General features: G+C 48.5%; 52 protein-coding genes, 1 other RNA gene and 1 pseudogene. 27 read left to right on the top strand and 27 right to left on the bottom strand.

The features are described from left to right. The 5 genes and pseudogenes from DU481_RS10260 to DU481_RS10240 form a co-directional block, all read left to right on the top strand. Window positions 1-107: pseudogene (locus DU481_RS10260) on the top strand (IS1595 family transposase); the annotation flags it as partial. A 96-nt stretch (window positions 108-203) separates the two neighbouring features. After that, window positions 204-668 carry a mobile mystery protein A gene (locus DU481_RS10255; RefSeq protein WP_350134248.1) on the top strand — a complete coding sequence of 155 codons (465 nt, stop codon included), beginning with the start codon at window positions 204-206 and terminating at the stop codon, window positions 666-668. A gap of 7 nt (window positions 669-675) precedes the next feature. After that, window positions 676-1,269: a mobile mystery protein B gene (locus DU481_RS10250; protein WP_350134246.1), complete on the top strand. Its 594-nt coding sequence runs from the start codon at window positions 676-678 to the stop codon at window positions 1,267-1,269. 94 nt (window positions 1,270-1,363) lie between these two features. Next, a complete protein-coding gene (gene fumC, locus DU481_RS10245) occupies window positions 1,364-2,749 on the top strand; it encodes a class II fumarate hydratase (RefSeq protein ID WP_350134244.1) in 1,386 nt (461 codons plus the stop codon). Window positions 2,750-2,755: 6 nt separating this feature from the next. Further along, window positions 2,756-4,057 (top strand): MFS transporter, encoded by a 1,302-nt coding sequence (locus DU481_RS10240; protein ID WP_350134243.1) that lies wholly within the window; start codon window positions 2,756-2,758, stop codon window positions 4,055-4,057. A 133-nt stretch (window positions 4,058-4,190) separates the two neighbouring features. Here DU481_RS10240 and DU481_RS10235 read toward each other — a convergent pair whose 3' ends face one another. The 3 genes from DU481_RS10235 to DU481_RS10225 all read right to left on the bottom strand — a co-directional run bounded on the left by DU481_RS10235 (window position 4,191) and on the right by DU481_RS10225 (window position 5,809). Further along, window positions 4,191-4,349 carry a hypothetical protein gene (locus DU481_RS10235; RefSeq protein WP_350134241.1) on the bottom strand — a complete coding sequence of 53 codons (159 nt, stop codon included), beginning with the start codon at window positions 4,347-4,349 and terminating at the stop codon, window positions 4,191-4,193. 175 nt (window positions 4,350-4,524) lie between these two features. Continuing rightward, entirely contained in the window at window positions 4,525-5,322 is a 798-nt protein-coding gene (locus DU481_RS10230) for a sulfite exporter TauE/SafE family protein (protein ID WP_350134239.1), read from the bottom strand. A 31-nt stretch (window positions 5,323-5,353) separates the two neighbouring features. Further along, complete coding sequence (locus DU481_RS10225; RefSeq protein ID WP_350134237.1) at window positions 5,354-5,809, bottom strand: EVE domain-containing protein; 456 nt, start codon at window positions 5,807-5,809, stop codon at window positions 5,354-5,356. 160 nt (window positions 5,810-5,969) lie between these two features. Here DU481_RS10225 and DU481_RS10220 point away from each other — a divergent pair, with 160 nt between their 5' ends. Then, a complete protein-coding gene (locus DU481_RS10220) occupies window positions 5,970-6,626 on the top strand; it encodes a peroxiredoxin family protein (RefSeq protein WP_350134236.1) in 657 nt (218 codons plus the stop codon). Between the two features lie 32 nt (window positions 6,627-6,658). Here the strand turns inward: DU481_RS10220 and DU481_RS10215 are convergent, their stop codons facing one another. The 7 genes from DU481_RS10215 to smc form a co-directional block, all read right to left on the bottom strand. After that, the gene (locus DU481_RS10215) at window positions 6,659-7,318 is read right to left on the bottom strand and encodes an HAD-IA family hydrolase (protein ID WP_350134234.1); all 660 of its coding nucleotides are present in this window, start codon (window positions 7,316-7,318) and stop codon (window positions 6,659-6,661) included. A gap of 58 nt (window positions 7,319-7,376) precedes the next feature. Further along, window positions 7,377-7,553, bottom strand: a non-coding RNA gene (gene ssrS, locus DU481_RS10210) — 6S RNA. 31 nt (window positions 7,554-7,584) lie between these two features. Beyond that, window positions 7,585-7,884, bottom strand: a complete 300-nt coding sequence (locus DU481_RS10205; protein WP_350134232.1) for a cell division protein ZapA — start codon at window positions 7,882-7,884, stop codon at window positions 7,585-7,587. Continuing rightward, window positions 7,877-8,074, bottom strand: coding sequence for a hypothetical protein (locus DU481_RS10200; RefSeq protein WP_350134230.1), 198 nt, complete (start codon window positions 8,072-8,074; stop codon window positions 7,877-7,879). Before DU481_RS10200 ends, DU481_RS10205 begins: the two co-directional genes overlap by 8 nt. A gap of 140 nt (window positions 8,075-8,214) precedes the next feature. Beyond that, window positions 8,215-8,460 (bottom strand): CDGSH iron-sulfur domain-containing protein, encoded by a 246-nt coding sequence (locus DU481_RS10195; protein WP_350134228.1) that lies wholly within the window; start codon window positions 8,458-8,460, stop codon window positions 8,215-8,217. Between the two features lie 235 nt (window positions 8,461-8,695). Continuing rightward, window positions 8,696-9,874 carry a cell division protein ZipA C-terminal FtsZ-binding domain-containing protein gene (locus DU481_RS10190; protein ID WP_350134226.1) on the bottom strand — a complete coding sequence of 393 codons (1,179 nt, stop codon included), beginning with the start codon at window positions 9,872-9,874 and terminating at the stop codon, window positions 8,696-8,698. A gap of 101 nt (window positions 9,875-9,975) precedes the next feature. Beyond that, the gene (gene smc, locus DU481_RS10185; protein WP_350134224.1) at window positions 9,976-13,515 is read right to left on the bottom strand and encodes a chromosome segregation protein SMC; all 3,540 of its coding nucleotides are present in this window, start codon (window positions 13,513-13,515) and stop codon (window positions 9,976-9,978) included. Between the two features lie 96 nt (window positions 13,516-13,611). Between smc and queF the strand changes: the two genes are divergently transcribed. Beyond that, complete coding sequence (gene queF, locus DU481_RS10180) at window positions 13,612-14,031, top strand: preQ(1) synthase (RefSeq protein ID WP_121164725.1); 420 nt, start codon at window positions 13,612-13,614, stop codon at window positions 14,029-14,031. 155 nt (window positions 14,032-14,186) lie between these two features. Beyond that, window positions 14,187-15,473 carry a LysM peptidoglycan-binding domain-containing protein gene (locus DU481_RS10175; RefSeq protein ID WP_350134222.1) on the top strand — a complete coding sequence of 429 codons (1,287 nt, stop codon included), beginning with the start codon at window positions 14,187-14,189 and terminating at the stop codon, window positions 15,471-15,473. A 28-nt stretch (window positions 15,474-15,501) separates the two neighbouring features. Here DU481_RS10175 and DU481_RS10170 read toward each other — a convergent pair whose 3' ends face one another. Next, window positions 15,502-16,959 (bottom strand): M17 family metallopeptidase, encoded by a 1,458-nt coding sequence (locus tag DU481_RS10170; protein ID WP_350134220.1) that lies wholly within the window; start codon window positions 16,957-16,959, stop codon window positions 15,502-15,504. A 173-nt stretch (window positions 16,960-17,132) separates the two neighbouring features. Here DU481_RS10170 and DU481_RS10165 point away from each other — a divergent pair, with 173 nt between their 5' ends. After that, entirely contained in the window at window positions 17,133-17,927 is a 795-nt protein-coding gene (locus DU481_RS10165) for a thymidylate synthase (RefSeq protein WP_350134218.1), read from the top strand. Next, window positions 17,924-18,433: a dihydrofolate reductase gene (locus tag DU481_RS10160; protein WP_350134216.1), complete on the top strand. Its 510-nt coding sequence runs from the start codon at window positions 17,924-17,926 to the stop codon at window positions 18,431-18,433. The genes DU481_RS10165 and DU481_RS10160 overlap by 4 nt, the downstream gene beginning before the upstream one ends. Window positions 18,434-18,545: 112 nt before the next feature. Here the strand turns inward: DU481_RS10160 and DU481_RS10155 are convergent, their stop codons facing one another. From DU481_RS10155 to apbC, 4 genes are all read right to left on the bottom strand, one after another. Further along, on the bottom strand, window positions 18,546-19,721 hold the full coding sequence (locus tag DU481_RS10155; protein ID WP_350134214.1) for a type III PLP-dependent enzyme: 1,176 nt from the start codon (window positions 19,719-19,721) through the stop codon (window positions 18,546-18,548). 352 nt (window positions 19,722-20,073) lie between these two features. Next, a complete protein-coding gene (locus DU481_RS10150; RefSeq protein ID WP_350134212.1) occupies window positions 20,074-21,339 on the bottom strand; it encodes a TIGR03790 family protein in 1,266 nt (421 codons plus the stop codon). A 34-nt stretch (window positions 21,340-21,373) separates the two neighbouring features. Beyond that, window positions 21,374-21,940: a dCTP deaminase gene (gene dcd, locus DU481_RS10145; protein WP_121164714.1), complete on the bottom strand. Its 567-nt coding sequence runs from the start codon at window positions 21,938-21,940 to the stop codon at window positions 21,374-21,376. A gap of 13 nt (window positions 21,941-21,953) precedes the next feature. After that, on the bottom strand, window positions 21,954-23,042 hold the full coding sequence (apbC, locus tag DU481_RS10140) for an iron-sulfur cluster carrier protein ApbC (protein ID WP_350112909.1): 1,089 nt from the start codon (window positions 23,040-23,042) through the stop codon (window positions 21,954-21,956). 126 nt (window positions 23,043-23,168) lie between these two features. On the opposite strand from apbC, the gene metG reads away from it, so the two are divergent. The 5 genes from metG (at window position 23,169) to DU481_RS10115 (ending at window position 27,163) form a co-directional block, all read left to right on the top strand. Next, window positions 23,169-25,274: a methionine--tRNA ligase gene (metG, locus tag DU481_RS10135; protein WP_350134210.1), complete on the top strand. Its 2,106-nt coding sequence runs from the start codon at window positions 23,169-23,171 to the stop codon at window positions 25,272-25,274. Window positions 25,275-25,283: 9 nt separating this feature from the next. After that, a complete protein-coding gene (locus DU481_RS10130) occupies window positions 25,284-25,664 on the top strand; it encodes a nuclear transport factor 2 family protein (protein ID WP_350134208.1) in 381 nt (126 codons plus the stop codon). Between the two features lie 24 nt (window positions 25,665-25,688). Next, complete coding sequence (locus DU481_RS10125; RefSeq protein ID WP_350134206.1) at window positions 25,689-26,444, top strand: YggS family pyridoxal phosphate-dependent enzyme; 756 nt, start codon at window positions 25,689-25,691, stop codon at window positions 26,442-26,444. Continuing rightward, window positions 26,444-26,677 (top strand): DUF2442 domain-containing protein, encoded by a 234-nt coding sequence (locus DU481_RS10120; protein WP_350134204.1) that lies wholly within the window; start codon window positions 26,444-26,446, stop codon window positions 26,675-26,677. Before DU481_RS10125 ends, DU481_RS10120 begins: the two co-directional genes overlap by 1 nt. Before the next feature lie 147 nt (window positions 26,678-26,824). Then, window positions 26,825-27,163: a hypothetical protein gene (locus tag DU481_RS10115; RefSeq protein WP_350134203.1), complete on the top strand. Its 339-nt coding sequence runs from the start codon at window positions 26,825-26,827 to the stop codon at window positions 27,161-27,163. Between the two features lie 110 nt (window positions 27,164-27,273). Here the strand turns inward: DU481_RS10115 and DU481_RS10110 are convergent, their stop codons facing one another. Beyond that, window positions 27,274-27,546 (bottom strand): SemiSWEET family sugar transporter, encoded by a 273-nt coding sequence (locus tag DU481_RS10110; RefSeq protein ID WP_350134201.1) that lies wholly within the window; start codon window positions 27,544-27,546, stop codon window positions 27,274-27,276. A 155-nt stretch (window positions 27,547-27,701) separates the two neighbouring features. Continuing rightward, window positions 27,702-28,526 carry a prolipoprotein diacylglyceryl transferase gene (gene lgt, locus DU481_RS10105; RefSeq protein ID WP_350134199.1) on the bottom strand — a complete coding sequence of 275 codons (825 nt, stop codon included), beginning with the start codon at window positions 28,524-28,526 and terminating at the stop codon, window positions 27,702-27,704. 99 nt (window positions 28,527-28,625) lie between these two features. Here lgt and ilvD point away from each other — a divergent pair, with 99 nt between their 5' ends. From ilvD to DU481_RS10090, 3 genes are all read left to right on the top strand, one after another. Further along, a complete protein-coding gene (gene ilvD / locus DU481_RS10100) occupies window positions 28,626-30,299 on the top strand; it encodes a dihydroxy-acid dehydratase (protein ID WP_350134197.1) in 1,674 nt (557 codons plus the stop codon). Between the two features lie 204 nt (window positions 30,300-30,503). Continuing rightward, entirely contained in the window at window positions 30,504-30,815 is a 312-nt protein-coding gene (locus DU481_RS10095; RefSeq protein ID WP_350134196.1) for a c-type cytochrome, read from the top strand. A 95-nt stretch (window positions 30,816-30,910) separates the two neighbouring features. Next, window positions 30,911-31,327: an OsmC family protein gene (locus DU481_RS10090; RefSeq protein ID WP_350134194.1), complete on the top strand. Its 417-nt coding sequence runs from the start codon at window positions 30,911-30,913 to the stop codon at window positions 31,325-31,327. 95 nt (window positions 31,328-31,422) lie between these two features. Here DU481_RS10090 and DU481_RS10085 read toward each other — a convergent pair whose 3' ends face one another. The 8 genes from DU481_RS10085 to DU481_RS10050 all read right to left on the bottom strand — a co-directional run bounded on the left by DU481_RS10085 (window position 31,423) and on the right by DU481_RS10050 (window position 37,904). Next, complete coding sequence (locus tag DU481_RS10085) at window positions 31,423-32,280, bottom strand: HDOD domain-containing protein (RefSeq protein ID WP_350134192.1); 858 nt, start codon at window positions 32,278-32,280, stop codon at window positions 31,423-31,425. Window positions 32,281-32,453: 173 nt separating this feature from the next. Next, window positions 32,454-33,398 carry a lipoyl synthase gene (gene lipA / locus DU481_RS10080; RefSeq protein ID WP_350134190.1) on the bottom strand — a complete coding sequence of 315 codons (945 nt, stop codon included), beginning with the start codon at window positions 33,396-33,398 and terminating at the stop codon, window positions 32,454-32,456. Then, complete coding sequence (gene lipB / locus DU481_RS10075) at window positions 33,388-34,056, bottom strand: lipoyl(octanoyl) transferase LipB (protein ID WP_350134188.1); 669 nt, start codon at window positions 34,054-34,056, stop codon at window positions 33,388-33,390. Before lipB ends, lipA begins: the two co-directional genes overlap by 11 nt. A 9-nt stretch (window positions 34,057-34,065) precedes the next feature. Continuing rightward, on the bottom strand, window positions 34,066-34,332 hold the full coding sequence (locus DU481_RS10070) for an HP0495 family protein (RefSeq protein ID WP_350112875.1): 267 nt from the start codon (window positions 34,330-34,332) through the stop codon (window positions 34,066-34,068). 20 nt (window positions 34,333-34,352) lie between these two features. After that, window positions 34,353-35,222, bottom strand: a complete 870-nt coding sequence (locus DU481_RS10065) for a D-amino acid aminotransferase (protein ID WP_350134186.1) — start codon at window positions 35,220-35,222, stop codon at window positions 34,353-34,355. Window positions 35,223-35,252: 30 nt separating this feature from the next. Further along, window positions 35,253-36,374 carry a D-alanyl-D-alanine carboxypeptidase family protein gene (locus tag DU481_RS10060; protein WP_108698846.1) on the bottom strand — a complete coding sequence of 374 codons (1,122 nt, stop codon included), beginning with the start codon at window positions 36,372-36,374 and terminating at the stop codon, window positions 35,253-35,255. 93 nt (window positions 36,375-36,467) lie between these two features. Further along, window positions 36,468-37,013 (bottom strand): NUDIX hydrolase, encoded by a 546-nt coding sequence (locus DU481_RS10055; protein ID WP_350134184.1) that lies wholly within the window; start codon window positions 37,011-37,013, stop codon window positions 36,468-36,470. 42 nt (window positions 37,014-37,055) lie between these two features. Next, window positions 37,056-37,904: a DUF2914 domain-containing protein gene (locus tag DU481_RS10050; RefSeq protein ID WP_350134182.1), complete on the bottom strand. Its 849-nt coding sequence runs from the start codon at window positions 37,902-37,904 to the stop codon at window positions 37,056-37,058. Between the two features lie 100 nt (window positions 37,905-38,004). On the opposite strand from DU481_RS10050, the gene ligA reads away from it, so the two are divergent. Next, window positions 38,005-40,053, top strand: coding sequence for an NAD-dependent DNA ligase LigA (gene ligA, locus DU481_RS10045; RefSeq protein ID WP_350134181.1), 2,049 nt, complete (start codon window positions 38,005-38,007; stop codon window positions 40,051-40,053). A gap of 58 nt (window positions 40,054-40,111) precedes the next feature. On the opposite strand, the gene DU481_RS10040 is transcribed toward ligA, so the two are convergent. Then, entirely contained in the window at window positions 40,112-40,678 is a 567-nt protein-coding gene (locus tag DU481_RS10040; protein ID WP_350134180.1) for a hypothetical protein, read from the bottom strand. A 1-nt stretch (window position 40,679) separates the two neighbouring features. Continuing rightward, window positions 40,680-41,303, bottom strand: a complete 624-nt coding sequence (locus DU481_RS10035) for an MIP/aquaporin family protein (protein ID WP_350134178.1) — start codon at window positions 41,301-41,303, stop codon at window positions 40,680-40,682. Between the two features lie 170 nt (window positions 41,304-41,473). On the opposite strand from DU481_RS10035, the gene DU481_RS10030 reads away from it, so the two are divergent. The 8 genes from DU481_RS10030 to DU481_RS09995 all read left to right on the top strand — a co-directional run bounded on the left by DU481_RS10030 (window position 41,474) and on the right by DU481_RS09995 (window position 45,564). Continuing rightward, complete coding sequence (locus DU481_RS10030) at window positions 41,474-42,019, top strand: hypoxanthine-guanine phosphoribosyltransferase (RefSeq protein ID WP_350134176.1); 546 nt, start codon at window positions 41,474-41,476, stop codon at window positions 42,017-42,019. A gap of 13 nt (window positions 42,020-42,032) precedes the next feature. After that, window positions 42,033-42,779, top strand: a complete 747-nt coding sequence (locus tag DU481_RS10025) for an S-methyl-5'-thioinosine phosphorylase (RefSeq protein ID WP_121168097.1) — start codon at window positions 42,033-42,035, stop codon at window positions 42,777-42,779. Further along, complete coding sequence (gene def, locus DU481_RS10020) at window positions 42,769-43,302, top strand: peptide deformylase (protein ID WP_350134175.1); 534 nt, start codon at window positions 42,769-42,771, stop codon at window positions 43,300-43,302. Before DU481_RS10025 ends, def begins: the two co-directional genes overlap by 11 nt. Before the next feature lie 281 nt (window positions 43,303-43,583). Then, window positions 43,584-43,886, top strand: coding sequence for a hypothetical protein (locus DU481_RS10015; protein ID WP_350134173.1), 303 nt, complete (start codon window positions 43,584-43,586; stop codon window positions 43,884-43,886). Between the two features lie 295 nt (window positions 43,887-44,181). Continuing rightward, entirely contained in the window at window positions 44,182-44,451 is a 270-nt protein-coding gene (locus tag DU481_RS10010) for a hypothetical protein (RefSeq protein WP_350134172.1), read from the top strand. Continuing rightward, the gene (locus tag DU481_RS10005; RefSeq protein ID WP_350134170.1) at window positions 44,435-44,758 is read left to right on the top strand and encodes a hypothetical protein; all 324 of its coding nucleotides are present in this window, start codon (window positions 44,435-44,437) and stop codon (window positions 44,756-44,758) included. The genes DU481_RS10010 and DU481_RS10005 overlap by 17 nt, the downstream gene beginning before the upstream one ends. 198 nt (window positions 44,759-44,956) lie before the next feature. After that, the gene (locus DU481_RS10000; RefSeq protein WP_350134168.1) at window positions 44,957-45,394 is read left to right on the top strand and encodes a hypothetical protein; all 438 of its coding nucleotides are present in this window, start codon (window positions 44,957-44,959) and stop codon (window positions 45,392-45,394) included. 11 nt (window positions 45,395-45,405) lie between these two features. Beyond that, window positions 45,406-45,564: a hypothetical protein gene (locus DU481_RS09995; protein WP_350134166.1), complete on the top strand. Its 159-nt coding sequence runs from the start codon at window positions 45,406-45,408 to the stop codon at window positions 45,562-45,564. Window positions 45,565-45,797 lie beyond the last annotated feature (233 nt).

The raw sequence follows: 45,797 nt of genomic DNA, 5'->3' as shown, positions 1-45,797 counted from the left end.
AACATACTTTCTACCTGCACTTGAAAGAAACCGAATTTCGTTTTAATCATCGCCGTGATAATCTCTATCATGAAATTCTTAAATTGTTACGTTTAAACCCGCTTTAACTTCCTAAGACCCTTTTGTTCATATATAAATGTTAATTAATTATTGATATGTTCATCTTTATGTATTAATATGATTAAGAATATGGACATATTAATATGAACAAAAACCAAGCATCGCTCGCTAGAAAGCAATTGGAAAGACGTCTCGCACCCTTGCGCGAGGCAGGGGTTGTTGCGCCGCCACGAGGATGGATAAAGGCCATTCGTGAAGCACTTGGCATGACTGCCCGCCAGCTTGCCGCGCGTATGGATGCTTCCCCTTCACGTATTCCGGTGATCGAAAAAGCGGAAGTGACTGGAGCAACTACGATCAAGACCTTGCGTGAAGCTGCCGAGGCAATGAACTGTACCTTTGTGTATGCTTTCGTGCCGGCAAAACCGCTCGATGATATTCTGCGTGAGCGTGCCATCCAGAAAACGCGCAAAGACATTGCCCGGCTCGATCACACCATGCGACTGGAAAACCAGGCTTTGCTCAAAGCCGATCTCGACGATGAACAGCGGCGCATGATCGAACTGATCCTATCAGGCTCACTAAAAGGGTTATGGGAGGATAAGTAGCATTGTCATGCCAGATCCATTATTTATCGATGACGATGATGCTAATACCCCACTTACCGACGAAGAGCGTGAGCAGCTTATTCCTGCCTATATCACGTTGCGGCACGAACTCAACGAAGCGGAGCAAATCAACATCGGCCAGGGGTTGCGCTGGGCTGCCGCACGCAAGAAACGGGACGTGTTGGATCAAAATTTCTTGCGCCAATTGCACAAGCGCATGTTTGGGGATGTGTGGCGTTGGGCAGGGCGATATCGCACCTCAGCCCGCAACATTGGTGTCGATGCCTATCGGATCACAATGGATGTGCATCAAGCTATTGACGATGCTTGTTACTGGATCGAACATAAAACCTACCCTCCGGATGAAATTGCGGTGCGGTTTAGTCACCGCCTTGTTGCAATCCATCCGTTTCCCAACGGAAACGGGCGCATCTCGCGTCTTATCGGCGATCTTCTCGCCCAGCAGCTTGAGCAGGAGCCATTCACATGGGGACGTGCAAATCTGGTCGATGTCGGAGAAACCCTCGCTCGCTATATTGAAGCCTTACGTGCCGCTGACAATCACGATATAAAGCCACTCCTGCTATTTGCGCGTTCTTAACTAGTAGAATGATAAACTCATAGTAATTCAGCGATTCGTTGGTAAACCAGAGCCGCAATTTATTCAATGATCTAATTTGATGAGGTAACTATCTATGCAAACCCGTGAAGAACGCGACACCATGGGCGTGGTCGAGGTGCCCGCCGACGCGCTGTGGGGAGCGCAAACGCAGCGCTCGTTGCAGAATTTCAAGATTTCCGGCGAGCGCATGCCGGTGGCATTGATTCATGCGCTGGCTCGGGTCAAGCGTGCTGCCGCCAAGGTTAATCACGACTTGGGCTTGCTTAACGCGGCGAGTGCGGCGGCGATCATTGAGGCAGCCGACGAAGTGACTGCTGGCAATTTCGACGATCAGTTTCCGCTGGTGGTGTGGCAAACCGGTTCCGGCACGCAGACCAACATGAACGTCAACGAAGTGCTGGCGAACCGCGCGTCGGAAATTATCGGTGGCGGGCGCGGCGCGGATCGCAAAGTACATCCGAACGACGACGTCAATAAAGGGCAATCGTCCAACGACGTATTCCCGACCGCGATGCACGTCGCGGCGGTGCAGGAATTGCAGCAGTGCTTGATTCCGGCGATTCAGTTGCTGCGCGGCACCTTGGCGGCCAAGGCGCAAGCGTTCGAGGCCATCGTCAAAATCGGCCGCACGCATTTGCAGGATGCCACCCCGTTGACGCTGGGGCAGGAGTTTTCCGGTTACGTCGCGCAACTGGATCATGGATTGAGGCATGTGCAGGCGGCGTTGCCGCATGTGTGCGAACTGGCGCTCGGCGGTACGGCAGTCGGCACCGGGTTGAACGCGCATCCGGAATTCGCCGCGCGCGTGGCGGCGGAGTTGTCGCGCCTGACCGGCTTGCCGTTTGTCACCGCGCCGAACAAATTCGAAGCGCTGGCGAGTAACGACGCCTTAGTACATGCACACGGCGCGTTGAAAACGCTGGCCGCGTCGCTGATGAAAATCGCCAACGACATCCGCTGGCTGGCGTCCGGGCCGCGCTGCGGCATCGGCGAATTGCGCATTCCCGAGAACGAGCCGGGCAGTTCGATCATGCCGGGCAAGGTCAACCCGACGCAATCGGAAGCGATGACGATGGTGTGCTGCCAGGTCATGGGCAACGATGTTGCGGTCAACATGGGCGGCGCGCTGGGGAATTTCGAGCTGAACGTGATGAAACCGCTGATCATTCATAATTTCCTGCAAAGCGTGCGCTTGCTCGCCGATGCCATGGTGAGTTTCAACGATCATTGCGCTACCGGTATCGAAGCCAATATTGAACGCATCGATGCGCTGATGCACAACTCATTGATGCTGGTGACCGCGCTGAATCCGCATATCGGTTACGACAAAGCCGCCGAGATCGCCAAAAAAGCACACCGCGAAGGCACGACTCTGAAAGCCGCCGCGATTGCCACCGGGTATGTGACGGCAGAGCAATTCGACGCGTGGGTGGTGCCGGAAATGATGGTGGGCAAATAGCGCTCGATGGTTGCTTCTCTCCATGCTTCCGAATCCGTCACGCGCCGCGAACGCTTTGCGTGGTGCATGTACGACTTCGCCAATTCCGGCTATACCACCGTTATCCTGACCGCCATTTTCAATGCTTACTTTGTCGGTGTGATTGCCGCCGGGCAGGGGAGCGGCGATGCCACGCTGTTGTGGACGCTGGCGATGGCGGCGGCGAATGCGCTGGTTTTAATCAGTGCGCCGGTGGTGGGCGCGATTGCTGATTATTCCGGCGCGAAAAAACGCTTTCTGACGATCACTACCATCGGTTGCGTGGTGTTTACTGCATTATTGTATTTTGCCGGACCGGGCGATATCGCGTTGGCGGTTGTGCTGGTGATTCTGGCGACGTTTATGTTCGCCAGCGGCGAGAACCTGATCGCGGCTTTTCTGCCGGAAATTAGCACACCGCAAACGATCGGGCGGCTCTCCGGCTACGGCTGGGCGCTGGGTTATTTGGGCGGTTTGCTGGCGCTGGTGTTGTGTCTGGCTTATGTCACGTACGCCGAGAAGCAGGGTATCGAAGCCGCGCAGTATGTGCCGGTGACCAATCTGATCGTGGCGGCGTTGTTTGCGCTGGCCGCGCTGCCGACGCTGCTGTGGCTGCGCGAGCGCGCCACGGTCTCGGAATCGTTCGACAGCGCGCATATCGTGCGGCAAGGATTCAGCCGTTTGCGCGCCACGCTGCGGGAAGCGCGTTTGTACATCGATCTGTTTCGTTTTCTGCTGGCGTTGACCACGTACTATGCGGGCATCCACATCGTGATCGTGCTGGCGGCGGTGTACGCGCAAGAGGTGATGGGATTCAAAACGCAGGATACGATCATCCTGATTATGGTGGTGAACGTGACGGCGGCGATCGGCGCTTTTCTGTTCGGCCATTTGCAGGATCGTATCGGCTCGCTGCGCTGTATCGCCATCACGCTGCTGATCTGGATTGCGGCGATTGGCTGTGCGTATTTTGCCGACGATACATTGTTATTCTGGGTCGCTGCCAATTTGATCGGCACCGCGCTCGGCGGCGCGCAATCGGCGGGCAGGGCGCTGGTCGGGCAATTTACACCGTCTGGGCGGCAAGGTGAATTTTTTGGCTTATGGGGATTGGCGACCAAACTGTCCGCGATTATCGGCCCGCTGACGTACGGCGGCATGGTTTACTTGTTTGCCGGAGATCACCGCATTGCGTTACTCAGCACGCTGGGGTTTTTTGTTCTTGGTCTTGCGATGCTTGCAGCCGTCAATGAGCAAAGAGGGCGTGAAGCGGCTAATATCAAGTACTAAAGGAATTTATGGACAGAACGAGGGGATTTTTTAAAGCGCCTGTAGGAACAAACTACAGATCCTACAGGGTATCATCTAAGTCAATTACACGACATTTGAACGATAAATTATTTCTATTGCTTTAAAGCTATTATTAATTAGCTGGTGGAAGCTCATTACGGCCTTCCGCTGGTTTACCTTCATGCGTTGTTCCGTAACCTTCAGAATTTGCACCTTCTGGCGCTGTTGGTTTTCCACATGCAACTAACGATAATGCTAAAAGTGTTACAACAAAAAATACTGAAAATTTCATTTGTGGCTTTTCCCTAAAATTAATAAATACATCTTTTTCATTTTTGTCACAGTAAAACTATAACACTAAAACTATAACACGTTACGAAGAATAATCACTGATAAATTGTGATTTAGCGCATTTAAATACCCGCTGGATCGCTTTGAGTTTGAAATGGGCCTATTGCCAGCCGGATTTACAGGATAGTGATTAACATTCTGATGCCCAAACCATAGAGCAAAACAACGAAGATTGTTCTGAGTGTGGCGGTTTTGGTGGAATGCGTAAGCTTCGCTCCGAGTGGCGCTGTTAACATGCTGGCCGATACCAGCCAGGCTAGCGCGGGTAAATACACATAGCCTAAGCTGAGATCGGGCAGTGTTTCCGATTGTAAGAAACCATTCGCGATATAACCGGCCGTGCCGGCCAATGCGATAGGGAAGCCGATCGCCGCCGCGGTGCCGATAGCGTGTTGCAGCTTGACGTTGCATAGCGTCAGGAATGGCACGGACAACAATCCGCCGCCGATTGCAACCAAGCTGGATAAAGCCCCGATGACATTACCGGCGAGAAATAGGCCGAATCTCCCAGGGAGTTGAAATAGTGGGCTAGGACGAAACTGCAGCAGCATTTGTGTGGCGGCGTAAAAAATGAAAATGACAAAAATAACACTCAGCAGTTGACCCGTCATTGACCCGGCCAGGGTCGCTCCGCCAAAGGTACCGAGAAAAATGCCCGGGGTAATATTCTTAACGATGGGCCAATTCACGGCGCCATGCTGGTGGTGGGTGCGTAAACTGACGGCCGACGTAAAAATGATCGTGGCCATCGTGGTACCCAACGCAAAATGGATGATGCGGTCGGCGGGAAAATCCTGCGCAGTGAATAGTGAAATGAGCACGGGAACGATAATCAGGCCGCCGCCAATGCCGAGTAAACCGGCAAAGAATCCCACAAATGCTCCGGTTAACAGATAAATCAACCACCATTCCATATGTAAGCCTGATAAAAAGAGTTGGATTGCGCTACAGATACTGCAAGATAAATTGCCACTCGGCCGGATCGACCGGTGTAATCGATAGACGGTTACCCGTTTGCAACACGCGCATCCTGCTTAATTGCGGATATTGCCTTAATTCCTTGATCGGAATCAGGCGCGTTCTATGCAGTAGCATGAGGTCGACATTAAACCAGCGCGGATTATCTTGCGTCGCTTTAGGATCGAAATACTTGCTGGCCGGATTAAATTGCGTGGCATCCGGATACGCCGGTTTGCTGACAACCGCAATGCCCATGATACCGGGATCTTTGCAGCAGGAGTGATAGAAAAACACCTGATCACCCACCGTCATCTGGTTGCGCATGAAATTGCGCGACTGATAATTACGCACACCTTCCCAGGCAATCGTTTGATCCGGCCGTGCGGCAAAATCATCGATACTGAATTCATCCGGTTCAGACTTCATTAACCAGTAGCGCATTTTTTACATGAGTGGCGATTTTTACGGGCAGCTTTGTATAGAGTGGCTCATTATAATTGATGACCTTCCGCCAGTTTTGTTTTTGATGAAAATTCTGCACGCTAACGGCCAGCTTCTGTAGTATATTCCAAAACTTTTCTGCGTTCTGACGACTTACACTATGAATAATCACACACTTTCTGATATTGCGGTTGATACTTGGGTACAAGGTGGCCCGCTCTCGCTCAACGATCTGACCGGTTCGGTGGTATTGATCGAGGTTTTTCAGGTCAATTGCCCGGGTTGTTTTATTTACTCGTTACCCAGGGCGGTTGATTTGTATGAGCGGTATCACGCGCAGGGCTTGCATGTGATCGGCTTGGCCACGGCATTTGAAGATTACGATAAGAATACGCTGGAGAATTTGCAAAAGTTAATCGCGACCGGCGAAGTGATCGGTGAAACCTATAAGGCGCTCAATCAATACGGTTTATTGTCGGACGGTAAGCTGAAGTGGAAAATACCGTTTGCGGTGGGTATGGACCGGGTAGTGGCGGAAACCGAGCCGGTGACCGATGAACGCGTGCTGCATTATGCGCAAAGTTTTTTGCCCGATTTCGACAAGTTCAGCGATGAGCAGAAAAAAACCGTGTTGCAGCAAGTCCATCAGTATATGACGCAGAAATTGATGCGCGCGGAAACTTTCGAGCGCTTTGCGCTGCAAGGAACGCCATCGTGTATTTTGTTCGATCGTAAAGGTGAATTAAAGGATGTGTCGTTCGGGCAAATAGACTATAAACAGGCGATGGTCGAGCATTTTCTGGCGGAGAAAATATAGCTTCATAAAAAGCTTTGCCACGATGTATTTGTTTAACCGGCAGCTAGCGTCTTTTCAAGCCAAACCTCGAATGCCTGATGATGATTCAGATCATATTGCCAGCAGAGAAATCCCATCTGCTGACCGGCCGCGATATTTTGCGGCTGATCGTCAATATAAATGGTCTCGACTGGATTCAGTCGGTATGTGTTTATTGCATATTGATAAATGGCCAATTCCGGTTTCAAAATACCGGCCTCAAATGACAAAATTTTGTGTTCAAATAAAGCGAACTCAGGGTAGGCAGTAAATATCCACGGACAATGGATCGCATTGATATTTGAGATCAGAATCAGATTGTGGTTATCGGCGGCCAGTTGACGAACGCAATGCCACATGGGCGCATTGTGAGTGAAGATTTGTTGCCAAGCCTGGTAAAACTGCTCTCGAGTAGCATCACTCCCCAAGATACTCAGTGCCCAATCCGCATAACCGGCTGGATCAATTTGCCCGCTTTCCAATTCGTCTTTGCGGTGCAGCACCGAACGAATCCGTTCGTGCGCGTCATCGATTCCTGACGGAATCAATCGCGCCAGCGACGACTCAAAATCAAAATCCAGCAATACGCGACCGATATCAAATAAGAATGTTTTCGTGCGGAAGGGAGGATTTCTGTTGCTTTGCTGCATCGATGGAATTGCGTGTGTAGTCATTGCGGAAAGAAAAAACTAAAAAGGACAAGAGATGTTTTGAATATCTCTTGTCCTGCAATAGCTCCCCACATATGCCGTCAGACCGTCATCTTGAACCATAGGGTCCAAGGTGGTTGCTTCATGGATACATCAGGAACATCCCGAAAGGACGCGCACAACAGTATCACTGTAATCCACAACCATTTTCTAAAAATGGTTCAAAGAATATAAGTCTAAACGAACACCGCAGGGATTAACCTGATTTACAACTGTAACTATTCACTATACTAACTTTCTTTATCAGTCAGAACTTCATCAACTTTCTTTCTTAATGAGACAATTCTACGCCGAAATTCATCGATGTCAAAGCCAGTTCCATTGCGCAGCATCAGCAGTTCATGCGTGATCTGCAATGCTGCGATAAGCGCAATGCGATCAGAATCAACAATCTTTCCTTCTGCTTTGATTTCTTGAATTTTTTTATCAAGATAAGCTGCGGCAAGCAGAATTTCCTCACGTTCTTCATCGGGGCAAGCAATGCAAAAATCCCGCCCCATGATGTTGAGGTTTAGCGGTTCATTATTCATTATCGGGTATGTTTAACAAAAGTGTTTCAAGCCGATCCGCTGTGACATGTATTTTCTCATTTAATTTCTCGCAATGCGCATGCGAGTCTGCAAGTTCTTTGCGCAGTTTATTATTTTCAGTGCTTGTATTTTGATACAAGCGTAAAAGTTGAAAAACTTTATCTTCTAAGGATTTCAGTTCTGTTTTCATGGGGCACTAATTTATGAACTATTAAAAGGGTTAATGGGTAACCAAATCTACAATTCTTATGCTGTGCCCGGGTATTCACTGAAATATTATTATTTTTGTTGTGGTTTTTGTTTTTTTATAGAGACTTTATTTTTCGGTACTTATAGTTTGCGATGTGTGCCATCACAAAAAGGAGCATTACCGGTTTTTTTGCAGGTACATAGCCATGCAGTTTTGTCTTCACTCACACTAAATTTCTTGGGTGTAAATTCTGTATTTTTATGCGAGCCGTCGCAAAAAGGCTGTGATTTGCTGCGACCGCACGTACACCAATAATAATCTTTCCCGGATTCCAGTTTGACTTCGATCGGTGAAAAAGGTTGGTTTGTATTCGAGGTATTATCCATTTTATCTTTTTATCAATAAGTTATTAAATAATTGTCTGGCAGTGATTCTAGGTATTAAGTACGTCTTATCACTAAATTATAATATTTATCATTATTATAGCTATCATTCCACAATTATCGCTGAACTATATCGGCTAACTATCTATTGTTAATACTATTTATTGAAACAATTGACAGTTGTCCTAGCGATTACGGATGCTCACAGATTTAACTTTAATTTTTTATTAAAAAATATTTATACAAATAACCGCAATGCGCTCGGACTGCCCGCGTTGATATGATTTTTTTTCATTGCGGTTTGTATTTCGATGAGCTGTTGTTTGCTTCTTTGAATTCCGCTGTCACTGAGCGGGACGCGGTTATCGTCAACCATGATTCCGCCCAGCGTATTAGAGAAAATCTTCGCCAGATGCGTCATCTGATCAAATATTCTTTCTCCTTGCGCGACTCTGGGTACATCCAATAAGAAAGTAACACCATGCGTTGTTAACGATTTCATATTTTCAGGCAAGAACGGAGGGGATTCATAATTACCCAGTATGAACAATACGTTATTGGTATCGTCGCGATACTTGAATAAACCATCTGACTCCAGCTTAAAGCCGGATGCTTCGGCCAATGCGCGAATCTTGGTGCCGACAAAGGCGCCGTTGTCCTTGCTGATGATGTTGATGCCAATCATGACATCCACATCGGCGCAGAATTTATCGAGCTGGACGGCTTTTTCGTGTGCGCTGACGATGTCCGGGCATTCCGCTGCGGCATGAACTTGCGCTGCGAAATCCTGCACCAGATCGCGGAATTTGGATAAATTGACTTCGCTGATCGGACCCGCTCTATCGGCAAGCTGCAAGCAGCCTTTTAAATGGCTGTAACCATCGCTATCGACATTGGATTCATTGGTAATCTCCTCCCAGGGTTCATTTTTATCTTGTTGACCGAGCCAGTATACCGGCTTGCCGAAATCGAATTTTCGTTGCAGTAATTTTGCAATATGGGTATTGGGGATGACGGACTCGGAACGGATGTTGACGATGTAATTCGTATTGCCGTCGTAATCCAATAGCGGCGAAGCGGCCGGCGAAGTTGTAGCCGTAGCGGTGCTAATAGGGATATTGATTGCAGCTTGAGCAGGTGCCGCCGCCGGTGGCCTTTTGGGCTCACTCGCCGCTGGCGTATCGATTGGCGCAAAAGTATCTAACGGGATATCTGCCGGGACTTTATTAAATTTTGGCTCAATCCGCTGAAACGGCTCATCGGAATTTTGGTCATCGAGCAGAATGTCATCGTGGTTATGATCGAACGCAGATTGAATTTTCCGCCGGTAACGCAGTTGTTGCCACCAGTTGAAGACAACGACACCGGCAATAACGATGATGCCGATGATGATCAAGCTTATCTGCAAGTCACTCATACTCAATATCTCCATATTATTTCCCTGCTATTTCGCACAATTACCGTTACGTGCAGTATTAAAATTAAATTATGTCAGCTTTATGGAATTAATCACAGTCATTAAATAGCAGGTTGTTTTTCGCGTTTGCCCATTTGAACCGCCGCAGCAAGATCCACAGCCACTATCCTTGATACCCCTTGTTCTTGCATTGTAACTCCAATTAATCGCTGCGCCATTTCCATCGTGATTTTATTATGGCTGATGAATAGAAATTGCGTTTGTTTGGCCATAGTTTTCACCAATTCACAGAAACGGCTGGTGTTGCTGTCGTCAAGTGGAGCATCAACCTCATCCAACAAGCAGAAAGGTGCTGGATTGAGCCGGAATAAGGAGAAAATCAATGCCAAAGCGGTCAATGCTTTTTCTCCGCCGGATAATAATTGGATGGAACTATTTTTCTTTCCGGGCGGTTGCGCGGTCAGCAATAAGCCGGCATCTAAATTTTTATCATCGCAGAATTCGAGTCTGGCTTGCCCACCGGCAAAAATGACTGGAAAAATCTCACTTAAGTAAGTATTGACTTGAGTAAATGTGTCTTGCAAACGTAATTCGGTTTCCCGGTCAATTTGCTGGATAGCGCTTTCCAAAGTTGCAATGGCTGCATTTAAATCCTGTAATTGCATTAGCAGACTGGATTCTCTGCTCCGGCCATTTTCGAGCTCTTCCAATGCGGCAAGATTCACAGCCCCTAGTGCAGCAATTTCCGCATTCAGTTTTTCGATCTCTGAATGCAGTCCGGTAACACTTTTCTTGGTACTTAAGGGTAATAACACTCCGGTATCAACATGAGCGTCTTGGATCAATTCATCAAATTGGCCAATGGCGATACTCGCCGCTTGTTCCTTGAGCCGGACTTGATTAATGGCCTCACGCAGCGCATGCGATTTTTGTTCCGATGCCATCCGGGCTTCTTCGATGCGCCGTAAATGGCTGATGGTATCCTCAACTGCCTGACGTGCTTGCAATGCGGCTTGTTCAATCGATTTTCGCTGTGTTTGGGCGGTTTCTAAGCGTCCGGTGAGCGGCGCAACATTCAGTTCGTCCATCTCGCTAAGTAAGTTGGCTTGGTTTTGCGTTAAATGTTGCAGTTCTTCATCCAGCGACTGTATATTCAACTCGATTTCCATGATTTTGTTCTGGCAGGTTTGCGCCTGAAACGCTGCCTCTTGCATCACGCGGGTCGATTGTTGGATGTTTTGCCGTTGCCGTGCAAGTTGTTGATTGGCCGTTTCCCAGGCGAGCTGTGCTTGCTGCGTTTGCTCCTTGAGTGCGGCAATTTTTTGCTGATTTTCCTGCAAATGGATGGTTGCGGATTCTCGCAGCGCATACTCGTGCTCTAAGGCTTGCCGGATTTCTGTCAACTCAGCATTGATCTGGTTATGGCGGTGTGTTGCGCGTTCGCTGGCTTGCGACAATTTCACCGCATCTAGTTGTAATGAATGCCGCTGCTGTTGCAATTGCTTGCTATTTTTATCAACCGTTTGAATGGCATTGTTCAGTTCAGCGAACTGCTGCTCGGTTTTGGCCAGCAGATCGCGCTGTATGCGCAGGGCGGGCTCGAGCTGGTCCATTTCTTTTTGTATTTGAATAAGCTCTTGCTGTCTTGATAAGACCCCATGCAATTGCGAGTCGGGCGCATAAAAAGTGATACTGGTACGGGTCAGGATGTGTCCTTGGCGAGTAACGAGCAGTTCGCCAGAGCCCAGAGAATTTCTACCGCTGAGACCTTCTTGGATATCACCGGCGATATATACATTTTTTAACCAATGACTCAGTACGGATTGGATTTCAGGCTGATTGACCGTGATGCAGGTGAGTAATTTTTGACCAGTGTGGTTGTGCGTGTCACTGGACGATAGATCATCGACGGTGCCGGATTTTTCATGCAGCGTCCATTTTCCCTGCGGCACGCCGTCAATCCAATCGAGGATACTATCCAGCTGCTCGATCTCAATACTATTAAGCCGTTCGCGCAGAATCGCTTCTAATGCGTTTTCCCACTCCGGCGCGATGCTGATTTTCTGCCATAAGCGCGGCAGAGTATCCAGCTGCCGTTGATGGAGCCAGGCGGTTAAGCTCTGGTTGTTTTCCAGCTTCTGCTGCAAATTTTGCAATGCCGTATGGCGAGCTGACGCTTGCGACAATGTCTGCTGCAGTTCTTGAATTCCTCTGACGATATGCTGTTTGGACTGGGTTATTGCCGAGAGTTGTATTTCGATTTCCTGATGCTTAACTTGTTCTTCTTCCAGCCTATTTTCAGTGTTATCGATCTGCTGCTGTAATTCCGTTAATTGACTGGGATCAATGAGCACAAATTCGCTTTGTTCTTTTAATAAGCGGGCATGGCGCGCCTCAAGCTGTTGAATATTTTTTGCCGCATGCACGAGTTGATTGTCTTCCAGGCGGTTGGTTTGTTCGACGAGCAGTAAATCCTGCCGGAGCTGGTTTGATTTTTCCTGACAGGCATGAAAATTTGCCTCTATGGCTGGAAGTTTGTCGTTTTCTTCATGGCATTTTTGAATGCTGTCTTGTTGCGCTGATTCAATTTTTATTTTTTCCTGCTGCCAATGCGCCAGATTTTCCAGTTTGCTAGCTTTTAACTGATTATTTTTTTGCAGCTGATTTTCAACTTGTTGCGTTTGTTGTAGCAGGCGATCATGCGTGCTGTTTAGATGATTGATTTCCTGCGCTAAACGTCCTATTTCGGCATCCGCCGTATACAGTTGCCCCTGTGCCTGAAGCAATTGGTCGTTAACAGCATGTTCTTTGGTGCGGGCTGCTTCATAGTCTTTTTCCGCTTGCTGCTGACTTGCAAGCACAATTTCCAACTCGGCTTCCAGCTTCTGAATGTCTTGTTCCGCACGCTGCTGCTGTTTCTGCGCTTCGGTTCTACGCAATACCCATAGCAGGGATTGCGAGTGGTGCAGATTTTCCTGCAATTGTTTGTATTGTTGTGCGATTTTTGCTTGCACTTCCAGATGCTGCAGCTGTGTGCCCAATTCCTGGCAAATATCTTCCAAGCGGGTGAGATTTTTTCTCGACTCAGCAAGACGAGTGGATGTTTCATGCCTTCTTTCACGATACTGGGAAATTCCGGCAGCTTCTTCGAGAAAGTTTCGTAAGTCCTGCGGCTTGGCTTCAATGATGCGGGAAATCATGCCTTGTTCGATAATGGCATAACCCCGGCCTCCGACACCCGTGCCCAAAAAGAGATCGGCAATATCCCGGCGCCGCACGGGCAGATTATTGATGTAATAACTTGAGTTGCCATCACGTTGAATGACACGTTTGATGGCGATCTCAGCGTAGCTGGACCATTGTCCGGTAATTTTATTGAGATGATTGTCAAAGACGATTTCCACACTGGCGCGGCCAACCGCTTTGCGGTTATCCGATCCGGAAAAAATGACATCCTGCATCGAATCGCCCCGCAAAGCGGAAGCTTTCGATTCTCCCAACACCCATCGTACAGCGTCGATGATGTTCGACTTACCGCAACCGTTAGGGCCTACGATACCAACCAGATCTTGCGAAACGGGAACTACAGTGGGATCGACGAATGATTTGAAGCCGGCGAGCTTGATATGAGCTAGGCGCAATTTTTTGTTTATTGGGTAAGGCAGTTATAATAAATAAAGCGCATGTCGCATTTTATCATTGTAACCGAATTAATTTAACTACGAGCATGAAGAAGAATGGCCAGCAAACCTGAAAAAACACTTGAAACCTTCCCGAATCCGTTTACCAGTAGGGACTACCATATTCATATGGAGATTCCTGAATTCACTTGTTTGTGCCCGAAAACGGGACAACCCGATTTCGCCACATTAATTCTCGATTATATTCCAGACAAAAAATGCGTCGAACTTAAAAGCTTGAAACTCTATATCTGGTCGTACCGGAATGAGGGCGTGTTTCATGAAGCTGTGACGAATAAAATTCTCGACGATCTCGTCGCTGTTTTAAAGCCTCGCTATATCCGGTTAACTGCGCGTTTTTATGTGCGTGGCGGTATTTTTACCAATGTTATCGTTGATCACCGGAAAAAAGGATGGCAGCCAAAACCGGTGGTTTTGCTACAGGAATTTAATACTCAGTCGAATATTCGTGAATGATTCTTAATAATTACCTTGAAGATGATAATTTAATAATATGATTATTAAATATATTTATTAAATTTTCATTTTCTTTTTTGTAAAAAATAGTTTGCAAATGCAAAAAATTTATATATCCTGTTAATCGATATGGATATAGAAAATAATATATGTAAATGATTTTAAAAAGAAAAAGCATTGTTTTGCTGATATCGCTAGTACTTGGGTTTTGTTCATTTATAGCACTGAATGCATTTGCGGATACATTAGTACAAGATAAGATTCAGTATCATGCAAATCTGTGGGGTCGTATACAAAACGGTTTTGCCTTGGCACTGCCACCCGATAGTAAAACAATTCGCAAAATAGGCGCCTCCTATACACAGAATCCAGAGTTATTTAATCGCATCATCGCTAATAGCGAGCGGTACCTGTTTCATATTGTAGAGGAAGTTGAGCGTCGTGGCATGCCGATGGAAGTCGCACTGATGCCGGTCATAGAAAGCGCTTACAATCCGCTGATAAAATCCAATAGCCAAACGGTGGGTTTGTGGCAATTTCAACCCGAAACGGCGAAAATCCTAGGGTTAGCGCAAAATGTATGGCACGATGACCGCCGTGACGTTATAGCTTCTACCCGAGCTGCACTGGATTATTTGCAGTATCTCCATGCGAAATTTGATAACTGGAAACTGGCCATCGCGGCTTATAATTTGGGCGAAGGTGCAGTCAGTAAGGTTTTATCCAGAAGTCTTCATAAGGGCAGGTCGAGCAATTTTTATGATTTGAATCTACCCAGCGATACCAAGCACTATGTTTATAAGCTATTGGCCGTTAAAGATATAATAGTCAATAGTAAGAAATATGGCATACAAATCCGGCCGATAGCGAATCGACCGTATTTTGATGAAATCAAAATACATGAACACATCGACATCCCTCTCGTTACACGTCTTGCCAATATTTCCGAAGCTGAATTCAATGCATTAAATCCTGCCTACAATCGTTATGTCATCAAGGTGATAGACGAACCTCGCACGTTGTTGTTGCCTAAAAGAAATAAAGATATTTTTCTGAAGAATCTTGAGACATATCAAGATCCTAGAATATCTTGGCAAATTTATCACGTGAAGAAAGGGGAAAGTATTAATGAAATCGCAGCGCGCCATCAGACTACCGTGAAGCAATTGCAGACAATTAACGGTATTGCGCGCAGTAAAAATCTTACCCTCGGACAAAAAATATTGGTACCGCAGATTGTGCCAGAGGATTATAGCGATGCTGCCGCACTGAAGAAGAAACAGCTGCAGAATTATCAATCGAATGTTTATGTGGTGAAAAAAGGCGATACCTTATATGAAATCGCCAAGCGCTACGGTACGACCGTCAACCAGATCAAGCTTTGGAATAACAGCGATGAAAACTTGTCCGTTGGCCAGAAGCTCGTGATTGCGAGAAGTTAGGCGCTATTCCTGATTGCAAATATCGATTTCAAACACTTTTTAGCAGCTCGATCGCCCAACTGACCCCAAATCCGGTAATGTCGCTATCTACCGCGCCCAAACCGTCCTTATGGCTGCTAGCCGATAAATCCATATGCAACCATGGTGTATCGCTGACAAAGCGCCGTAGAAAACAAGCAGCGAGAATATGATCGAATTCTCCCCCTAGCTCGCATTGCTTGATATCCGCAATGGCGCTTTCAAGGTTTTCTTCATAATCGGAATCCATCGGGAAAACACACACACGCTCACCACTTTCTTTGCCCGCGGCAATGGCGACTTGCAATAACTCATCGCGGTTGCTGAAAACTCCGCTGTAGCGGGATCCTAAGGCAGTTTTCATGCTGCCTGTTAACGTAGCGAAATCGATGATCAAATCAGGTTTTAATTGGTTGGCCAATGTCAAAGTGTCCGCCAATACCATTCGTCCTTCGGCGTCGGTATGCACGATTTCGATGGATAGCCCGCTGAGTGCCGTGATGATGTCATTTTGTTTATATGCACGAGGACTGATGTGGTTTTGTGCTATGGCTAGCCAGCAGTCCATTTTAATTGGGATTTCAGCGCGCGTTGCGGCAAGCAAAATGCCCAATGCGACGGCCGATCCATTCATATCCTCATGCATTCCTTGCATATACCGGGCTGGTTTTAGATTATGGCCGCCGGTATCAAAGCAAATGCCTTTTCCGACAATCGCGATGGTTTTATTGTCCGGATTTTGCTTGCCCTGATATTGCAGATGGACGATGGCGGCGTCTTCGGTATCACTGCCTTGCGCTATCGCCACAAAAGCGCCTGCGCCGATTTCTTTCAACTTATTGAAATCATATTCCTGATATTTCCAGCCCTCATTCTCAGCCAATTTCTTAATTTGCTGGCGATAAGTGGTGGGTGTTAATTCATTGGCCGGTAATGCAGTCAAACCGCGCGCAAGCAAATTTCCTTCCGCCCGGGCGCGTTGCAGCGTAAAGTTTCCAGCATCTTTGTAGCCATATAAAAAAATTTTCTCCAGCGGTTTTCTGACGGGTTTGTTTTTGCGCACCGGGAGTACGGCGCCATTCACCCAGCTGGTAAAAACAGCCAATTCGGAAAAGATTTTTCTTTGTTGCGTTGTGCCATGCACAGTAATATGCAATTCAACAGGATTTTCGCCAAGCAGCAATTTGACCGCTTTTCTCACGGTGGTTTGTTGCTCGAATACGGTCTGGTTCGTGTCGACCATCGCCCAAGCGCATAGCTCGCCATCCGGAAGGTTGGCGCTCACTGGCGTATTGATAAGATCCGTTAATCTTATCTCGCGGCGCAAAAGTAATTTATTCAGTGATTCTTCACCGGGAATATCATACTTTTTAGGGAGTTTTTCTAACTTCGGGAGGATTACGAGAATATGTGATGCTTTAGTCGATGGATCGATCGATGATGTATTTTGGAAAAGGGATGCCAGCATTGAAAGCTTTCCTGTTGTATAGTTTTTTTTGAATGACAGAATTGTGCGTCATTGCATTAAGAATGATTGCTGTAATTAATATTGATATTATATACGTCTTATACCCATTATGGCTGGGATAGACTTACAACGTATGGATTTATTCTGATTCTACCGGGGAGTTTCAAATAGGGATGCATCAATATCTCGAATTAATGCAGCATGTCATTGATCACGGTCATCGTAAATCGGACCGGACGGGAACGGGTGCGCTCTCGGTTTTTGGCTATCAAATGCGTTTTGATCTGGCGCATGGCTTTCCTTTGGTAACCACGAAGAAATGTCATTTGAAGTCGATCATTCATGAGCTATTGTGGTTTCTGCAGGGCAATACCAATATCGGCTATTTGCAGCAGCATGGTGTATCGATATGGAATGAATGGGCTGATGCGAATGGCGATCTCGGTCCGATATACGGTCATCAATGGCGTTCCTGGACAACGGCGGAAGGCGGGCATATCGACCAGTTACAGCAGGTAATCCAGCAAATAAAAGATACCCCTGATTCCCGGCGTATGATTGTGTCGTCCTGGAACGTGGGGGATTTGCATAAAATGCGCTTGCCGCCATGCCATGCTTTTTTCCAGTTCTATGTGGCGAATGGCCGGTTATCGTGCCAGCTTTATCAGCGCAGCGCGGATATTTTTCTCGGCGTGCCTTTTAACATTGCATCGTATGCCTTGTTGACGCTGATGATCGCGCAAGTGTGCCACCTTAAAGCTGGTGATTTTGTGCATACCTTGGGTGATGCGCATCTTTATCTCAATCATTTGGAACAGGCTCGTGAACAACTGTTGCGCGAACCCAAACCTTTGCCAACCATGAAATTAAATTGCGATATCAAGGACATCCTGGGTTTTCACTATGAAGATTTCAGCCTGGAGAATTATGATCCTCATCCTGCTATCAAGGCGCCGGTAGCTGTATGACGCCACTACGTTTATCTATCCTGGTAGCCATGGCGAAAAATCGGGTTATTGGCCGGGATAATCGATTGCCTTGGCATTTACCGGCTGATTTGAAACATTTTAAGTTTCTAACGATGGGGCAAACCATTGTGATGGGACGTAAAACCTATGAATCCATTGGCAAACCTTTGCCTGGCAGGGCCAATATCGTGATTACCCGCCAAACGGATTATGAAATACCCGGGGCTGTCGTCGTCAATTCTCTGGAAGATGCATTGCTGGTTTGTGAAGAAACCAGCACGACTGACACTGAGAATTTCATCATCGGGGGTGAAAAGCTTTACCAGCAAACGATTAAAATATGCCAGCGTATGTATATCACAGAAATTCAGAGTGATTTTGATGGTGATGTTTTTTTTCCGCAATTTGATCCCGGCGACTGGGAAGAAACGCAGCGCGACAAACACGTTGGGGGAAATTTAGAATATCATTTTGTCGTACTCGATCGTAAATCAGGCACGACATAGCTATAATTCCGGTGATTTTTCAAGCTACTTGAAGCAGAAATGGTGAAGTAATGCAGTCACTTCACCATTTCTATTGACGATTCTTAATTAAGCTAACCCCCATTCTGGGAACTTAAATCACTTTCACATCGGGTAATGGAAAGCCATTAAAATTGCTGGCGTATGCCGTCGTATAGGCGCCCGCATTAGGAATATAGATAAAGTCGCCTTCTTGTATGTCGTTGGGCAACATCAAGTCGTGCATCAGGATATCCACAGAGTCACAGGTGGGTCCTGCAACTGACCATGAAATATTGCTGCCTTTCCGGTCGGTGAGAATCTCATAGCGTAAACCCTCGGTCATTTCAATGACACCGCCAAACATGCCTGCATCCCAGTACATCCAACGCTTTCCATTGCGCGTTGCTGTTCCAACCACGCGGCAGACAAAATAAGCCGAATCCGATACCAGATAGCGACCTGGTTCTGCCATGATACGGAAATTGTCCGGTAAATCAGAAATAGCTGTATTGATGACATCAGCAATGACTTCAATGGAAGGAATCGGTTTGATGTGGCGAACCGGGTAGCCGCCGCCGATATTGAGCAAGCGGGGGTTCAAGCCGGCCAGTTGCATTTCAGCAAATACTTTTTTAGCCCGTTCGATACCGACACGCCAATTTTGCGGATTACGGCATTGCGAGCCGACATGAAATGTAACACCTGCCAGATCTGCTTTGAGATTGGCGGCTTCTTGAATGATTTCATTGATATCGGCTAAGTGTGTACCGAATTTTCCAGCTAATGGCCAATCGCTGCCGATATTGGGGGTATCGATGCGTAAATACATTTTGGCATCGGGTTTAACGCTGAAGATTTTACGCATTTCTTCAATGCTATCGAGTACATACCACTCAACGCCTTTTTCTGCGGCGTATTCGAGATAAGCTCTGGATTTCATCGGATTGCTGTAGAAAATTTCAGCAGCTGGTACACCTAATTTGAGTAATACGTCTAACTCAGCGATGGAGGCAATTTCAAAACCAGCGTCTTCTTCGATCAGCGTTTTCAGTACACGCTCATCGGGATTGGCTTTTACTGCATAATGCGGATGCACTCGGGGCATTGCAGTCTTGAAGCGCCGGGTTTTTTGCCGGATTATATTGCTGTCAACCAGTAAAAAAGGTCGTCGGTAACCTTCACTTAAAGCATTTCGAACATGCTCAAAATTCAGACTGATTTCAGGGTGTGTATCAAACAGAACTTCAGATTGGTCGGATTTTTGAAGTGTGGACGAGAGTATAGCCATGCATATGCTCCTTTATAAAACGCTACGTTTCAGGAATGTGAATATTTACTAAATCCGCGGGAGCAAAAAAGTTCTTGGTGCTTCTCATGATGACCTCCTTATCGGTGAGTTTCCTGGATTTAAATTTGCACGCATTATAGTCTGCATTCGAGGCAAATCAAGCTTTTTTTATCTATAATAATATTTAATAAAAAACAATAACTTATGCATATATAATTTATGCCCATTTAGACGGGTATTTAGCAAAAAAGTTTAGCGTGTTTTTGAAGTTTGTTTCGTGCGGCTTTCTAGTTTTGATACACGAGGAAATATTGAACGTACAATTTCCCGGATATCCATTATTTTGGGTTTGTTAATTCCAGTGTAACTTCAAATAGCCATCTGTTTTTTCATTGAACTTTAAAAGAAATCGATTCTCTCCGCGGCGAATTGTCTGAGGACGCGAAGCTAATTTGAACGGTCCGGCAGCAGAATGTGATTTTTCTATTTTTAATCGCCCAGCACGGGGCGAGAAAATTTTCAATTCAAACCGATCTGAACTCATTTCACGTAGTAGTGGCGCAAATGGTTTTGCTAAAGGTTCACCGATGAACACACCTTGGCCCGGCCAAGCGACGCTTTTCCAATAAGCCTCAAGCGCACTGGCACCCAATGCATAATGAAACATGGCGACTACTGGAGACGGGAATTTTTGCGGAAAACTGCAAGGCTCAATGACCGTGCCATAGCTTGCCGTGGCACCTGCTTCCAGCCAGCGCAAGCTGCTCATCTGGGAAGAATCGGTCAGCATGCCGCCCGCTGATGTCAGGTGATCCGCCAGTGCACCGGGGATAAACTCGAGCGTGTCCAACGAGGATACGTGGGTAAGTCCAGTAAAATAAAAAAGAACATCCTTGCGATCCGAGATGAAATCGGCTTCCAATATCTGCACTGGGAAAATGCCGGAAAATTCTTTTGCCGTCTCAGCGAAAATTACTGAACGCGTACTGCGTGCTTTATCCGAGGTGTTCAACAGATATGCTTGACCTTTGGGAAACGTATGATCGGATGCAATGCCCCGGTCAATCAAATCCTTGACCTGCGTAAACGAAGTGCCAGCCAACATCATAGCTGGGCGCATCTTGTAATCATCGAATGGGTAAGAACCGAGCGCATTGAAATAAGGACTTGGTGCTGTCGGTTCGCACTTATCGGCGCAGTATTTTTTGTCGAAGCCGAATGCCAAGGCGGAAGTCAGCGACATGCATTCCACCCGGTACGGAGCTGTCCAGGCAACGGCGAATGCTTGCACATGCTCGGGTGTAAGCCGGTCAATTTCAGCTTTTAACTGTGCGAACTCTGTCGATGCCATGGTGCTGCGTCCGGCTGGGAAACGCAGATGAATCACATTGGCTTCGGGTATTTGCCGCGCGCGCTGATAGTAACTGCCGATTTGCTGCGATAGGGGGTCGCTGTCATTGATGATGATGGCGATATCTTCCGGCATTAAGCCGGTACGCGTCAGAGAAATATGCTTCAAAGCCTCTGCCGCAAGCGTCACGGGAAATGCGGAGAATAAAATCAACGCGAGAATAACCGGAAACCTTTTGATTCGTTTTGCGCATATTTGAGTCAGCATCAATGAGTCTCCACATGGTTTTATTCCTTTGACTTCAAATTTTCGGCAATGTTACGCCTTGCTGTCCCTGATATTTTCCGCCCCGGTCTTTGTACGATGTTTCACACACCTCATCCGATTCAAAAAAAATCACTTGCGCCACGCCTTCATTCGCATAGATTTTGGCGGGCAGGGGGGTGGTGTTGGAAAACTCCAGCGTGACATAACCTTCCCATTCCGGTTCGAATGGCGTGACGTTGACGATAATGCCGCAGCGCGCATAGGTCGATTTGCCCAAGCAGATGGTCAGTACGTTGCGCGGGATGCGGAAATATTCAACCGTGCGTGCCAGGGCGAAAGAATTAGGTGGAATGATGCAAACATCGCTTTTGACATCGATGAACGAATTGGAGTCAAAATTTTTCGGATCGACAATCGTAGAATTGATATTGGTGAATAACTTGAATTCGTCCGAACAGCGAATATCGTAGCCGTAGCTTGAAGTTCCATAGGAAACGATACGCTGATCGTCTTTATGACGGATCTGATCGGGCTCGAACGGTTCGATCATACCGTGCTCGAGCGCCATGCGGCGTATCCATTTATCTGATTTAATCGTCATCCTTCAGTTTTTCCTAGTCATTTTCCATTACGATTTTAGCGAATAACTCCGAGTGATCTTCGGCGGATTCAGCCACCTTAACGGCAACTCGCCGCGCAATTAAACGGTAAATTCCGGCAATTTTGCCGTCTGGTTCTGCAACCACGCTGGGTTTACCCGTGTCGGTGTGCTCGCGGATCTTGATATCGAGCGGCAGTGCGCCCAGGAATTCGACATTGTAGTCCTGGCACATTTTTTCGCCGCCGCCGGTACCGAAGATGGGTTCTGTATGTCCGCATTGCGAGCAGGTGTGCGTGCTCATATTTTCCACGATACCCAGAATCGGAATACCCACTTTCTCAAACATCTTCAGACCTTTGCGCGCATCGAGTAGGGCAATGTCCTGCGGTGTGGTGACAATAACGGCGCCGGTCACCGGAATTTTTTGCGCGAGTGTGAGTTGAATATCGCCGGTACCGGGCGGTAAATCCACCACCAAATAATCCAAATCCTTCCAATTGGTATCGTTAAGCAATTGCTGCAAGGCTTGTGTCACCATCGGACCACGCCACACCATGGGTGTTTCGGCATCGATCAGCAAACCGATCGACATGGCCTGAATACCATGCGCCAGCATCGGTTCCATGGTCTTGCCGTCGTGTGATTCCGGATGGCCGGTAATGCCGAGCATCTGCGGCTGCGACGGACCATAAATATCCGCGTCCAGAATACCCACGGATGCGCCTTCCGCCGACAATGCCAGCGCCAGGTTGACTGCCGTGGCCGATTTGCCGACACCGCCCTTGCCGGACGCCACGGCAATGATATTTTTAACGCCGGGAATCAGCTTGACGCCGCGCTGCACACCGTGAGGAATGATTTTGCTGTTCACGCTTACCTGGATAGCGCCGATACCCGGCACCGTTTGCAATGCTGCGGTTATTTGCTGCTGTACTTGATTCTTGACGCTGTTGGCGGGGTAGCCAAGCTCAATGCCGACCGTGACATTATTTCCCGCAATTTGAATCGCGCCGACGGATTTTGCGGTCACGTAATCTTTATGGGTGGTTGGATCAATGGTTTGTTGCAATACAGATTGTATTTGTTGTTCGGAAATGGTCACTACGAAGCTCCTTTTAACGCTCGCTGAGCGGCTCACAATTTAATCGGGAAATGGTAACAAATATCGGGAATGCACACACAGTTTGTTACAATTGACACTTATTTAATCTGATTCGTTTAATAATTAATGAACAAGCGAAAAATTCTGGTCACCTCCGCGCTTCCTTACGCCAATGGCAGTATCCATTTGGGTCATTTGGTGGAATATATTCAAACGGATATCTGGGTGCGTTTTCAGAAAATGCGCGGACATACGGTTTATTATGTGTGCGCGGATGATACGCACGGTACGCCGATTATGCTGCGCGCGGAGAAAGAAGGCATCACACCGGAAGCTTTGATCACGCGCGTACACGATGAGCATTCGGCAGATTTTACCGGTTTTCATATTCAATTTGATAACTATTACAGCACGCATTCGGCGGAAACGCGGCATTTTTCCGAGGATATCTACGGCAAGCTCAAAACCGCCGGACTGATCGCCGTACGCGGCATCGAGCAACTGTATGATCCGGTGAAGAATATGTTTTTGCCGGATCGTTTTGTCAAAGGCGAGTGCCCGAAATGCGGCGCCAAGGATCAATACGGCGATTCCTGCGAAGCGTGCGGCGCGGCGTATGCCCCGACCGAACTGAAGAATCCCTATTCCGCCGTATCCGGCGCGAAACCGGTCAACAAATCATCCGAACATTATTTTTTCAGTTTATCCGATGCACGTTGCGCCGATTTTCTGCGCCAATGGGCCTGCAATGGCGATCATCTGCAACCGGAAGCGGCCAACAAAATGCGCGAATGGGTCGGCGAAGCCGGAGAAAACAAACTCTCCGATTGGGATATTTCGCGCGATGCGCCATATTTCGGCTTCGAGATTCCCGGCGCACCCGGTAAGTATTTTTACGTCTGGCTCGACGCGCCGATCGGTTACATGGGCAGCTTTCAAAACTTGTGCGCGCGTGAACAAATCGATTTTGACGAATTCTGGCAACCGCAATCCGATACCGAGTTGTATCACTTCATCGGCAAGGATATTTTGTACTTCCACGCGCTATTCTGGCCGGCGATGCTGAAAAACGCCGGTTACCGCACGCCGACCAAGATTTTCGCGCATGGTTTTCTGACCGTGAACGGCGAGAAAATGAGCAAGTCGCGCGGCACGTTCATCACTGCGGAAAGTTACTTGAAACAAGGTTTGAATCCGGAATGGTTGCGCTATTACTATGCTGCCAAGCTCAATAGCACACTGGAAGACATCGACCTGAACTTGGACGATTTCGTCGCGCGCGTCAATTCCGATCTGGTCGGAAAATTCATCAACATCGCCAGCCGCTGCGCCGGTTTCATCACCAAGCGTTTTGACGGTAAACTAGTTTCCGGCCAGCAATATCAGGCATTGCAAGCCATCGTGAACGAACATTTTTCCAGTTGGCGTCCAGAAGTCATCGAACAAGCCTTTGAAGAACGCGAATTTTCCGCAGCCATCCGTCAAATCATGAAATTTGCCGACGAAGCCAACGAAATGATTCACAATTTAGCGCCGTGGGAAATTGCCAAGCATGCGGATCGTGCTGACGATTTGCACCGCGCGTGCAGTCTTGGTATTCAGTTGTTCTATTTGCTATCGCGTTACTTAAAGCCGATCCTGCCCGGTACCGTGCAGCAAATCGAGGCGTTTCTTAATGGCGAACCGCTGACATGGCCGCAATTGCGGGCTGATCAACCGGTTTCCGATCTGTTGCTGCCCGCGGGACATACCATCAACACTTATCAGCACTTGATGACGCGCATTGACACCAAACAGATCGACGCACTGATCGCCGCCAACACGCAAAGCCTGACCGCTTCACCGCCGCAATCGCCGGCAAGGCACGCAGAAAAACAGCAGCACGCCATTTCCCCGATTGCCGAAACAATTTCGATTGACGACTTCAGCAAAATCGATTTGCGCATCGCGAAGATTGTCAACGCCGAGCACGTGCCGGGAGCGGAGAAATTGCTAAAATTGACGCTCGATATCGGCAACGAACAACGTACGGTGTTTGCCGGTATCAAATCCGCATATGATCCGGAACAGCTGAAAGGGCGCTTGACCGTGATGGTCGCCAATCTCGCGCCGCGGCAAATGAAATTCGGTTTGTCAGAAGGCATGGTGCTGGCTGCCGGTGGCGGCAATCCCGGCGAATTGTTCATTCTGTCGCCGGATTCCGGCGCGCAGCCGGGCATGCGGGTCAAGTAATTCCGGCGCATGGGAGCGAGCACCATTGCAGGGCAGATCCAAAACCTGGAACTTAGCTTACTGCAAACCAATCTGAACGCACACCCTGAACGAATCGACGAATTATTGGCGGAAAATTTCGAGGAAATCGATCAGTGCGGGCAAATTCATAGCAGAGATGACGTGATCAATTGGTTGAAACATAAAGATCCGAGTCTGCGCTGGGCTTTTAAAGATTTTCGCGTCAAAGTACTAACCAGTGATTTTGTGTTGGCAATCTATTCGCTACAAAAACCGGATCAGCCGGATCAACCGGACACCGGTACAACCGGATCGATTAGAACCTCGCTATGGCAACGCCATGGTAATCAATGGAAAATGGTTTTCCATCAAGCATCCAGAAAAAATTAACTTCTCGCACAACAGGAGCAGGCCGTGGAACTCAACGAAGAGCAGCAACAGCAATTTAACGATATCAAAAATAACCTCGCTACCGTCAAACAGCGCATCGTCGATGCCTGCAAAAAAGCCGGACGCGACCCTGCCAGCGTGCGGCTGCTGCCCGTGACCAAAACCGTATCCGCGGAGCGGTTGCGCATCGCCTTTGCTGCCGGTGTTCATGAAATGGGTGAAAACAAAATCCAGGAAGCACGCGAAAAATCCGAGGTTATGGCCGATTTAGGCATCAAATGGGCGATCATCGGCCACCTGCAAACCAACAAAGCCAAATACCTGGCGCGTTTCGCCAACGAATTCCAAGCCTTGGACAGTCTTAAGGTCGCCGAAGAACTCGACAAACGTCTGCAAAACGAAGGCCGTGCGATCGACGTCTACGTGCAGGTCAATAGCTCCGGCGAAGAAAGCAAATTCGGCCTGCCACCCGAAGCCGTGCGCGATTTCGTGCAACACCTGCCGCAGTTTTCATCACTACGCATCAAGGGTTTGATGACCCTTGCAATCTTCTCAACCGATCACGACCGCGTGCGCGAATGCTTCGTCAAAATGCGCGACATCCAAGCCATGCTGCGCCAGGAAGCCCCCGCCGGATTATCGTTCGACGAACTGTCGATGGGCATGTCGGGCGATTACGAACTGGCCATCGAAGAAGGTGCCACCGTGGTACGCGTCGGCCAAGCGATTTTCGGTAAACGGCCGCTGCCGGATAGTCATTATTGGCCGGGTTTGGGGTGATGAATAAAATGCACGTTTTAGCAAAAAGCGTGCAATTCTCCGATGACGATATGATTGTTTCGCTAATTGATGGAAGAACCATCGCGGTTCCTTTGGTATGGTTTCCACATTTGGCATCAGCCAGTCAAAAGCAACTTACCAATTATGAGTTGCTGGGAGATGGTGAAGGCATTCATTGGCCCGATGTTGATGAAGATATCAGTGTGGCAGGATTGCTGCGCGGAAATCGATAATTATGAACCAAACATCGCATTTCTAATGCAATGTAATGCAAAGATCAATTGAGTCCACTCCCTTTGTTTTTCTTCGTTTTTTACTCTGGTTAGGCAGTGTTTGATCAATATTGAATGATAAGTTAACGGAAGTTTCGGTACTAACGCATGCAAGAATTTATAAAAAATCTCTTTGATACAATACGTAACTATATTATTTGTTCAACACTTTTTTTAGCTGGACATAATAATAAGACTAATAATTCAGGGAACTCAGATTCACTACTTTGGGTTGCATCAACAGAGGGACTTATCTACCTCTCTGTAGCTCTATTTTGTTTGAATTTTTGTTATTCAGCATTTGCTACATGGCGTGCATTGCCGCCCGTAACTCAAGGTCACTTTACGAAAATGCCCAGAGGGCTTAACATTAAAATATTTGCTGTAGCATTGCAGGCTGTCATGGCTTATTCCATAGCTTTTGGAACTAATAGTTTAAAAATGTAATTAAGGGGGCTCGGACCTGATTGATTTTCAGAAAACCTGAATTCAGCGCGGTAGTATGAGCTGCCGAAGAAAGCTCAACATTACACGGTAATCATCGGGATTGGTTGGATTCATCCATTATTCTCCGCTCGAGCAAAGTGGAAAAATGCGCCGACCGTCAGGGAATTGATCGCGATGGCGATGATGTTCCAGACAATGATCGGCATGGAATCGATCAAAACGCCGTAATAAAGCCAGGCAATCTGGAACACGCCCATGATGCCGGCCATGGTTGGATTCATGCCTTGAGCGCTTTTCCGCTTGAGCATTGCATACAAATCCGGGGCGGCGGCGAAAGTGGTGCCGAAACCGGCTATGAATCCGATGATTTCATGCCCTTCCATTCAGATTCCTCGTTATTTTTTGTTTGTGTCCCGTAAATCGACAGCGCGGCAGGTTGAACCCGCGAATCTTGATTCCTTCCGTCGTTCGCTATAATCCTACAAATGCTCTTGAGATGACAGTAACCACTGATGTAGGAACCCATTCATAAGAATTTCTAGCGTTTTTTGTTTTTGCGCTGGTTATTTTGCGCAACATGGGGTGATTGCCGTCTTGACCACATCAGCGCGGCAATGCCTGCGAGAATCATCGGGATCGATAGCCATTGGCCCATGGTAATGCCGAGTGTCAGAATGCCCATGAAGCCATCTTCCGGTTCGCGGAAGAATTCGGCAAACGAGCGTAAAACACCGTAGCCGATCATGAACATGCCGGTGACTGCGCCGGTTGCGCGCGGTTTGGATGAGTAAATCCAGATGACGATAAACAACAGCACGCCTTCGAGTGCGAATTGATACAGCTGAGATGGGTGGCGGGGGAATTCGTCGACGTAAGGGAAAACCATGCCCCAAGGTACATCGGTGTGACGCCCCCACAGTTCGCCATTGATGAAATTGCCGATGCGTCCTGCGGCTAATCCCAGCGGAATCAGCGGAATGACGAAATCCGTGACAGTCAGCCAGGACAATTTGTGTTTGCGCGCCAGCAATACCATGGCGACGAAAACACCGAGAAAACCGCCATGAAACGACATGCCGCCTTCCCAAATGGCAAAAATGTGCAGCGGGTGGTCCAGGTAGTAACCGAATTGATAGAATAGCACGTGTCCCAAGCGTCCGCCCAGAATCACACCGAGCATGCCGTAAAACAAGGCGTCGTCGAGCATTTCATAGGTGAAAGCCGAATGTGGATTGTGTTTGATGCGATACCGTCCGAGCAGAATGAAGAGCGCGAAACCGAGCAAATACATCAAACCATACCAGTGAATGGAGAGTGGCCCCACGGAGATGGCAACGGGATCAATTTGCGGATGAACGAGCATAGTTTCGGCCTTATTTACGGTAAAATAGCGGCCATTATACCAAGTGCGTTTGTGTGCGCCTTGTCATAAATTGTATTTTTATCTCATTCAGGAGCGAGCATGCCAGACAATAAACGTAGCCAGATTATTACCCAAGGAGCACAACACGCACCCAGCCGCGCCATGTTGCGCGCGGTCGGTTTCAGTGATGGGGATTTTAACAAGCCGATTGTCGGCGTGGCTAACGGTTATTCGACGATTACGCCATGCAATAAGGGCTTGAACGAACTGTCGCTAAAAGCTGAATCGGCACTGAGGAAAGCCGGAGCGATGCCGCAGATGTTCGGCACCATCACGGTATCGGACGGCATTTCGATGGGTACCGAAGGTATGAAGTATTCGCTGGTGTCGCGTGAAGTGATTGCCGACTCGATTGAGACCTGTGTGCAGGGGGGGAGCATGGATGGCGTCATTGCCATTGGCGGCTGCGACAAGAATATGCCGGGTGCGATGATTGCGATTGCGCGCATGAATGTGCCAGCGATTTTTGTCTACGGCGGCACGATCAAACCGGGGCACTACAAGAATCAGGATCTGACGGTGGTCAGCGTATTTGAAGCGGTAGGGCAGCACAGCGCGCATAAAATCGACGCTGAAGAGTTATTGCAGATCGAACGGCACGCGTGTCCCGGTGCCGGTTCGTGTGGCGGTATGTTTACCGCCAACACCATGTCGTCCGCTTTTGAAGCAATGGGCATGAGCTTGCCTTACTCTTCCACGATGTCTGCCGAAGACGGCGAAAAAATGGCCAGCGCCGGGCAATCTGCGGAGGCGTTGGTGAATGCCATCAAACAGCAAATTCTGCCACGCGATATCATCACGCGTAAATCCATAGAAAATGCGGTTGCCGTGATCATGGCGGTAGGCGGTTCGACCAATGCCATCCTGCATTTCCTGGCGATTGCGCATGCCGCCGAGGTTGAATGGAGCATAGACGATTTCGAACGAATGCGCGGCAAAGTACCGGTATTGTGCGACTTGAAACCATCCGGACGCTACGTTACGGCGGATTTGCACCAAGCGGGCGGTGTGCCGCAAGTGATGAAAATGCTGCTGAATCATGGCTTGTTGCATGGGGACTGCATCACCATCAGCGGACAAACGATCGCCGAAGTGTTGAAGGATATTCCCGATACCCCACGTGCAGACCAAAATGTGATCCGGCAATGGGAAAATCCAATGTACGCACAAGGACATCTGGCGATTTTGAAAGGTAATTTATCGACCGAAGGGTGCGTGGCAAAAATTTCCGGCATTAAAAATCCGAAAATCACCGGACCCGCACGTGTATTTGAATCGGAAGAAACCTGCATGGCAGCGATTCTGGAACGTAAGATTCAACCGGGCGATGTCGTGGTGATCCGCTACGAAGGCCCGAAAGGCGGTCCTGGCATGCGAGAAATGTTGTCGCCGACTGCTGCGCTGATCGGTGAAGGGCTGGGTGATTCCGTCGGTTTGATCACCGATGGACGTTTTTCCGGTGGTACCTATGGCATGGTGGTCGGTCACGTTGCACCGGAAGCGTTTGTTGGCGGCACGATTGCGTTAGTACAGGAAGGCGACTCGATCACCATCGACGCCGAGCAACGGCTGCTGCAATTGAATGTGTCCGATGATGTGCTGGCAAAGCGCCGTGCAGCCTGGCAACCACCGCAACCGCGTTATTCGCGCGGGGTATTGGCCAAATATGCGAAACTGGTTTCCAGCGCTAGCGCGGGAGCGATAACGGATTAAATCGGTAGCGCTGACATGAAGAACGATCTGATCCGGTTTCTTCATGCTCTGCTGGAACTAAATAATTTAACCTTAAGTCTTAGCAAGGCAGTATCATCGGAGTTTGCAGCATGACCGGTAATCACAAACTTACAGGAATTGCTGCAAGTCTGTAAAGTTCGGGTTAGAATATTAACCCTTTTATAATTTTAATAAGGAAGAGATATGAAAAAAGTTTTAATTGGAGCAGTTGCTGCATCTGCCATTTTATTAGCTGGTGTTGCACAAGCAAACGCCGATTTGGCAAAAAACAGCGGATGTTTGAATTGTCACAATGTTGATACCAAACTGGTTGGTCCAAGCCTGAAAGATGTTGCCGCTAAATACGCAGATCAAGCCGATGCATCTGCTTATTTGACCGATAAAATTCTAAAAGGAAGTAACGGTGTTTGGGGCCCAATCCCAATGCCACCAAATGCTAATGTTAGCCCAGAAAATGCTAAAGCTTTAGCTGACTTTATTCTGACCCTGAAGTAAGTCGTTCTGAATTCAGGAAAGCCGACGCATAACAACGTCGGCTTTTTGTTTGCCCGGATATTTTGCAAGAATGCTTTGTAGTGATGGAGGGAACAATGAAAACTCGTATCAAATGGAAAGGGAATGTCAGCTTTGAGGCTGAGTCCGGCAGCGGTCATTCGGTGTTGATGGATGGTGCGCCGGAGGCTGGCGGACAAAACCTCGGGCCGCGTCCGATGGAAATGCTGTTAATGGGGCTGGGCGGTTGTACCACATTCGACGTGGTATTGATTCTGAAAAAAAGCCGTCAGGACATCATCGATTGTGTGGTTGAAATCGAAGCCGAACGCGCCCCGGTCGATCCGAAAGTATTCACTCATATCCACTTGCATTTCATTATCACTGGACACAATTTGAATCCACAGACGGTTGAACGTGCGATTGACTTATCTGCGGAAAAGTATTGCTCGGCTTCCATCATGCTGAAACAAACAGTAAAAATCACGCATGATTATGAAATTATTAATGCTTAATGATAATTTTCTGCATCGTATTGTTGAACCGGTAACGGTTGGAGTCGCGCAGGAGTTTTAAACGAGCAATTCAATGGATGCCTGTTTTATGTTTTCTATACACACAGCGCTTCCGTTAACGACCTCACTTCCGCCTCCGAGTCCTTCAGCACAGCACTCAATGTTTCCTCGTCGGTTAATAAATCGATATTGGCAATGCTGTAACCCATTTGGTTTGAGGGCAGAATAAACGGGGATTTGACGGGAGCCAACTGATCGGCGAACAACAGCGTATCACCGAGTGTGGAAGGAGGAAATGTCAAATAACCGCGCCATAAATAGACGATGCCGTCGATCACAGGCTCCGGAACCGATAAGGCTTTGAGAATGGCGGTGCCGATTTTAATTTCACACTCCAATTCCGTCTCGTCTTCCAAATCTTCGTCACTGTTCCAAGAACTGGCGATGCTCTCATCGGTTAATCCAGGATAATGCTTTTCTCGCGCTAACAGATAGAACCAGCTGATTTCGTGAATGATTCCTGCGAACATTGCCGTATCCGGATCTTGTTTCGTGATCCGGCGGGCGATAACCTGCGCCAGCGCTGCTACGTGGGCGGAATGCTGCCATAATTGCGTAACCATTTCGTTCCGCACTTGCGGTCCGGTAAGTTGCTGCACCACGACAGCTGTTGCTAGGTTGCGTACGGTACGCAAACCAATCAAGGTCACCGCAGAACGCACATCGGTAATTTTTTTCCCCGACCGGTTGAATACCACTGAATTGGCTATAGCCACGACTTTGGCCGACAGCAACGGTTCCAATTGAATGAACTTGATCACCATCTCAAGATTGCAATCAGGATCATTTAACGCTTTATTGATTTTGATTGCCGCATGAGTCGAAGTGGGAAAAATTAATCTTCCTTGTTCGACTTCAGCAGCCAACGCACTTAAAATTGCGCTTTTTTCCATACAAATCCCTTTTCACGAGTGAGCCAAGGCATGGGCTATCATCCATACTTCTCAGCTTACGCTAGGATCGTGAATAATGATTCGATAAAAAGCGCAATGAATTGAAGCTATTTCCAATTCTGTTAACTTGTACTGCAAATGAGCAAGTTAATGTGCAGCAAGCATGTTCCGGTTTAAAGCAGGCCGGATTCGTGCGCCTGCTGATCGGCATGATAGCTGGAACGCACCATCGGGCCGCAGGCGGCATGGCTGAAACCCATTTCCAGCGCGGCTTGTTCAAAAATTTTGAAACCTTCAGGCGTAACGTAACGCATGACCGGCAGATGGCCGATGCTGGGTTGCAAATATTGACCGATAGTGAGCATTTCCACATCGTTTTCACGCAGGTTACGTAGTACTTGCATGATTTCTTCGTCGGTTTCGCCTAATCCGAGCATCAAGCCGGACTTGGTGGGGATGTGCGGAAATTGTGCTTTGAAGTCCTTGAGCAGTTTCAGCGAGTTTGCATAATCAGCGCCGGGACGGCATTGTTTGTACAAGCGAGGTACGGTTTCGAGATTGTGATTTAATACATCCGGCGGGCAGGCGGCGAGTTTTTCCAAAGCTACTTCGAGACGGCCGCGGAAATCCGGTACCAAGGTTTCGATTTTGGTATGTGGCGAATGTGTGCGGATTTCACGGATGCAATCGGCAAAATGCTGTGCGCCGCCGTCGCGTAAGTCGTCACGATCCACGCTGGTGATGACCACATAGCGTAATTTCATGGCACCGATCGATTGCGCCAGATGCAACGGCTCATCCGCATCCGGCGGTTTTGGGCGGCCATGCGCGACATCGCAGAAGGGACAGCGGCGAGTACATAAGTCACCGAGGATCATGAAGGTGGCGGTGCCTTTACCGAAGCATTCGCCGATATTCGGGCAGGATGCTTCTTCGCATACGGTATGCAGCTTATGTTCGCGCAGCAGGCGTTTGACTTCGTAATAATTTTCGCTGTTCGACGAGCGTACGCGAATCCACGAGGGTTTGCGCAATAATTCGTCGCGCGATTGTGGTGCTATTTTGACGGGGTTGCGTGCTGTTTTATCAGCGCCTTTTTGGCGGGTATCAGTGGTCATGTTGTTCCGTTAATCGTTTTGTGAGAAGTTTTTCTTGTAATTGATCGGCTAGTTTAGTGCTTAAAATGTCCGCGCCATCGGGAATACCCAGGTTTTTGGTTTGCGTGACTTGTAATCCTTGATAACCGCAGGGATTGATGTACGAGAACGGTGTCAAGTCCATATCCACATTCAGCGCAATGCCGTGGTAGCAGAAGTTTTTTCTGATTTTGAGTCCCAACGAAGCGATTTTGGCATTTCCTACGTAAACGCCGGGGGCTTCAACGCGTCCGGCAGCGTTAATGCGATAGTCTTGGAGTAAGCCGATCACGGCGCTTTCCATCAATCTGACCAATTCACGTACGCCGAGTTTCAGGCGGCGGATATCCAGCAGCAGGTAAGCGATGATTTGCCCCGGCCCGTGGTATGTGATTTGACCGCCGCGATCCGTTTTGACTACCGCAATTCCATGATCGTGGAGCAAATGCTCGGGTTTGCCTGCAATGCCTTGGGTAAAAACCGGCGGGTGCTGCAATAACCAGATTTCATCGTGCGTTTGTTCGTTCCGGTTGTGCGTAAAATCCTTCATGGCCTGCCAGGTGGTCTGGTAATCCGATAATCCCAGGGTTTTGACGATGAAATGCTGCGGTGTGCAAACAGATGTGGAAAGATTTTGCATCGGGAATGATCACAATACCACAGCAACTGAGGGATGGCTCGATAGCGCCTGGTACAGGGCATCCAATTGTGCTCGGGAAGTGGCGCGAATGGTGCACGTCAGACTTAAATAGGTTCCATTCTTGCTGGTTCTGGCTGACATAGTGGCGGTATCAAAATCCGGTGCATGAAATTTAACGATCGCCAGCGCAATCTGTGTGAAATCCTGTTGCGCTTTACCCATGATCTTGATGGGAAAATCGCAAGGATATTCGATCAGTGACGGCTGTTCAGACATCGGAAAATTCAAGCCACCGGTTATGAATTCGAGCAACCGCAGGAATGGCCGCGCATATTTGTGGCTTTATAGTCCTGGTACAGCGTGTGCAAACGGGCAAACAGCGGCCCCGGTTTTCCCTGTCCTACCGGTTGATTGTCCAGCGACGCGATCGGCATGATTTCTTTGGTCGAGGATGTCAACAGAATTTCATCGGCCGTATGGACTTCCGCTTCCGTGATTTCACGGATTTCATGCGGTATTTTATTCGCTGCGGCCAATTCAAGCACCACATCGTAGGTAATGCCGGGCAGCATCAGATTACTTTTCGGCGGAGCCAGCAGTATGCCGTTTTTAACGACGAAGATATTACTGGCGGCGCCTTCGGTGAGGAAGCCATCCCGGATCAGAATGGTTTCCAGTGCGTGCACATCCACCGCCAATTGCCGCAGCAGCACATTCGGTAATAATGAGATGGCTTTGACATCGCAGCGTATCCAGCGGTTATCGATCGCGGTAATGGCCGAAGCACCGCTGGCCAGCAGTTCCGCGGGTGGCGGTAGCAGCGGGTTGCTCATGATGAAAACAGTGGGTGGCACATTGACCGGAAACGCATGATCCCGTTTGGCGACGCCGCGCGTGATGTGCAAGTAGAGATATTGATCTTCTCCCTCATTTTTGGCGATGACTTGTTCCAACAAGTTTTTCCATTCGTCGTTGCTGAACGGATTTTTCAAGCGGATGCCATCCAGGCTGTGTTGTAGCCGCTTGAGATGTTTAGGGAGGCGGAAGGGTCTGCGCGAATAAGCCGGGATGACTTCATAGATGCCATCGCCAAAGATAAAACCGCGATCCAGCACGGGGATGCATGCTTCTTCAATGGGCATAAACTTACCGTTCAGATATATCATGCGAACCTTCTATGATGTGTTAAGACTGGATTAATTAAAGAGTAATTTTACACTATCCCAAGCACGGCCGATGAAGTTCGCGGTATCGACTTTCTCCAGAGCGACCAATGGATAGGTTTCAACGGTTTTGTCATCCAGCGTGAATTTTACCGTGCCGACTTCCTGCCCCAATTGCACCGGCGCGATCAGCGGTTGCTTGTATTCCATGGTGGCTTTGAGTTTATCGCCCTGACCTTTAGGGAGGGTGAAATAAACATCCCGGTCGAATCCGGCTTTCAGCTCGTTTTGCGTGCCTTTCCACAAATGGATGGTGGTCAGTGAATCGTTCTTTTTGTATAGATGCAGCGTGTCGTAAAACTGGAAGCCGTAATTGAGCAGGCGCTGGCTTTCGATGCTGCGCGCATTGGCTGATTTCGCGCCGATCACCACCGATATGAGCCGCCGCTTGTCGCGGATCGCGGAAGTGATCAGGCAATAACCGGCGGTTTTAGTCCATCCGGTTTTCATGCCATCCACATGCGGATCAATCCATAACAACCGGTTTCTGTTCGGCTGCGTAATGTTGTTGTAGGTATATTCCTTTTGTGAATAGTGCGGATAAAATTCGGGAAAATCGCGGATGATGGCCGTTGCCAGCAGTGTCAGATCATGCGCCGTGGTGTAGTGCTCCGGATCGGGCAAACCGGTCGAATTGGTAAAATGCGTGTTTTTCATACCCAATCGGCCCGCTTCTTTATTCATCAGATTGGCGAAGCTGGCTTCCGAGCCTGCAACCGCTTCCGCCAATGCGATACAAGCATCGTTGCCGGATTGCACAATCATGCCGCGGATCAATTCTTCCACGGTGACTTGTTTGTTGGGTTCGATAAACATGCGCGAACCGATCATACGCCAGGCGCTTTCGGATACCGGAACCGGTTGATCCAAGGCAATCTGCTTTTGTTTGATGGCGGAAAACACCACATATGCGGTCATGAGTTTTGTTAACGATGCGGGTTCGATACGTTCATCCGCATTTTGACCGGCCAGCACCTGGCCGGTTTGGAAATCTGACAGTAAATAAGCTTTGGCTGCGATGGAGATATCTTGTGATTGGGCAGGTACTGACGAGACGGCGAGGCATACTAGCAATAGAACGAATAAATGCTTCATAAGAGTCTGGAGTCTGCAAAAAATAAACATTATAGCTTGCTGTCGGGGAATCTAAAACCTTGTAATTTTTGGGCGAAGAAACAATGACCTTGTTCAGGAGCTGCTGGATGGTTTGTCGATGACACCCATGTGAAATCCCAATTTTCCTTGGCTGCGCTCCTTAAAATATTGTTTTAAGGGATCATGGATGACGCGGAATGCCATCTCTTCCCAAGGAATTTCATGCTCGGAGACCAGTTTGACGTCCAGGCTTTCAATGCCAGGCTTGAAATCGAGATCGAGCAATCGCGCGCGGAATAAGATATAGACCTGACTGATATGCGGCAGACTGTAAACGGCGTACAAGTCGCCGATTTCCACCCGTGCATTGGCTTCTTCCAGTGTTTCGCGCGCGGCGGCTTGTTCCAGCGTTTCATTATTTTCCATAAAACCGGCTGGCAAGGTCCACCAGCCTAAACGCGGTTCAATGGCGCGGCGGCACAATAAGATTTTATCTTCCCATTCCGGAATGCACCCGACCACCATCTTGGGGTTCTGATAGTGAATCACCTTGCACGTCGTGCACACATAGCGCAGCAGGGAATCGCCTTCGGGGATGATCAACTCAACGGTGGCACTGCAATAACTGCAATATTTCATGGGTAAATCCTTTAGTGCATACGGTAGGATGTGAGCACAGTTTTACTGTTGGGTGACGGTAAAGCTCCGGCTTGCCAATAGGTTTCCGGATTCATCGGCTAATTCAACGCGCCATTCTCCCAGCCGCCGTTGATCCAATTGCTTGCTGGCATGCGTGCGCCAATTGTTGTTGTGCACCTGCAAGTTTAATTTTGAATCCAGTTTGTCATTGTAATACCAGTCAATACGGATTTTCTTTCCCCGCATATTTTTTAAATGCAGGTAAAAATGAATCGGTTTGGATTCACCCGGTTGCAGTTGCACGGTGTCAATCGAATCGACCGGTTCACGTGCGTCTATCGCATGACTCAATTGCGCGCGGACAACTTCGGCATGATCGGATGGTTGCTGCGGTTTTGCTTGTACAGCCGTTTTCGGCGTCGTTTTTCCGGCGTTAGCGGATGCGATCCGCTGCGGTTTTTTTGCGGGTATTGGAACTGGTTTAGCGGCAGCGTGCTTTGTGCCGGACTCGGCTGGTTTCACCAGGGGTTTCTGCACGCTGATCGATTCACCCGGTTGCGTTCCGGTGGTATTGCCGGTTGTGGCGGGGGCCGCCTCGGTTTTTTCCGGGGAAACGGCCTGTCCGGAAACTGCAACGGCGGTGTGGCCGGATACAATCGTCTCATCGGCGGCTTTCTCAGTGCCGCCGCTGGAAAAAAGCAAATAACCGGCCAAAACGAGAATGGCTAACAGCAATGCTGCTGCGATGGCGATTTTGTTCCAATCCAGCGTTTCTTCGTAAGTGACTTCCGGTTCGGGATAAATCTCTTCGATGGCTTGTGGCGGTTGCTGAATTTGAATACGGATTTTTAATTTATTGTTGCTCATGTCGCGTGTCGTTTCTTGAGACATTGGGATTTCGTAAAGGAATTTTTCGATGGAGTGTGCAGTATAAAGGATTTTTTACCAATTACTGAAACCGTGTCTTACCGCTATTCGTTATACTTCCGCTATGGAAGAGAACATTCGTGAAATAAGCCATCGTGCGCAGGCGCTGCGAGCCGAGATCGAGTCGCATAATTACCGTTATTATGTGCTCGATAATCCATCCATTCCCGATGTGGAATACGATCGATTGCTGCGTGAATTGCAGCAAATCGAGCAGGATTTCCCGCAACTGATTACCGCCGGTTCGCCAACACAGCGGGTGGGTGCTGCACCGCTCAAAGCCTTCGCGCAAATCACACACACTGTTCCGATGTTGTCATTGAGCAATGCGTTTGACGATAGTGAAGTCGAGGCTTTCGACCGGCGTGTGCGCGATGGTTTGTCCGTTGATAGTGTGGAATATACCGCGGAGCCGAAATTCGACGGACTGGCGGTCAGTTTGCGCTATGAACATGGTGACTTCAAAACCGGTGCAACGCGCGGCGATGGTTATACCGGTGAAGATATTACGCTCAACCTGAGAACGATCCGGTCGATTCCTCTGCGGTTGCCGCTGGCTCATCCACCGGCTTTGCTGGAAGTGCGCGGTGAAGTATTGATGTTGCAAAAAGATTTTCAGCGGTTGAATCAGCAGCAATTGGCCAAAGGTGAAAAGGAATTCGCCAATCCGCGCAATGCGGCGGCGGGTTCGTTGCGTCAACTCGATCCCGGCATTACCGCGACCCGGCGTCTTGCTTTTTTCGCGTATGGCATCGGGCAATGCGACGACGCGGATTTGCCGCGGGATACGCATTACCGGATGCTGCAATATCTCTCCATGTTGCATTTTCCGGTCACGCAGGAATGCCGGGTGGTGACGGGTTTAACCGGGTTGCTGGATTACTATCGCGCGATTGGCGCTAAACGCGATGCTTTGCCGTATGCCATCGATGGCGTCGTGTATAAAGTCAATTCGCTGGCATTCCAAGAAAAACTCGGTTTTGTGTCACGTGCGCCGCGCTTCGCCATCGCGCACAAATTTCCGGCGCAGGAAGCCATCACGCAATTGCTCGATATCGATGTGCAAGTCGGCAGAACTGGTGCTTTAACACCGGTTGCGCGTCTGCAACCGGTGTTTGTCGGCGGTGTGACCGTGACCAACGCGACCTTGCACAACGCCGATGAGATCGAACGCAAGGACGTGCGCATCGGCGATACCGTCATCGTGCGCCGTGCCGGTGATGTGATTCCAGAAGTGGTGGCGGTGGTGGCGGAAAAACGCCCAGCGGATGCGCGGATGTTTGTCATGCCCGGGCATTGCCCGGTATGCGGCGCGAAAGCCGTGCGGCTCCCGGACGAGGCGGTCGCGCGCTGCACCGGCGGTTTATTCTGTCCGGCACAACGCAAACAGGCGATCTTGCATTTCGCATCGCGACGTGCGCTGGATATCGAAGGATTAGGGGACAAGCTGGTCGATCAGATGGTTGATAACGCCATTATCCGCACACCGGCGGATCTGTATAAATTGGGATTGGCAGCATTGGCCGGTCTGGAACGCATGGCGGAGAAATCAGCCGGGAATATTCTGCGAGCGATTGAGAAAAGCAAACACACCACACTGGCCAGATTTATCTATGCACTCGGCATCCGCAATGTCGGCGAAGCGACGGCGAAAGATCTGGCGGCGCATTTGGGCAGTCTGGACCCATTGATCGAAGTGGATAGCGAGCGCTTGCAGCAAATTAGCGAGCACTTGCAGCAAATCCCGGATATCGGTCCGGTGGTGGCGCAAAGTATTGTGGATTTTTTTGCCGAGTCGCATAACCGTGAAGTGATAAAACAGCTGCGCGCCTGCGGCGTGCATTGGGATGAGCACGAAGGTAAATCCGCGCAAAACGGCTTGGCCGCGCCATTAAGCGGCAAAATATTTGTGTTGACGGGCACTTTGCCGACGATGAGCCGTGAAGAAGCCAAGGAAAAAATCGAGGCGTTGGGCGGCAAAGTCAGCGGCAGCGTTTCCAAAAAAACCGATTATGTCGTCGTCGGCACCGATCCCGGCAGTAAGTACGACAAAGCGGTGAGTATCGGAATTACCATTCTTGATCAAGAAGGATTGGAGGCGTTGCTGAAATAATCCATCGCTGCTGCCACGGGAATAGAATGGCAACAAAGCTGCCATTCTATTATTTGATCTACAGCGTGTTATCTTTGGTTAACGTGAATGTTCCGGCAGGGATGCCATTGACACTATACCCATAAGTTCCGGCCGGAAGTCCGTAGACCTCGAGGGGAATGATTTTCTCGTACGGCACAAGCGCTGCTGTGCATGCTATCCCTTCAGGGAATGGATTAGGCCCGACGTGAAGAATAATTTCAAAAGTATTGTCCTTGAGTACCTGATTGATTTGCTGAAAATACCCGCAACCATTTGAAAATTGCCCGGTGATTTTGAGAAAAACCTGGACCGGTGATGAATCTACAACGATGGCTTCAACCTTTTCATCATAGGTTGCAGGACCGGGAATAATTTTAGTTTCGACAAACTTATTCAGTTTCCAGCTGTTGGTGGAACTTTCAAACTGTAACTCCGCATTCTGAAAGTTGCCCGGCTGCGCATCGGTATCAACACGAGGAATGATCAGCTTTCCATCCCGAAAGACCGGGTAATCGGAAGCATCAGCATTGCGTTGCGAAAAAATAAGACTTGCCAGTAAAACGGTAATTCCGATCGCTAGGTATTTTGTTGTGAATATTTGCATATTATTTATCCTCGGGGTTGAGTATATTAAAAATAACGGCTGCCAATGCGCCACCGGCAAAGTCAGCAGAAATATGAATCCAGATATTGCTCCAATCCATTAAACCCATCAACGGTGCGGCAATGGCAACAGCTGGGTTAAACGCGCCACCGGAAATTCCGCCCACGGAGAATGCGCCTGTCATGACCACGAAGCCGATGGCTAAACCGTAAAAGGAGTTGCCGCTGGTTCCTTTTGCCGTGGCGACATTGAGCACGACGTACGCCAATGCAAACGTGAACAAAAATTCGGCAATCAGCGACTTGGTCACATCGATGGTTCCGGCGGTAGTGCCTGAGCCCACCAGGAATTGTGCAGTCAGTGCGCCTGCTACCGCGCCCAGAATTTGCGCGGTAAGGTACACCGGCACGTCAGCCATGGTGCATCTTCCGCGGATAAGCACCGCCAAAGTGACAGCCGGATTATAGTGCGCGCCGGAAATATGTCCGCCGGCGTAAACCAGAACCATTAACACGGAACCGATGGCGAGAGGCGCAATGACACCGGCGCTGCCCGGTATTACCGTCAAGCCTATGGTGAGCAGCAGGAAGAAGGTGCCAATGCATTCAACGATAAATTTATTCATGGTGAGTTACTCCTTTCAATGAAGTGCTTTCATTTAATCATAAAAAATTTTTCCGTGTAAGAATTTTTTACCTGCATGGATTGCATGGGAAGTATTTGAAGCTTTCAGTCCGGCGCTATAATATCTTGTAAAAAACGCGATTTTATTCAAACCATAACCCTAAATCTTTCATGCAAACTTACCAGCAACTGGAGCAAATTCTTAATACGGCGGAATTAATTCATTCCGAGCAAACCGTTACGCAAACGGTGCAGCGCATGGCGACGGATATCACGCGCGTGTTGTCGCATCAGCAGCCGCTGGTTTTGTGCTTGCTGGGCGGAGCGGTGATATTCACCGGACAATTGCTGCCGCAATTGCGGTTTCCGCTGGATTTCGATTATGCCCATCTGACGCGTTACGACAAGAAAATGCAGGGCGGAGAGATTCACTGGCGGGTGGAGCCCAGGGAAAGCGTCAAGGATCGCGTCATTCTGGTGCTGGACGATATTCTCGACGAAGGTATTACACTGGCCGCTATCCGCGCCAAAGTGCTGGAGAATGGCGCAAAAGCGTTTTACAGTGCGGTGTTTACCGAGAAAGAAACGGGCAAAACCAAACCGATCAAAGCCGATTTTGTTGGATTGACGGTGCCGGACCGGTATGTGTTCGGTTTTGGCATGGATATTCAAGGCGCGTGGCGGAATTTGCCCGCGATTTACGCAGTAAAAGACTGAAACGGGGGAAATGATGCTTGCAATTATAGGCGGCAGCGGATTGACGCAATTATCCTGTCTTGAAATATCCCACCGGCAAATCATACGTACCCCGTATGGCGAACCTTCCGGGCCGCTGACATTCGGTAAGCTGCACGGCGAGGACATCGTTTTTCTGGCACGGCATGGCCACGGCCACACGATACCGCCGCATGCGATCAATTACCGGGCGAATTTATGGGCGCTGCATTCCCTGAAACCGGCGCATGTGATTTCCGTGGCGTCGGTCGGCGGCATTCGTGCCGATCTGACGCCAGGCAAGTTGGTGGTGCCCAATCAGATTATCGATTATACCTATGGACGCAATTTCACTTTTTTTGAAGGAAAGGATCAACCGGTGACACATATTGATTTTACCCAGCCATACAGTCAGCAAACACGCGCATTACTGCTGCAAGCAGCCAGCAATGCTTATGAAGCCATTTTCGATGGCGGTGTCTATGCCGCAACGCAAGGGCCGCGACTTGAAACCGCCGCGGAAATCAATCGGCTGGAACGAGACGGCGCCGATATCGTCGGCATGACCGGCATGCCGGAAACGGCGCTGGCCAGGGAGTTGGGCCTAAGTTACGCCACACTGGCAGTGGTCGCTAATCAAGCCGCCGGACGGGGCGCCAATGTAAATGCCATACCGCTGAAGGAAATTTATGCCGTGCTGGAACAAGCGATGGTGCGTGTCAGAAACATTCTGGAACATGTGGTGAACTGCCATGGCCATTAGATCCGTACTGAAAATGGGCGATCCGGTTTTGCTGCAAACCGCCAAACCCGTCGAACGATTCGATACTGCCGAATTGCACGAATTAATTCAGGATATGCAAGACACCATGGCTTACCTCAATGGTGCAGGCTTAGCTGCGCCGCAAATTGGCGTGAGCTTACAGGTGGTGATTTTCGGTTTTGACCAGAATCCCCGCTACCCGCGCGCGGAAGAAGTACCTTTCACGGTTCTGATCAACCCGCAGCTCATACCACTATCCGACGACAAGGAAGACGATTGGGAAGGCTGCCTCAGCGTACCCGGTATGCGCGGCATGGTGCCACGCTACTCGCGTTTGCGCTATCACGGCGTGGATCAATACGGCACCGCAATTGACCGCAGCGTCAGCGGTTTTCACGCGCGCGTGGTGCAGCATGAATGCGATCATCTGCAAGGGATTCTCTACCCGATGCGCATCAAAGATTTCCGGCAATTCGGGTTTACCGATGTGCTATTTCCGGGGCAGGGTGTTGTGGATGATTAGATCTTTATTACTTATTTTTACCAAATAAACCCTGCCGGAGTGAGGATTTATTGAGAAATGACTGGCACTCCCTGCGTCATTGGTGACTTACTGCATAAGGATGAGGAAGGGTGCGGTAGCACTTGCCGTACATCAATTGAAGCCTTCCACATGATAAGAATCAGCTTGCTTTTGCTCGTTTCAATGATAGTTTACGCCGTTCTTTTACGAAGAAGGCCGGGCTGGATAGAGAAGTAAGGCGGTTTTGTGCAATCGATGGTGGGATCAAGGTGTATGAGACGGTGAAATTGCCGGCGGAGAGATTTGATCAGTATGGGCAGATACAAATTCCAGCCGAATGGTTGGCCAAACCGGAAGATGAGTATTTCTACAAAGGCTCTACAAGTTATCTAACCAAGGGAAATCCAGAGTTGCTGCAATTACGCACTTTGATGTATCGCAAATCTGACAATAAATTACTTGGCGAAAGCACGGTTTATATGAGACGTGGCGGTGGCATACCAGGGCCTTGGCATATGCCAGCGTTTATCTGTCCTCAAAAAACAGATGTGGATATGAAAGAACAAATATTTATCAAGGAATGAGGAGAGAATTGTGAGTCAACAAACCGAATATTATAAATAGGCAGAATTAGCTTTAGCAGTATATGGAAATTTTGCTACGAATGAGCCAACTCGGCAGGAATTAGTAGCCGCAGAATTTTCTGAAACACAGGCTGATGCTTTCATCCTCAAATACCGTATAGTCGTCCAATACACCGATGCCACCAGTCTCTCAGCAACAGTATTTACCGATAAGATTACCAGTGATACCTTTCTTGCAGTCCGAGGTACCGAGCTTACTGATATCAGAGATTTTGCAACCGGAGTTTTTGATATCATGCTGTTTGGCAGTGCACAACTGCATCCCCAATTTAATAGCCTTAAAGCCAAAGTTACTGAATGGCTGGGAAACGGCACACTTTCTCCGACATTCACTGTCACCGGGCATAGCATGGGTGGCTTTTTGGCAACAGGTCTTGTTAACGATCCTGATTTCGCCAGTAATGTTTCACATGCTTATCTCTACAACACACCAGGACTAGGTGGTTTTCTAGGATCTTCCATAAATACCGTGCAGGGTTGGATAAATTTTGCCGAAGCATATTGATCAATCCAAAATCAGCAATATCGAAGCGGCAACCGGTATCAGTCCAATTTCAGGCCTGGGTTTCGACGCCGCTTCCCCGATTGACATCATCATTGAAGACCAAATGGCTCCGGACATAAGCAATCCTCCCGGCGCACGGAACCACAGTCAGCAGGTATTAACCGATGCTTTAGCTACCTATTCGGTTTATTCCCAACTGGTGCCGAATCTGAATCAGGAACAGCTCAATAAACTCATCGATGCTTTCGGTTCGACCAAGGATGTCATTGGAGCATCCAATAGTGAAACCCTGGAATCCGCATGTTGATGTGTTCCGTGTCATTCTGTGAACCCCAGATCAACTTGCAAAAGAAAATTCTTTTTGTGTGTCGCTGTGTCGAAAATTCCAAACCTGGAATGAAGAATCAATAAACAATACCCGTTAAATTCTGCTTTGATTGTAACTTGCTGCTGTAAGAGCGGGATTTTGTGATGGTTATTACCTATGCCAATAGAGGCCTGCTATATGAAAAGAATCGTTTTGTTTTTGTTAGCATCATTGATCGTATATGCCACTTTTTTTACTGAAAAGGACAGACTGGATAGGGAAGTTAAACGGCTGTGTGCGATAGATGGTGGAATCAAGGTGTATGAAACGGTCAAGTTGCCGGTCGAGAGATTTGAGAAGGATGGTTCTATATATATTCCATCCAAGCAAATGGTAAAACCGAATCATGAGTATTACTACGAATCATCTCAACAATTTCTTATTAAGGGAAATCCATCGATGTGGCGGAACCATTATGCGGTTTATCGGAAGTCTGATAATAAATTGATTGGTGAATCGTCGAGTTATTCAAGGCATGGCGGAGACATTCCAGGGCCTTGGCACGGATCATCGTTCAGATGCCCTGTGAAAGCGGATATAACCGACCTGAATATGCAAATTTTTATCAAGGAATGAGGGGAGTGACTATGAGTCATCATACTGATTATTTCAAACAAGCAGAATTAGCATTAGCAGCATACGCAAATCTGGTTAAAGAAATTCCAAATCAAAATGAATTAAAAGAGGCGGAATTTTCTGCTAGCCAAGCCAGCACTTTTGCCGATACTTATCGTGTAGTCACTTAAGGAAGCGCTGAACAATTAGTGATTTTCAGATTTTCCGGTAATCCCGCCAGTTTTTTGAACACGAATTCCCGGCAATTCATTTTTCAGTGGTGTTTTGTAGCCGGATTTCCCCTGTTTGTGCGTCATCATCCGCCGCCGGGGTATGATGGACGGACTTTTCCCTCAAGCCGTCATCAACTGCCTGCGCAGCAGGTACAGGTTGGCCATACCCATCAACATGTTCACCTGAACGG

Origin of the sequence: Nitrosomonas sp., from assembly GCF_040240425.1 — a bacterium.
Lineage (GTDB): Bacteria > Pseudomonadota > Gammaproteobacteria > Burkholderiales > Nitrosomonadaceae > Nitrosomonas.
The sequence above is the reverse complement of the archived record's forward strand: the minus strand, read 5'-3'. Positions and strand labels throughout refer to the sequence as shown.

Excerpts from the sequence above, each read along its gene's own strand:
- DU481_RS10025 (WP_121168097.1), top strand. The coding sequence starts at position 42,033 with ATGCTTGCAATTATAGGCGGCAGCGGATTGACGCAATTATCCTGTCTT.
- DU481_RS10155 (WP_350134214.1), bottom strand. The coding sequence starts at position 19,721 with ATGGCTATACTCTCGTCCACACTTCAAAAATCCGACCAATCTGAAGTT.
- lipB (WP_350134188.1), bottom strand. The coding sequence starts at position 34,056 with ATGCAAAATCTTTCCACATCTGTTTGCACACCGCAGCATTTCATCGTC.
- DU481_RS10235 (WP_350134241.1), bottom strand. The coding sequence starts at position 4,349 with ATGAAATTTTCAGTATTTTTTGTTGTAACACTTTTAGCATTATCGTTA.
- DU481_RS10035 (WP_350134178.1), bottom strand. The coding sequence starts at position 41,303 with ATGAATAAATTTATCGTTGAATGCATTGGCACCTTCTTCCTGCTGCTC.
- DU481_RS10220 (WP_350134236.1), top strand. The coding sequence starts at position 5,970 with ATGAATAATCACACACTTTCTGATATTGCGGTTGATACTTGGGTACAA.
- metG (WP_350134210.1), top strand. The coding sequence starts at position 23,169 with ATGAACAAGCGAAAAATTCTGGTCACCTCCGCGCTTCCTTACGCCAAT.
- DU481_RS10030 (WP_350134176.1), top strand. The coding sequence starts at position 41,474 with ATGCAAACTTACCAGCAACTGGAGCAAATTCTTAATACGGCGGAATTA.
- DU481_RS10130 (WP_350134208.1), top strand. The coding sequence starts at position 25,284 with ATGGGAGCGAGCACCATTGCAGGGCAGATCCAAAACCTGGAACTTAGC.
- queF (WP_121164725.1), top strand. The coding sequence starts at position 13,612 with ATGGCCAGCAAACCTGAAAAAACACTTGAAACCTTCCCGAATCCGTTT.
- DU481_RS10115 (WP_350134203.1), top strand. The coding sequence starts at position 26,825 with ATGCAAGAATTTATAAAAAATCTCTTTGATACAATACGTAACTATATT.
- DU481_RS10225 (WP_350134237.1), bottom strand. The coding sequence starts at position 5,809 with ATGCGCTACTGGTTAATGAAGTCTGAACCGGATGAATTCAGTATCGAT.
- DU481_RS10095 (WP_350134196.1), top strand. The coding sequence starts at position 30,504 with ATGAAAAAAGTTTTAATTGGAGCAGTTGCTGCATCTGCCATTTTATTA.
- DU481_RS10065 (WP_350134186.1), bottom strand. The coding sequence starts at position 35,222 with ATGATATATCTGAACGGTAAGTTTATGCCCATTGAAGAAGCATGCATC.
- DU481_RS10000 (WP_350134168.1), top strand. The coding sequence starts at position 44,957 with ATGAAAAGAATCGTTTTGTTTTTGTTAGCATCATTGATCGTATATGCC.
- DU481_RS10195 (WP_350134228.1), bottom strand. The coding sequence starts at position 8,460 with ATGGATAATACCTCGAATACAAACCAACCTTTTTCACCGATCGAAGTC.
- DU481_RS10160 (WP_350134216.1), top strand. The coding sequence starts at position 17,924 with ATGACGCCACTACGTTTATCTATCCTGGTAGCCATGGCGAAAAATCGG.
- DU481_RS10190 (WP_350134226.1), bottom strand. The coding sequence starts at position 9,874 with ATGAGTGACTTGCAGATAAGCTTGATCATCATCGGCATCATCGTTATT.
- DU481_RS10010 (WP_350134172.1), top strand. The coding sequence starts at position 44,182 with ATGCTGTTTGGCAGTGCACAACTGCATCCCCAATTTAATAGCCTTAAA.
- DU481_RS10120 (WP_350134204.1), top strand. The coding sequence starts at position 26,444 with ATGAATAAAATGCACGTTTTAGCAAAAAGCGTGCAATTCTCCGATGAC.
- ligA (WP_350134181.1), top strand. The coding sequence starts at position 38,005 with ATGGAAGAGAACATTCGTGAAATAAGCCATCGTGCGCAGGCGCTGCGA.
- DU481_RS09995 (WP_350134166.1), top strand. The coding sequence starts at position 45,406 with ATGAGTCATCATACTGATTATTTCAAACAAGCAGAATTAGCATTAGCA.
- DU481_RS10205 (WP_350134232.1), bottom strand. The coding sequence starts at position 7,884 with ATGAATAATGAACCGCTAAACCTCAACATCATGGGGCGGGATTTTTGC.
- DU481_RS10090 (WP_350134194.1), top strand. The coding sequence starts at position 30,911 with ATGAAAACTCGTATCAAATGGAAAGGGAATGTCAGCTTTGAGGCTGAG.
- def (WP_350134175.1), top strand. The coding sequence starts at position 42,769 with ATGGCCATTAGATCCGTACTGAAAATGGGCGATCCGGTTTTGCTGCAA.
- DU481_RS10230 (WP_350134239.1), bottom strand. The coding sequence starts at position 5,322 with ATGGAATGGTGGTTGATTTATCTGTTAACCGGAGCATTTGTGGGATTC.
- DU481_RS10060 (WP_108698846.1), bottom strand. The coding sequence starts at position 36,374 with ATGAAGCATTTATTCGTTCTATTGCTAGTATGCCTCGCCGTCTCGTCA.
- DU481_RS10070 (WP_350112875.1), bottom strand. The coding sequence starts at position 34,332 with ATGTCTGAACAGCCGTCACTGATCGAATATCCTTGCGATTTTCCCATC.
- DU481_RS10085 (WP_350134192.1), bottom strand. The coding sequence starts at position 32,280 with ATGGAAAAAAGCGCAATTTTAAGTGCGTTGGCTGCTGAAGTCGAACAA.
- DU481_RS10200 (WP_350134230.1), bottom strand. The coding sequence starts at position 8,074 with ATGAAAACAGAACTGAAATCCTTAGAAGATAAAGTTTTTCAACTTTTA.
- fumC (WP_350134244.1), top strand. The coding sequence starts at position 1,364 with ATGCAAACCCGTGAAGAACGCGACACCATGGGCGTGGTCGAGGTGCCC.
- ilvD (WP_350134197.1), top strand. The coding sequence starts at position 28,626 with ATGCCAGACAATAAACGTAGCCAGATTATTACCCAAGGAGCACAACAC.
- DU481_RS10050 (WP_350134182.1), bottom strand. The coding sequence starts at position 37,904 with ATGTCTCAAGAAACGACACGCGACATGAGCAACAATAAATTAAAAATC.
- DU481_RS10175 (WP_350134222.1), top strand. The coding sequence starts at position 14,187 with ATGATTTTAAAAAGAAAAAGCATTGTTTTGCTGATATCGCTAGTACTT.
- DU481_RS10215 (WP_350134234.1), bottom strand. The coding sequence starts at position 7,318 with ATGACTACACACGCAATTCCATCGATGCAGCAAAGCAACAGAAATCCT.
- DU481_RS10150 (WP_350134212.1), bottom strand. The coding sequence starts at position 21,339 with ATGCTGACTCAAATATGCGCAAAACGAATCAAAAGGTTTCCGGTTATT.
- lgt (WP_350134199.1), bottom strand. The coding sequence starts at position 28,526 with ATGCTCGTTCATCCGCAAATTGATCCCGTTGCCATCTCCGTGGGGCCA.
- dcd (WP_121164714.1), bottom strand. The coding sequence starts at position 21,940 with ATGACGATTAAATCAGATAAATGGATACGCCGCATGGCGCTCGAGCAC.
- DU481_RS10240 (WP_350134243.1), top strand. The coding sequence starts at position 2,756 with ATGGTTGCTTCTCTCCATGCTTCCGAATCCGTCACGCGCCGCGAACGC.
- DU481_RS10165 (WP_350134218.1), top strand. The coding sequence starts at position 17,133 with ATGCATCAATATCTCGAATTAATGCAGCATGTCATTGATCACGGTCAT.
- DU481_RS10255 (WP_350134248.1), top strand. The coding sequence starts at position 204 with ATGAACAAAAACCAAGCATCGCTCGCTAGAAAGCAATTGGAAAGACGT.
- DU481_RS10170 (WP_350134220.1), bottom strand. The coding sequence starts at position 16,959 with ATGCTGGCATCCCTTTTCCAAAATACATCATCGATCGATCCATCGACT.
- DU481_RS10110 (WP_350134201.1), bottom strand. The coding sequence starts at position 27,546 with ATGGAAGGGCATGAAATCATCGGATTCATAGCCGGTTTCGGCACCACT.
- DU481_RS10055 (WP_350134184.1), bottom strand. The coding sequence starts at position 37,013 with ATGAAATATTGCAGTTATTGCAGTGCCACCGTTGAGTTGATCATCCCC.
- lipA (WP_350134190.1), bottom strand. The coding sequence starts at position 33,398 with ATGACCACTGATACCCGCCAAAAAGGCGCTGATAAAACAGCACGCAAC.
- DU481_RS10250 (WP_350134246.1), top strand. The coding sequence starts at position 676 with ATGCCAGATCCATTATTTATCGATGACGATGATGCTAATACCCCACTT.
- DU481_RS10040 (WP_350134180.1), bottom strand. The coding sequence starts at position 40,678 with ATGCAAATATTCACAACAAAATACCTAGCGATCGGAATTACCGTTTTA.